56 protein-coding genes and 1 tRNA gene (2 of these 57 cut by a window edge) are annotated in these 57,671 nt (G+C 42.0%); 28 read left to right on the top strand and 29 right to left on the bottom strand.

What is annotated here, in order from left to right; all coding sequences use genetic code 11:
• Positions 1–279 carry the 5' portion of a UPF0149 family protein gene (locus JMW39_RS05330; RefSeq protein WP_201544581.1) on the bottom strand. 375 nt of this gene lie to the left of the window's left edge, so only the first 279 of its 654 coding nucleotides appear in the window; the start codon lies at positions 277–279; its stop codon lies beyond the left edge, outside the window.
• Between the two features lie 207 nt (positions 280–486).
• Here JMW39_RS05330 and JMW39_RS05325 point away from each other — a divergent pair, with 207 nt between their 5' ends.
• A complete protein-coding gene (locus JMW39_RS05325) occupies positions 487–927 on the top strand; it encodes a hypothetical protein (RefSeq protein ID WP_201544580.1) in 441 nt (146 codons plus the stop codon).
• A gap of 143 nt (positions 928–1,070) precedes the next feature.
• Positions 1,071–1,574: a cell division protein ZapA gene (locus JMW39_RS05320; protein WP_201544579.1), complete on the top strand. Its 504-nt coding sequence runs from the start codon at positions 1,071–1,073 to the stop codon at positions 1,572–1,574.
• A 127-nt stretch (positions 1,575–1,701) separates the two neighbouring features.
• Here JMW39_RS05320 and JMW39_RS05315 read toward each other — a convergent pair whose 3' ends face one another.
• From JMW39_RS05315 to JMW39_RS05300, 4 genes are all read right to left on the bottom strand, one after another.
• A complete protein-coding gene (locus tag JMW39_RS05315) occupies positions 1,702–2,019 on the bottom strand; it encodes a hypothetical protein (protein WP_201544578.1) in 318 nt (105 codons plus the stop codon).
• A gap of 207 nt (positions 2,020–2,226) precedes the next feature.
• Positions 2,227–4,320, bottom strand: a complete 2,094-nt coding sequence (gene glyS / locus JMW39_RS05310) for a glycine--tRNA ligase subunit beta (RefSeq protein WP_201544577.1) — start codon at positions 4,318–4,320, stop codon at positions 2,227–2,229.
• 9 nt (positions 4,321–4,329) lie between these two features.
• On the bottom strand, positions 4,330–5,325 hold the full coding sequence (gene glyQ / locus JMW39_RS05305; RefSeq protein ID WP_201544958.1) for a glycine--tRNA ligase subunit alpha: 996 nt from the start codon (positions 5,323–5,325) through the stop codon (positions 4,330–4,332).
• Positions 5,326–5,804: 479 nt separating this feature from the next.
• A complete protein-coding gene (locus tag JMW39_RS05300) occupies positions 5,805–6,017 on the bottom strand; it encodes a PspC domain-containing protein (RefSeq protein ID WP_201544576.1) in 213 nt (70 codons plus the stop codon).
• 534 nt (positions 6,018–6,551) lie between these two features.
• Here JMW39_RS05300 and nadR point away from each other — a divergent pair.
• The 3 genes from nadR (at position 6,552) to JMW39_RS05285 (ending at position 9,109) form a co-directional block, all read left to right on the top strand.
• Positions 6,552–7,592 carry a multifunctional transcriptional regulator/nicotinamide-nucleotide adenylyltransferase/ribosylnicotinamide kinase NadR gene (gene nadR, locus JMW39_RS05295; RefSeq protein WP_201544575.1) on the top strand — a complete coding sequence of 347 codons (1,041 nt, stop codon included), beginning with the start codon at positions 6,552–6,554 and terminating at the stop codon, positions 7,590–7,592.
• A gap of 108 nt (positions 7,593–7,700) precedes the next feature.
• Positions 7,701–8,459: a nicotinamide riboside transporter PnuC gene (pnuC, locus tag JMW39_RS05290; RefSeq protein WP_201544574.1), complete on the top strand. Its 759-nt coding sequence runs from the start codon at positions 7,701–7,703 to the stop codon at positions 8,457–8,459.
• 203 nt (positions 8,460–8,662) lie between these two features.
• Entirely contained in the window at positions 8,663–9,109 is a 447-nt protein-coding gene (locus tag JMW39_RS05285; RefSeq protein ID WP_201544572.1) for a DUF962 domain-containing protein, read from the top strand.
• Positions 9,110–9,335: 226 nt separating this feature from the next.
• Here JMW39_RS05285 and JMW39_RS05280 read toward each other — a convergent pair whose 3' ends face one another.
• The 3 genes from JMW39_RS05280 to JMW39_RS05270 all read right to left on the bottom strand — a co-directional run bounded on the left by JMW39_RS05280 (position 9,336) and on the right by JMW39_RS05270 (position 11,873).
• Entirely contained in the window at positions 9,336–9,947 is a 612-nt protein-coding gene (locus JMW39_RS05280) for a nitroreductase family protein (RefSeq protein ID WP_201544570.1), read from the bottom strand.
• 208 nt (positions 9,948–10,155) lie between these two features.
• Positions 10,156–11,094 carry a pirin family protein gene (locus tag JMW39_RS05275; RefSeq protein WP_201544568.1) on the bottom strand — a complete coding sequence of 313 codons (939 nt, stop codon included), beginning with the start codon at positions 11,092–11,094 and terminating at the stop codon, positions 10,156–10,158.
• Positions 11,095–11,159: 65 nt separating this feature from the next.
• Positions 11,160–11,873, bottom strand: coding sequence for a pirin family protein (locus tag JMW39_RS05270; protein ID WP_201544566.1), 714 nt, complete (start codon positions 11,871–11,873; stop codon positions 11,160–11,162).
• A gap of 323 nt (positions 11,874–12,196) precedes the next feature.
• Here JMW39_RS05270 and JMW39_RS05265 point away from each other — a divergent pair, with 323 nt between their 5' ends.
• A complete protein-coding gene (locus JMW39_RS05265) occupies positions 12,197–12,547 on the top strand; it encodes a GNAT family N-acetyltransferase (RefSeq protein ID WP_201544564.1) in 351 nt (116 codons plus the stop codon).
• A 175-nt stretch (positions 12,548–12,722) separates the two neighbouring features.
• Here JMW39_RS05265 and JMW39_RS05260 read toward each other — a convergent pair whose 3' ends face one another.
• The 3 genes from JMW39_RS05260 to JMW39_RS05250 form a co-directional block, all read right to left on the bottom strand.
• Entirely contained in the window at positions 12,723–13,424 is a 702-nt protein-coding gene (locus tag JMW39_RS05260; RefSeq protein ID WP_201544956.1) for a YoaK family protein, read from the bottom strand.
• A gap of 85 nt (positions 13,425–13,509) precedes the next feature.
• Positions 13,510–14,064: an NADPH-dependent FMN reductase gene (locus JMW39_RS05255; RefSeq protein WP_201544562.1), complete on the bottom strand. Its 555-nt coding sequence runs from the start codon at positions 14,062–14,064 to the stop codon at positions 13,510–13,512.
• A gap of 51 nt (positions 14,065–14,115) precedes the next feature.
• Positions 14,116–14,508, bottom strand: a complete 393-nt coding sequence (locus JMW39_RS05250) for a DoxX family protein (RefSeq protein WP_201544561.1) — start codon at positions 14,506–14,508, stop codon at positions 14,116–14,118.
• Positions 14,509–15,002: 494 nt separating this feature from the next.
• Between JMW39_RS05250 and JMW39_RS05245 the strand changes: the two genes are divergently transcribed.
• The 4 genes from JMW39_RS05245 (at position 15,003) to JMW39_RS05230 (ending at position 18,961) form a co-directional block, all read left to right on the top strand.
• Positions 15,003–15,614 carry a YceI family protein gene (locus JMW39_RS05245; RefSeq protein WP_201544560.1) on the top strand — a complete coding sequence of 204 codons (612 nt, stop codon included), beginning with the start codon at positions 15,003–15,005 and terminating at the stop codon, positions 15,612–15,614.
• A gap of 350 nt (positions 15,615–15,964) precedes the next feature.
• Entirely contained in the window at positions 15,965–16,870 is a 906-nt protein-coding gene (locus tag JMW39_RS05240) for a LysR family transcriptional regulator (RefSeq protein WP_201544559.1), read from the top strand.
• Between the two features lie 142 nt (positions 16,871–17,012).
• Positions 17,013–18,158 carry a hypothetical protein gene (locus JMW39_RS05235; RefSeq protein ID WP_201544558.1) on the top strand — a complete coding sequence of 382 codons (1,146 nt, stop codon included), beginning with the start codon at positions 17,013–17,015 and terminating at the stop codon, positions 18,156–18,158.
• On the top strand, positions 18,158–18,961 hold the full coding sequence (locus tag JMW39_RS05230) for an SDR family NAD(P)-dependent oxidoreductase (protein WP_201544557.1): 804 nt from the start codon (positions 18,158–18,160) through the stop codon (positions 18,959–18,961). Before JMW39_RS05235 ends, JMW39_RS05230 begins: the two co-directional genes overlap by 1 nt.
• A 161-nt stretch (positions 18,962–19,122) precedes the next feature.
• Here JMW39_RS05230 and JMW39_RS05225 read toward each other — a convergent pair whose 3' ends face one another.
• Positions 19,123–19,914, bottom strand: coding sequence for a glucose 1-dehydrogenase (locus JMW39_RS05225; protein WP_201544556.1), 792 nt, complete (start codon positions 19,912–19,914; stop codon positions 19,123–19,125).
• A gap of 304 nt (positions 19,915–20,218) precedes the next feature.
• A tRNA-Gly gene (locus JMW39_RS05220) sits at positions 20,219–20,293 on the bottom strand.
• 510 nt (positions 20,294–20,803) lie between these two features.
• Here JMW39_RS05220 and JMW39_RS05215 point away from each other — a divergent pair.
• From JMW39_RS05215 to JMW39_RS05195, 5 genes are all read left to right on the top strand, one after another.
• The gene (locus JMW39_RS05215; RefSeq protein ID WP_201544555.1) at positions 20,804–21,616 is read left to right on the top strand and encodes a M48 family metallopeptidase; all 813 of its coding nucleotides are present in this window, start codon (positions 20,804–20,806) and stop codon (positions 21,614–21,616) included.
• Positions 21,617–21,833: 217 nt separating this feature from the next.
• Positions 21,834–22,178: a BolA family protein gene (locus JMW39_RS05210; RefSeq protein WP_201544553.1), complete on the top strand. Its 345-nt coding sequence runs from the start codon at positions 21,834–21,836 to the stop codon at positions 22,176–22,178.
• A gap of 158 nt (positions 22,179–22,336) precedes the next feature.
• Entirely contained in the window at positions 22,337–22,696 is a 360-nt protein-coding gene (locus tag JMW39_RS05205) for a SirB2 family protein (RefSeq protein ID WP_201544551.1), read from the top strand.
• Positions 22,697–22,792: 96 nt separating this feature from the next.
• A complete protein-coding gene (locus JMW39_RS05200; RefSeq protein WP_201544549.1) occupies positions 22,793–23,194 on the top strand; it encodes a hypothetical protein in 402 nt (133 codons plus the stop codon).
• A gap of 48 nt (positions 23,195–23,242) precedes the next feature.
• On the top strand, positions 23,243–23,728 hold the full coding sequence (locus JMW39_RS05195; protein WP_201544547.1) for a J domain-containing protein: 486 nt from the start codon (positions 23,243–23,245) through the stop codon (positions 23,726–23,728).
• Positions 23,729–23,848: 120 nt separating this feature from the next.
• On the opposite strand, the gene trxC is transcribed toward JMW39_RS05195, so the two are convergent.
• The 3 genes from trxC to JMW39_RS05180 form a co-directional block, all read right to left on the bottom strand.
• Entirely contained in the window at positions 23,849–24,286 is a 438-nt protein-coding gene (gene trxC, locus JMW39_RS05190) for a thioredoxin TrxC (RefSeq protein WP_201544539.1), read from the bottom strand.
• Between the two features lie 100 nt (positions 24,287–24,386).
• Positions 24,387–24,569 carry a DUF2892 domain-containing protein gene (locus JMW39_RS05185; RefSeq protein WP_201544537.1) on the bottom strand — a complete coding sequence of 61 codons (183 nt, stop codon included), beginning with the start codon at positions 24,567–24,569 and terminating at the stop codon, positions 24,387–24,389.
• Positions 24,570–24,759: 190 nt separating this feature from the next.
• Entirely contained in the window at positions 24,760–25,626 is an 867-nt protein-coding gene (locus JMW39_RS05180; protein ID WP_201544535.1) for an MBL fold metallo-hydrolase, read from the bottom strand.
• Between the two features lie 372 nt (positions 25,627–25,998).
• On the opposite strand from JMW39_RS05180, the gene JMW39_RS05175 reads away from it, so the two are divergent.
• The 5 genes from JMW39_RS05175 (at position 25,999) to JMW39_RS05155 (ending at position 29,907) form a co-directional block, all read left to right on the top strand.
• Positions 25,999–26,313 carry a metalloregulator ArsR/SmtB family transcription factor gene (locus tag JMW39_RS05175; RefSeq protein WP_320157910.1) on the top strand — a complete coding sequence of 105 codons (315 nt, stop codon included), beginning with the start codon at positions 25,999–26,001 and terminating at the stop codon, positions 26,311–26,313.
• A 56-nt stretch (positions 26,314–26,369) separates the two neighbouring features.
• Complete coding sequence (locus tag JMW39_RS05170) at positions 26,370–28,079, top strand: SulP family inorganic anion transporter (RefSeq protein WP_201544533.1); 1,710 nt, start codon at positions 26,370–26,372, stop codon at positions 28,077–28,079.
• A gap of 185 nt (positions 28,080–28,264) precedes the next feature.
• The gene (locus tag JMW39_RS05165; protein ID WP_183620293.1) at positions 28,265–28,591 is read left to right on the top strand and encodes a beta-lactamase hydrolase domain-containing protein; all 327 of its coding nucleotides are present in this window, start codon (positions 28,265–28,267) and stop codon (positions 28,589–28,591) included.
• Between the two features lie 81 nt (positions 28,592–28,672).
• On the top strand, positions 28,673–29,005 hold the full coding sequence (locus JMW39_RS05160) for a TIGR01244 family sulfur transferase (protein ID WP_201544531.1): 333 nt from the start codon (positions 28,673–28,675) through the stop codon (positions 29,003–29,005).
• 149 nt (positions 29,006–29,154) lie between these two features.
• Positions 29,155–29,907, top strand: coding sequence for a glutathione S-transferase family protein (locus tag JMW39_RS05155; RefSeq protein WP_201544522.1), 753 nt, complete (start codon positions 29,155–29,157; stop codon positions 29,905–29,907).
• Between the two features lie 82 nt (positions 29,908–29,989).
• On the opposite strand, the gene ahpF is transcribed toward JMW39_RS05155, so the two are convergent.
• Positions 29,990–31,567 carry an alkyl hydroperoxide reductase subunit F gene (ahpF, locus tag JMW39_RS05150; RefSeq protein WP_201544520.1) on the bottom strand — a complete coding sequence of 526 codons (1,578 nt, stop codon included), beginning with the start codon at positions 31,565–31,567 and terminating at the stop codon, positions 29,990–29,992.
• A gap of 514 nt (positions 31,568–32,081) precedes the next feature.
• Here ahpF and JMW39_RS05145 point away from each other — a divergent pair.
• The gene (locus tag JMW39_RS05145) at positions 32,082–32,330 is read left to right on the top strand and encodes a YdcH family protein (protein WP_201544518.1); all 249 of its coding nucleotides are present in this window, start codon (positions 32,082–32,084) and stop codon (positions 32,328–32,330) included.
• Positions 32,331–32,515: 185 nt separating this feature from the next.
• On the opposite strand, the gene ahpC is transcribed toward JMW39_RS05145, so the two are convergent.
• Positions 32,516–33,082, bottom strand: a complete 567-nt coding sequence (gene ahpC / locus JMW39_RS05140) for an alkyl hydroperoxide reductase subunit C (RefSeq protein WP_201544516.1) — start codon at positions 33,080–33,082, stop codon at positions 32,516–32,518.
• A gap of 279 nt (positions 33,083–33,361) precedes the next feature.
• Between ahpC and JMW39_RS05135 the strand changes: the two genes are divergently transcribed.
• A complete protein-coding gene (locus JMW39_RS05135) occupies positions 33,362–34,270 on the top strand; it encodes a hydrogen peroxide-inducible genes activator (protein WP_201544514.1) in 909 nt (302 codons plus the stop codon).
• A 45-nt stretch (positions 34,271–34,315) separates the two neighbouring features.
• Positions 34,316–34,996, top strand: a complete 681-nt coding sequence (locus JMW39_RS05130; RefSeq protein WP_201544512.1) for a hypothetical protein — start codon at positions 34,316–34,318, stop codon at positions 34,994–34,996.
• Here the strand turns inward: JMW39_RS05130 and JMW39_RS05125 are convergent.
• The 7 genes from JMW39_RS05125 to JMW39_RS05095 form a co-directional block, all read right to left on the bottom strand.
• The gene (locus tag JMW39_RS05125) at positions 34,974–35,579 is read right to left on the bottom strand and encodes a methyltransferase domain-containing protein (RefSeq protein WP_201544510.1); all 606 of its coding nucleotides are present in this window, start codon (positions 35,577–35,579) and stop codon (positions 34,974–34,976) included. The genes JMW39_RS05130 and JMW39_RS05125 overlap by 23 nt on opposite strands.
• Before the next feature lie 80 nt (positions 35,580–35,659).
• Positions 35,660–36,328 carry a M48 family metallopeptidase gene (locus JMW39_RS05120; RefSeq protein ID WP_201544508.1) on the bottom strand — a complete coding sequence of 223 codons (669 nt, stop codon included), beginning with the start codon at positions 36,326–36,328 and terminating at the stop codon, positions 35,660–35,662.
• Positions 36,329–36,330: 2 nt separating this feature from the next.
• Entirely contained in the window at positions 36,331–37,914 is a 1,584-nt protein-coding gene (locus JMW39_RS05115; protein ID WP_201544506.1) for a DUF1513 domain-containing protein, read from the bottom strand.
• Between the two features lie 3 nt (positions 37,915–37,917).
• On the bottom strand, positions 37,918–39,063 hold the full coding sequence (locus tag JMW39_RS05110; RefSeq protein WP_201544504.1) for an imelysin family protein: 1,146 nt from the start codon (positions 39,061–39,063) through the stop codon (positions 37,918–37,920).
• Positions 39,064–39,178: 115 nt separating this feature from the next.
• On the bottom strand, positions 39,179–40,837 hold the full coding sequence (locus tag JMW39_RS05105; RefSeq protein ID WP_201544502.1) for a di-heme oxidoredictase family protein: 1,659 nt from the start codon (positions 40,835–40,837) through the stop codon (positions 39,179–39,181).
• A gap of 297 nt (positions 40,838–41,134) precedes the next feature.
• Positions 41,135–42,589 (bottom strand): imelysin family protein, encoded by a 1,455-nt coding sequence (locus JMW39_RS05100; protein ID WP_201544500.1) that lies wholly within the window; start codon positions 42,587–42,589, stop codon positions 41,135–41,137.
• 287 nt (positions 42,590–42,876) lie between these two features.
• Positions 42,877–43,530, bottom strand: a complete 654-nt coding sequence (locus JMW39_RS05095; protein WP_201544498.1) for an OmpA family protein — start codon at positions 43,528–43,530, stop codon at positions 42,877–42,879.
• Between the two features lie 561 nt (positions 43,531–44,091).
• Between JMW39_RS05095 and JMW39_RS05090 the strand changes: the two genes are divergently transcribed.
• The 5 genes from JMW39_RS05090 to minE all read left to right on the top strand — a co-directional run bounded on the left by JMW39_RS05090 (position 44,092) and on the right by minE (position 48,948).
• Positions 44,092–45,090: an acyltransferase gene (locus JMW39_RS05090; RefSeq protein WP_201544496.1), complete on the top strand. Its 999-nt coding sequence runs from the start codon at positions 44,092–44,094 to the stop codon at positions 45,088–45,090.
• 224 nt (positions 45,091–45,314) lie between these two features.
• Positions 45,315–46,409, top strand: a complete 1,095-nt coding sequence (locus JMW39_RS05085) for a hypothetical protein (protein WP_201544494.1) — start codon at positions 45,315–45,317, stop codon at positions 46,407–46,409.
• A gap of 109 nt (positions 46,410–46,518) precedes the next feature.
• Positions 46,519–47,397 carry a septum site-determining protein MinC gene (minC, locus tag JMW39_RS05080; RefSeq protein WP_201544492.1) on the top strand — a complete coding sequence of 293 codons (879 nt, stop codon included), beginning with the start codon at positions 46,519–46,521 and terminating at the stop codon, positions 47,395–47,397.
• A gap of 445 nt (positions 47,398–47,842) precedes the next feature.
• Positions 47,843–48,655, top strand: a complete 813-nt coding sequence (gene minD / locus JMW39_RS05075) for a septum site-determining protein MinD (protein ID WP_201544490.1) — start codon at positions 47,843–47,845, stop codon at positions 48,653–48,655.
• Between the two features lie 2 nt (positions 48,656–48,657).
• Positions 48,658–48,948: a cell division topological specificity factor MinE gene (gene minE / locus JMW39_RS05070; protein WP_201544488.1), complete on the top strand. Its 291-nt coding sequence runs from the start codon at positions 48,658–48,660 to the stop codon at positions 48,946–48,948.
• 127 nt (positions 48,949–49,075) lie between these two features.
• Here minE and JMW39_RS05065 read toward each other — a convergent pair whose 3' ends face one another.
• The 4 genes from JMW39_RS05065 to JMW39_RS05050 form a co-directional block, all read right to left on the bottom strand.
• The gene (locus JMW39_RS05065; RefSeq protein ID WP_201544486.1) at positions 49,076–49,603 is read right to left on the bottom strand and encodes a cytochrome b; all 528 of its coding nucleotides are present in this window, start codon (positions 49,601–49,603) and stop codon (positions 49,076–49,078) included.
• A 198-nt stretch (positions 49,604–49,801) separates the two neighbouring features.
• Positions 49,802–50,305, bottom strand: coding sequence for a hypothetical protein (locus JMW39_RS05060; protein WP_201544484.1), 504 nt, complete (start codon positions 50,303–50,305; stop codon positions 49,802–49,804).
• On the bottom strand, positions 50,302–51,339 hold the full coding sequence (locus JMW39_RS05055; protein ID WP_201544482.1) for a chemotaxis protein CheB: 1,038 nt from the start codon (positions 51,337–51,339) through the stop codon (positions 50,302–50,304). The genes JMW39_RS05060 and JMW39_RS05055 overlap by 4 nt, the downstream gene beginning before the upstream one ends.
• Positions 51,329–57,671, bottom strand: the 3' portion of a protein-coding gene (locus tag JMW39_RS05050) for an Hpt domain-containing protein (protein ID WP_201544480.1). It continues 746 nt past the right edge of the window; the window shows 6,343 of its 7,089 coding nt (coding positions 747–7,089); its start codon lies off the right edge, out of view; its stop codon occupies positions 51,329–51,331. Before JMW39_RS05050 ends, JMW39_RS05055 begins: the two co-directional genes overlap by 11 nt.

Genomic DNA, 57,671 nt, shown 5'->3' with positions numbered 1-57,671 from the left:
TTCATCATCTGGCACCAACGGCGTATAGGAATAAGCATCGTCTTTATCTTTTAGCTGAAAAACGATGTCTTCTGCTTCTTCTGTCAACAAGGTTAATGCTTCATCAGGCAGCGGCGCAAAACTCAGCTCCTCAAATACCTTTGCCCATACTGGTTCATCAGGCGCATCACAGGCGGTCATCAGCCCTGTCATCAAGCCATGTACCTCGCTGATAGACACGTCAATCCAGTCATCAAATGCGGTCAGCCAGGTATTCCAGCCAGAGATATTGTCATTCATAATAGAGGTCCTAGTTATTGATTAATAGTATTAAATACAAACAGACGCCGCAGGATGTTATTCATAAAGCGGCGATTGATAGCAGTCACGAAACAAAGCGGCATACAATTACTTTGTTGATATAGATATTATGCGGTCACCTATGGCATTATTAAACGCAGAGAACAAAATTCATTCACGCTTACTTGTTAAGGATAAAAACTGACTATGTATGACCAACTTAGAATATTAGAAAAAATGGTACTCGATATCAAAAAACAGTATCAGCTTGTCAGTGCTGAACTTAGCAGCCTCAAACAACAACCAGCGACTGACCCAAAAGAACTTGCCACGCTAAAAACCAAACTCGATAGCAGTTATACCGAGCGTGACGGTGCTAAAAAACAATTGAGCGATCTAGATAAGCGTTATCAAAACCTTGCCGAAGCGCATCATATGATAGGCGAAGAGCAAGATAATTTGCAAAAACAGGTTAGCCAATTACAACAAAAAAATAATGAGCTGCAGCAACAAAATAACGAATTAAAGCAGCAATATAGCGACATTAAGCAGCAAAATAGTGACTTGAAGAAGAAAAACGAATTGGCAGCTGAACGTACCCAAGTAGTTTTACAGCGTTTAACGCGTATTGATCAAGCAGAAGGTTAAGCAGACATTAATATTGATCACGTTTAACGCGCCTATTTTTACTGATTAAATGTTATTTATTAAGTCGCCAAGTTTATCATTAACACATTTATAGCCGTGATATTTAATTACTCACTTTAATGACATATATTGTAGGATTTATCATGACCGATGACCGCGCAAACCCTGTAGACAGTCAGAACAAAAATACCCAATCAACAGTCACTGAATCAATAAACAATCAAGCACAAAATACGCAAGTACAAAAAGCCATGCCAAATAATTCGAACACTCAGAATAGCAATTCAAATAGCAATAAAACAAATAATAGTACGGTAAATAGTAGCGCTGCTAAACCTATAAGCACTCCTGAACCACAAATCAAAAAGGTCGATGTGGCGATTGCTGGCGTGACCTATCCGATTTATTGTCCCGTGCATGAGCAAGAAGAGCTGCACTCGGCTGTTTCTTATATCAATAACTATGCGCTAGACCTAAAACGCGATGCGCCAAGCCTGAGTCAAGAAAGTCTACTTGTACTATGCTGCTTGAACTTGTATGAGAAAATCCATGCCAATCAGAGAAATGAAGAAGATCGTCTGCAGCAAAGCAAACAGTCTGAAGCCTTGATAAATAAAATTATGAAAGATGCGCATTCTATTTTATAAGCTGCTACCGATATTAAATTGCTATAGATGTATCAAAAATATAAGCGCTTAACTCACTGAAGCTAAGCGCTTTTTTAATGTAAATAACAGCTTATCGACTTATGACTTGCCACTTATGACTTACAATTTAGGCATCTACTTGATAAGTCTTACCGGCATGAAAATCCGCTTGATGCTCATAATTGCAAAAGAACAATTCTTTGTTGGCTGTGACGTCGTTACTACTTTCATCAGCTGCTGTGGAATTTTCTGCCGCAGAAATTGGCTTGGTCTCTAACACACCGCGATATTCAGCCAAACTGTTACCACAAAAATTACAAGGACGCGGCGTGGTCACATCACCTTTTTTTGGCATCATACTCTTGGGTGCGCGTGGGTACATAAATTTATAAAAGCCCCACATCACAGCCCAGATAATAAGAATTACAATGATAACGCCCAACATGACAGTGCTCCTTCGAATAGGGTCTAAGACATTATAAACTTAACGCTTTAGAATAAGCGCATAAAAAACTGGCCACATGCAGCCAGTTTTTTATGTCTTCAATACAGTAACAAATGCTCAGCGTGTCGTTAGGCTATAGCTGTCAAACTATAACTAACGAGCTATAGCTATAGCTATAGCTGTCAAACTATAACTAACGAGCTATAGCTATAGCTGCAGCTCACTGATATCAGCAACGGTTAAGAACAATGCGCGAACTTGCTTAAGTAGCGCTAAGCGATTGTTCTTTAGCGCCGCATCTTCACTGTTGACCATGACATCGGCAAAGAATTGCGTTAATGGCGCATCCAAACTGACCAGCGTTTGCAATATTTGCGTATAATCAGGCGTTTCAAGTAATGGCGTTACAGCCGTTTGTGCTTGCTGAACCGCCTGATACAACGCTTGCTCAGCAGGTTCAGATAATAATGTTTCGTCGACCTTGTCAGCGACGCTCACTTCTGACTTGGCTAAGATATTGGCAACACGTTTGTTCGAATCAGCCAACTTTTCAGCTTGTGGTAACTCACTAAATGCTTGTACTGCGCGGATACGCTGATCAAAATCGAGCGGCATATGCGGATTAATCGCTTGCACTGCCTGGATGGTATCAACGCTAACGCCTTGCTCGGTATACATCGCACGATAGCGAGAGTTTAAGAATGCCATGACCTGAGTAAAAGTATCGCCCATTTTAGCAATCTTGCTGCCATCGCTCGTGCTATAGCCTTTAATTGCTTGCTCAACGAGAGCTACCAAATTAATTGGTAATTGCTTTTCAATCAAAATACGTAAAATACCAATCGCTGAACGACGTAGGCTGAACGGATCTTTTGAACCTGTTGGTGCTTGGTCAATGGCAAAAATACCAACCAGCGTATCTAAACGGTCCGCCAATGCTAAGCAAATACCAATTGGCGTCTGCGGTAATACATCACCGCTAAATTTCGGCAGATATTGCTCTTCCAAACTTGCTGCGACTGCTTCTGGCTCATCATTCAAGCGCGCGTAATAGGTACCGGCGATACCTTGCAGTTCAGGGTATTCACCAACCAGTGAGCTTGCCAAATCTGCTTTAGACAAAATCGCGGCACGTACCGTTTCATCAATATTAATATCGCGACCTTGCTGTTGCATTAAGGCGGCGATAAAGGCAGCAAGTTTCGCAATACGCTCAGATTTCTCCCAAATCGTACCCAGCTTATCTTGGAAGACACGAGTTTTTAGGCTTTCAGTCAAGGCAAATAATGGCTGCTTTTGGTCTTGTAAGAAGAAAAACTCTGCATCAGCCAAACGCGGACGCACCACTTTCTCATTACCTTCAATAATCTGATTGGGATCTTTTGACTCAATATTGGTAATAAAAATAAAGTATGGCTGCAGTTTTCCTGCTTTATCGGTCAAGCAAAAATACTTTTGATCGGCCTGCATGGTTGAGATAAGCGCTTCTTGCGGCACTTGTAAAAAGCGCGCCTCAAAGTTTGCTCGCAGCGCAATCGGGAAATCAACCAACGCCGTCACTTCATCTAACAAATCTTGCGGTACGATAGGATCAGCATTGACTTCATCGGCTAGCGCTTTGACTTGGTTTTTAATCAGCGTTTGACGCTTATCGAAATCAGCCACGACTTTTAAACCATCGAGAAGTTGCTCATAATCATTGGCGTGCGCAATAGTATGGTAATCAGGGCTATGGAAGCGATGACCACGCGTTTGATTACCAGTCTGATGACCTTGGATAGTCGCATCAATAACAGCATCATCTTGCATCAAGACTGCCCACTGTACCGGACGTACAAACTCATTGCGGCTCGCCCCTGAACGCATACGCTTGGCAATTGGCAGATTATCAAGTGCGGTCTGAAAAATAGTAGGCAGTAGCTCAGTCGTTGCCTGACCCTGAATCGTTTGCACATAACCAACATAATCACCTTTATCGGTGTTAATAGTGGTCAGCTCACTGGCTTCAATACCTAGACCTTTAGCAAAGCCCATCGCAGCGCGCGTCGGATTACCATCGGCATCGAACGCCGCCTTAATCGCAGGACCACGTTTTTCTTCTGTACGATCCGGCTGCTTATCGCTAATGCCGTTAATCTGTAATGCTAAACGGCGCGGTGCGGCAAAAGCTTTAATACTATCAAAGGTAATGTTAGCTACAGCTGATTGTATAATGAAGCTTTCTTGCAATGCATCGCGTAAAAGCTTTAAGCTTCTTGGAGGTAGCTCTTCACACCCCAGTTCAAATAGAATAGTACTCATGGGATGCTCCTATTTATTATTGTTAGTAGTTTGATTGTTTTCAGTAGACTGACTAGCGTCTGTAACGTCATCTGTTACCGATTCTTCTTTTGGCAAATACTTATCGAGCGCCGCTTGACGATGCGCCTCATCAGCCAATGGGAAGCCTAACTTAGCGCGTGCTTCGACATAACCAATGGCGACTTTACGTGCCAGTGTACGCACTCGCAAAATAAAACGCTGACGTTCGGTCACTGAAATCGCGCCACGAGCATCGAGTAAGTTAAAGGCATGCGAAGCTTTTAGCACCATCTCATAGGCTGGTAATGGCAAACCTTCAGCAACTAGCTTATCCGCCTGTTGTTCATAAAAGTCAAACATCTGACCCATCATCGGCACATCAGCATGCTCAAAGTTATAGGTCGATTGCTCAACTTCATTTTGATGAAAGACATCGCCATAAGTCACGCGACCAAATTCACCATCTGCCCAGACCAAATCATAAACGCTATCGACGCCTTGCACATACATCGCCAAGCGCTCAAGACCGTAAGTAATCTCGCCCGTGACTGGGAAACACTCTATACCGCCTACTTGCTGGAAGTACGTAAACTGAGTGACTTCCATACCGTTGAGCCAAATCTCCCAACCAAGTCCCCACGCACCTAGCGTTGGCGACTCCCAGTTGTCTTCAACAAAACGTACATCATGCACTAATGGATCGATACCGATAGCTCTTAATGAGTCCAAATACAACTCTTGGATATTGGGTGGATTAGGCTTTAGAACCACTTGGAACTGATAATAATGCTGCAAACGGTTCGGGTTATCACCGTAGCGACCATCGGTTGGGCGACGTGATGGCTGCACGTAAGCGGCATTCCAACGCTCAGGACCTAAGGAGCGCAAAAATGTCGCGGTGTGAAAAGTACCCGCGCCGACTTCCATATCATAAGGCTGCAAAATAACGCAGCCCTTGTCGGCCCAATAATTTTGTAAGGTTAGGATGAGATCTTGAAACGTCATCGGCTGAGCGTCTTTTTCTTGTATCATCGAGGTTGTCGCTTGTGATGTCATAGTTTGGATTGTCATAGTTTGGGGCATCGTAGTAAAGCCACTGTGGAATTTGTATTATGAAATAAAATATTGATAGCGCTCGTATCGCCTATTTGGCGACGACTCTATTTGCCTGCTCACCTTACTAAAAATTGACTATTTTATCTATATTTACCGCAATTAAATTTATCTCACGGGCTTAAATCGTCAGTTATACGCCTTGTTTATCGTTAAACTGTCCGGATAGGCGTTATTAAGCCTATAGATATAAAAGTAAGATAAAAAAATACCCAAATGCAGAGCATCTGGGCAGGAGGAAAAGTATGTCTTTTAATATCCTGATGAGTCAGGCTTTTTGTTTTTTCGTGGGCTGTTATTTTTATATTGGCCTTATTCTTTATTTCTTTAGATACAGATTTATTTAAATAGTACTGGTATTAACTTTAATATTATTGATACGACTGGCTACTTGCTTTGGGCATGATTATCCATAAGATAATATAAATTAAAATACCAGGTACTGCTGCGCTCATCGTTGAGACAATAACAAATAGCAATCTTACCCATGTAGGTGACCAACCGACATATTCTGCGATGCCGCCCATCACGCCCGCTATCATGCGATGGTTTTGTGATCTATGTAATTTTGCTAACTTAGCCAAATCAAATACCTCTCTTATCATTTATAATTACTTATACTTATTTTACGTCTAACATTTATCGTTATTTTTATAATCTGTTTTAAAACTATATAAGTCTTCTGAACTTACGAATAAGTATAGCAACTAATCCTATTTTATCTGTTGAGTATGTAGACGTGCTTTGTGAATTTATGCTACTTAAGCTTGCCCTAATCTCTCATAAACTGTCGTAAACCCCTGATTTTAAATAATTATTTCAAAATGTTTCATAATTAGCTTTGTTGCTCTTATCTTACACTTCTTGTTACAAACCCACTTTTCGGCTATTTATAACAGATAAATAAGTCTTATAGATTTAGCGTTAAAAATAGTGAAATATTTAAACAATGATAAGTAAATTAATAACTTAGTTTTATTTTTATAAATAAAAAATTTCGTCAATCAACGCCAATTTACAATAACCTACCTGTAAATCTGTTTAAACCTTTATACCATGCCGATAAACAACTAAAACAACAACTGTCGATTGGTAATTTTTAGCATATAAGGAAAGCTATGTACGACTCAGGCTTAATGATTGGACATTTTGAACCGCTACATTTAGGACAAATGCGCAGTATATTGAACGCAGCAGGACAGGCAAAAACCTTAAATATCGTGATTATGGCGCATCCAGCACCGCATCCAGACTTTAATATTACGTTGCAAGATAAAGCGCGTTGGCTACAGATGGCGTCTGCAGATTTACCGTTTATACATATTCATACCACTGATGAGATTGAGCTGCCGTTACATGAAAGCTTTGCTGATGTAAACATTGATATTGCTGCTAGCAATGCCAAATTGCAACGCTTAATAGATGCATTAAAATTGCCGACAGAAACGGTATTATTTGTGGCAGAAAACCATCCGTTAGCGCGGACGGGCGTTTGTGAGCAGCTAATCATGCAAGTGCTCACCACGCCCCTACAGCCTGAATTTGACTCTTATGCGATTGCACGCAATCCGGTCGCGCATTGGTCGGCGCTGCACCCACAAGTACGCGGTGACTATACCAAAACGGTTGCTATCGTTGGCGGTGAAAGCTCGGGTAAGACGACATTGGTGCATAAGCTTGCAAACTATTATGGTGCCAGCTTTGCGCTTGAGATGGGACGGCTATATGTCGGTACAGATTTAGGCGGTAGCGAGATTGGTTTGCAGTACAGCGATTATGGTCCTATTGTGCTCAATCATGCGCAGGCTATCCGCGATGCAGCCGCTCGAGCAACGGCACCCGTTACTATTGTTGATACTGACTTTGTCACCACTCAAGCTTTTTGTGAAGAGTATGAAGGTCGTAGCCATCCTTTTGTCGCCGCTTGTATCGATGAGTTTCGCTTAGACCATACGATTATGCTCGATAACAATACGCCATGGGTGGATGATGGCATGCGCTCATTGGGTACGCCTGAAGCGCGCGGTCGCTTTGAGCAACGCTTGCTAGATATTTTCGCCCGTCATAACATTAAACCGCATATGATTGATAAGCCCGACTATGATGCCCGCTATCAACAAGCTTTACTACTTATTGACCAGTACATTTATGGTAAATAAGCGCCGTATTAAATAAAAGCAGTGCCAAAAAAATAATGTAAAAAATGCAGCACATTAAAAAATAAGAAACATTGATTATCGTTTTCATACTTTGAGGAAAAAGGCTTTATGCGTATTCAGCTGTTAGATAACATCACCGGAAAATGGGCCATACAATGGATTGTCCTATGGTTTATTTGCGGCGTCATTGCCTTGTCGGCAGGATTTTGGCTGACTACAGAGCACACTACTCTTGATTGGTTTTACTTAGCCGTGTCATTTATTGGTTTGATTTGCGTGGTGTCATTATCGTTTCGCAAAAACATTCTGGGTAATGGTTTTGGGATGGCGGCGACCGCAGGGGAATTTGTCGTCCAAGCGACTTCTGGTGCAGTTGGTTTGATGTTAGCGCCGTTATTTAACTTTTTTAGTCACCTTTATGGGATTTTTTATTGGTCCAAGCATACCGATGCCGATGGCGATATGGTACCCAAATCCGCCAGTCGCTGGATTTGGCTATTAACCATCGCTTTTATGATCATCGGTTTGGCGCTATTCCCCACCGTCAATGATTTACTTGCCAATTATGGCTATGCCGTCGTTGAAGATGATAATAGTAAATTCTTGGGCTTTATCTCTTTCTTTTGGATTAACGTCATTGCTTTTGTACTCTCTATCACCGCGCAAGCAGCGATGATTTTACGTTACTCATTTAACTGGTGGTTATGGATTTTATCCAACTTCGTTTGGCTGACCGTTAACCTGATGTCAGGCAATTATATCTTTGCCATTCAAACCATGGTCTACCAAGTAAACTCGTTTGTCGGACTGTATGAATGGTACCGCAGCGAGCAAAACTCTGTAGAACTGGCAAAACCAGTACATTAATGGATAATTTTAGTAAGCGATAAAAATTTGACAAACAAACAAATTAAGTTAAATAAATGGCATGATTTGACTGTACGGTTTACCAGATAAAATGGCAGACTGTGCCAATTAGTGCTACAACTGGTATTAATAAGTAGATTTATGCATTTATTACATGTCATTTATCTACGATTAGTCATTTATTTGCTAACAGGGAGGTTAGTATGTCTCGTACTCGTCAAGGCCGTATGTCTAAACGCACACTTGAGCAATGGCTCAGTGAGTATTCTGTCAGCCATCAAAACCTAGTCAATAAAAAAATCCATTGGTTATGTGTCCCGACGATTTTTGTCAGTATATTAGGCATGGGCATGTCGCTATCAGTGTGGTTCACCTTGGTGATGAGCGCTTTAGTTTTGATATTCTATATGCGTTTATCGACGCCGCTGTTTGTGGCAATGGGCATGTTTATTCTTATTTGTCTGTCAGTGATGACGTTATTACCGTGGGGCTTTAAGGTTTGGGCGGCTATCTTTGTGGTTGCTTGGATTGGACAGTTTGTTGGTCATAAAATTGAAGGCAAAAAACCTTCTTTCTTTGAAGATTTACAGTTCTTATTAATTGGTCCAGCATGGGTAGCTAATAGCTTGATGCGCCGTAAAAAAAGCTAAATAACAGCTAAATAACAGCTAAATAACAGCTAAATAACAGCTATTTAGTATTGACCTTATTTTTAACCTTACCATTTAATATTATCGTTTAACATTACTATTTAACGCTACTATTTAATATGGTCATCTAATACAGACAAAAAAACGCCACCCAGTAAAATTGAGTGGCGCTTTTTTTATGTGCTAGCTACTTCTATTTGCTAACTAACCTTTTTACACAAATAGCTTACTTACCAAATACTTGCATACGCTTATCAACTGGCTTAAATGCTTTGTCGCCTGCTGGCTGCTCAATCGCGCCAAATACCATTTGCGCATTCAATTCCCAATGTTCATCGATGTTCCATTCTTCAGCGACTTTTTTATCGATAATTGGATTGTAATGCTGTAAATTAGCGCCGACATCAATACTGGCCAAGGCAGTCCAGATAATGTACTGGTGCATCGCATTGGTTTGGTCTGCCCAAATTGGGAATTTATCGGCATATAAAGGCGCAGCGGCTTGCATGCCTCTTACGACACTATGATCTTCAAAGAACATAATGGTACCAGCGCCGGCTTTAAAGCCGTCCATTTTTTGCTTGGTCGCAGCGAACTGCTCTTCATTATCAACGATATCACGTAAAGTATCTTCAGTGATTTGCCACAGCTTGTTGTGGTCATCGCCAAATAAAACGACGATGCGCGTCGATTGTGAGTTAAAAGCGGATGGCGTATGCAAAACCGCATGCTCAACCAACTTCACGATTTCGTCATTTGATACTGGCAATTGATCGCTCAATGCATAGATAGAACGACGCTTTTCTGCCAAGTGCTGTAATGTTTTTAGGTCTGACATAGGTTTCTCCGTATTATTAATATGATTCAATCCAATGAAAGTAAATGTTAGATTAGAGTAGAGATGATGAATTGCTGCATATCGCTACTTTTTAGTCTAAACTAGTATATGAACATTAAAATCAAATCTGTGCGCTATTTTTGTAAAATAAACTTAACGATAAGTCTCTATTTAAAAGCCAGTTTAATGAATGATGCTTAATATTAAGCTAACCTTTAAAGCCTTGCGGTAACTCTGGTGCTGGCAGACGTTTCATATCTGAATCGACATTACCAAAACGCTCATGACCATTATTCCAGTCGATAATAGATTGCTCAATCTCTGCTTTATTGTCCGCGACAAAGTTCCACCATAGTAAGACTTGATTATTTAATGGCTCACCACCGATGAACATCACGCGTGTGCCTTTTTTGGCAACAAGCTTAATGCTTTCGTTATTGGCAACATCGGTATCATGAAAGCGCAATAGCTGATCTTGTGGACATACTTTGCCTTCAGACTCAATCTCGCCTTCTGTGACTAAGATGCCATACTCAAAACCTGACTCTAGATTCAGCGTGACCTCCCCGTCCTCTTTCCAGTACACATCGATACCGACCATTTTTGAGTATTGGATGGTTGGCGCTTCATAACGCTCACCTGATACGCTCGTATAACTACCAGTGGTAAGAATCATCTCTACACTATCCTCGTGCCATGTTGGCAGTTCAGGATAATGATGGAAGCCACGCTCGATTTTCTGATCAGTCGGTAGCGCAATCCACAGCTGTACCATGCTTAGACCACGAGCGGCATCTGCTGAACCGCCGGTATCAGGAAAGACGCTTTGCTCCGTATGACTGATACCTTGGGTCAAACCTGTGCCCGCTGTCATGACGTTGACTTGGTTTTTGGTAATGACTTGCTTATTACCCAAACTGTCTTTATGCAGTACTTCGCCATTTAGCATCCAGCTAAAAGTTTGCAGATTGGTATGCGGATGACGACCGACTTGCATACCGGTTTCATCTTCGCCAAATTCAGCAGGTCCCGCATGGTCTAAAAAGCACCAAGCGCCGATTGGCTGCTTGCCTTTATTCGGTAACAGACGGGCAATGGGAATGCCGCCCACATCTGCTAAGCGCGGTTCTAGGGTTTCAATACTCATGATTCACCTCTTATTATTTGATACTGGATATAATGTGACGTATAGATAAAGCTCATTGTTTAGCATTAAAAGCTCATAGGTACTTCCATTAGTAATACTTTAGCATCATCGATGACGTCCATCGTAAAGTTCTTAGTATCCCAAACACCCAAACCATCGCGGGTATCCAAAGTGTTACCGTTTACAACGACTTTACCGCTAATGACAAAAATGTAAACGCCATTATTAGGGTTTTTGAGCTCATAAGTCTGAGTTACGCCGTTATCAAAATCACCCATACTGAACCAAGCGTCTTGATGAATCCATACCCCTGCGTCGTCCGCATTGGGCGACAATACTTGATTGAACTCATTTGGCTTTAGGATGTCATCCATACGAACTTGCTGATAACGAGGCTCAACGTTCATTTTATTTGGGATGACCCAAATCTGTAGGAACTTCACCGCTTCGTTGTCGTCACCGTTCATTTCACTGTGCGTGATACCAGTACCCGCCGACATAACTTGGATTTCACCCGTTTCGATAATACCATTATTACCAATATTATCGCCGTGACCGAGCTTACCTGATAAAGGAATGCTGATGATTTCCATGTCACGGTGTGAGTGCTTACCAAAACCTTGACCAGCGATTACAAAGTCATCATTAATGACACGTAGCGCACCAAAGCCCATACGTTCTGGATTATGATAATTGGCAAAACTAAAGGTATGCTTGCTTTTTAACCAGCCATGGTTGGCATCGCCACGAGAATCTGCTGCATGATAGATCATTTTCATAGTTTATCCTTAGTTATTAGTAAGTTAAACGATTTTAGAATTTATGATTCATTAATTCGTTTAAACAATGGATCTATTATAATTGTTGTCTACTAATAGATAAACAACGATAATCGCAATTAACTATTCTTATTTTTAGAACAATAACGTCATAAAGATAGGGTAATATATGGATAACAGAACCCTGTATGTTCATAACAGAACCATTTATATTCATAACAGAACTAGTAGCATAAGCTGATACTATCGCTCATGTAATAATAGTGAATGTAAATTAAGTCTAGAAGATGTTAATCATACTTATGATATAAGGAAATTTAACCATGTCAGATACGGCAAAGTCAGATAAAAAAAATAGAGAACCGTTAGATTACGAAGTCATTGATAATACTGATAAAAAGCGTTTTGAGATTCATATCGATGGCAAGATTTCTTTGGAAGATTATGAATTCTTTACGACAAGTGAAGGCGAAAAAGGTATTGAATACAAACATACCGAAGTGCCAGAAGAGTTAGGTGGTCGAGGTATTGCAGGTTATCTGGTCAAATATATCTTAGATGATGCGGCAGCGAAAAACTTGCGCGTGAAACCGACTTGTCCTTATGTAAAATCTTATATCGACAAGCATCCAGAGTACCAAGACAACTCAGTATTTCATAACGCTAAGCCTTAAATAGCTAAACATAAGCGCTTAACTAGAAAGTAAAAAAACGCCATATTTTTACGGATATGGCGTTTTTTATTGGAAATGTTTTGTGTAGTTAAGATTTTTTATGGGCAATGATTTTTATAAGCGATACTTTCTAATAGCAATAATATAAGCAGTGGAATGATTAAGCTAAAACTTATTAGGCAATATGCTCTAGAAATTCTTTATCGCGTGCCATTATTGACAGATATAACACTGGCAATACGAACAAGCCTACTGCCCAAAAACTCAGCTGCATATATAGCAAGGCACCTACTAAAGCGCCAACTAGAAAGCTAAAGACTAATACTGAACTGTGTGCCAATTTTTTGCCATTATCGGCGTTTCGATTGAGTAGATAATCAGTCAGATTGATACCCAGTTGTGTGGTATTACCTGTCATCAGCACGGTAGGGCTCGTGTGTTTAATCACCGTTTTGCTAGCAGTATTACGAATCGCTAGCGCAATTAGACCGAGTCCACCCGTTATCGCCACGCTTATATCACCGGCATCGACGAAAGGCTGATAGTAAAGACCAGCTATCATAAAGGAGGTTAAAAAAACGGCTTCCGCTAACAATAAATGGCTCAGCGTTAGCTGCTTATTTTTACTATGATCAATAAATAGCTTGGTGACCATGACCGTCAAAATAAACAACGGCAAGGCGGCAAGCTTAATCCATAGACCGTCCTCACCTTTGACCAAGCCACTACCGGCCATCACCAAGTTACCCGTGACGTGGGCAGTAAAGAAACCAAACAAGGTGATAAAACCGATGGTATCAATCGCGCCGCCGACCACGGTTAATAGTACCGGCGTTTGATGACGCTGCCAAAAACTTGGCGGCTTTGAATTTGGCAGCTTTGAGTCAGGTGAACCTGATTGATGGCTATCATTTTGACTGGCAGCTTTATTATTAATATTAGCAGTATCGGTAGAGATTGAATTAGTCACGCGACTGTCCTGCAAATTTAACAAACTCAGTCACAAAGTTTTGTAAGAACTTCTGCGTCCGTTCGCTGACGCTGCCATGTTCATTTAAGCTGTCCGTTGCACGGCTTAAATGAATTTCAGGGTCGATCATTACTTCAGCCGACAGCATTTGCATGCTTTTACGCACATCAAGCCCACTATTGATACCGCCAAAGCTACCCGGCGATGCCGTGACGACAGCGATTTTTTTACGCGTCCAAACACTTTTTCTATAAGGGCGTGAGCCGATATCTACGACGTTTTTTAACGCAGCAGGCATGGTGCGGTTGTGCTCTGGCGTCACCATCAATACTGCGTCAGCGTCTTTTAGCTGCTGACGCACGCGCTCATAGCTGTCAATAGTCGTATCATCATAGTCTTGATTATAAAGCGGCAAGTCTGCAATATGCACTTCCTTTATAGTGACGTTGTCAGGCATCTGCGCCGCAATAAATTCTGCAAATTTACGATTAATAGATTCTTTTCGCAAACTACCGATAATTAGTGCGATATTGATTGATGCGCTCATAACAACTCCCTAATGATGATAAAAACCGTCTAGATTGAGCATTTTACTATACTAGATTCTGCGCGTATTACTGTTATCAATTGAATAAGCACCTGCTCCATGAGCAAAAATCATCAAGAACCCACCCGCCATCGCAATGTTTTTCATAAACGGGTTCATTTGTGATTCATCAATCCAGAATTGATGGAAAAGTAACGCTGATACAATACTAAAACCAGCCATTAAAATCGCTACCAAGCGCGCTTTAAAGCCTAATAAAATAGCGATACCACCCAGCAGCTCAACAGCAATGACCAAAGGCAATAGCATACCCGGTACGCCCATTGCTTCCATATAGCCTTGGGTAGCGGCGTAGCCAGTAATTTTGGTAAAACCTGAAAAGATAAAGATCATTGATAATAATAGGCGACCAATTGGGGCGCTCAGCTCTTGTAATTTGTCCATGATTATTCTCCGATAAGATAAAAGTCATAATTATAAAGATTTTATTTAAAAGACTTTTGTTTGATTAGGCAACGGCATTATTATAGCCGTTGCCTAATAATAGATAAACCACGATAATTACAAATGTAAGTTCTTATTTAGAGAACAGTCAAGAGAGGATTCTATTGATACAATAATAAAAACGACCATACTTATAATCGTTAATTAGGCTCGTTACTTATGCTTGTTACAGAAACAGTTAACATTTGAGTAACGATATAAAACCCTACAGAAAAAAGCATTTTTCGGTACGGTTTAGCGTCTAACATCATATTTTTTGCTACACTTGTTGTGCTGGTATATAAGATATACTTAACGCTAACTTTTGAAACGAATAGTTTTTAAACTGAAGATTTTTAAACCGATTCAGTCTTTGAGATAATAATTAACCAAGGCAGTATATTTACTAGACGCTATACTTGCTTCTACCTACTCACTTAAAAAAAGGATGATTTATGATCACTGTAAATTCTATTAAAAAAACAAATCGCGCGCTTGCTTTTGCTGCTATCGGTACGCTTGGCCTGCTTAGCACACTAGGTCACGCTGCAACTTATGAGCTTGACCCGCATCATACCGCCGTGCGCTTTTCTGTCGATCACTTTGGTACCACGACCAATGCCGGCGGCTTCTATAACCTATCGGGTATTCTTGAATACGCGCCTAAAGAGAAAAAAGGCTTTGTCGGTATTACGATTCCTATGGGTAGCTTGAGTACAGGCATTAAAGCTTTTGACGGTCATCTAAAATCTGCGGATTTTTTTAACGTAAAAGAATATCCAACCGCTTATTTCAAATCGACCAAATGGGAGTTTGATGGCGATAAAGTGAAAGCGGTCAAAGGTGATTTAACACTACTTGGTAAGACTCATCCAGTGACTTTAAAAGCCACTAAGTTCAACTGCTATGACAATCCTTTATTAAAAACTGAAGCTTGTGGTGGGGATTTTGAAACCACTATCGATAGAACCAAATGGGGCATCAATACCTTTACCGATGGCGGTATGATGAAGGACATCAAACTGGTCGTTCAGGTAGAAGGCAGCAAAAAAGCAGCTCTTAAATAAGGGTAATTTATCCATTTAAGATAATGCTTTTAGATTGAACACAGTCTCGATTATTTGGCTTTATTGATAAAAGGCTGGGTTTTTAACTCAGCCTTTTATCTTTTATATCGTTAATAGTAAATAAAATAGATATATTAAATATAGTAGGTTAAGTTCAAAACCAATACAGTACGAATAGGATGAATTTTTCGTAGCCTCTGCTATAGCAGCAAGCAAGGAAAACTTATACCCGTCGCACGTGGCTATTAATCTATCGGATTTATTTCGAGATGACTATAATCATCATACGATATCGCAAAATAACCATAGCTAAGTAACCATAGCTAAATAAAAATAAGGAGGTAGCTAGGATGGGACAACTAGAAGATATGGCAATGTTTGTGCGCATTGTCGAAGCTGGTAGCATTACCAAGGCTGCCGAACAACTCAATATTGCTAAGTCAGCGGTTAGCCGCCGTCTCAAGGATTTAGAGACGCGTTTAGGCAGTCAGCTTATCAGCCGCACCACACGCCAATCCAACTTGACCCAAGCCGGTGAGCAATATTACCAAAAGGTGAACAATATACTCAGCGAGGTCGATGCGCTAAATGAGGAAACCAGTGGCGCGCCGACACGTATCGAGGGTACCTTGAAGATGACCGCGCCACTGTCATTTGGCTTGATGCATTTAAATGATGTCATCGATGAATATGCCAATCAGCACCCCAATTTAAACTTTGAATTGGATTTTTCTGATCGGCATACGGATTTGGTAGAAGAAGGCTTTGAGTTAGCCATTCGGATTAGAGAGCTGCAAGATTCTAGTTATCAGGCCAAACGTTTGGCGCTGATTCGTTATGCCTTATGTGCCAGCCCTGAATATCTGAGTAGAATGGGCACGCCTCAAACCATCGAGGATTTGGCAGAGCATGAGTTTTTACAATATGGTCTGAGCAAATCCAGCACCATAGAGCTGATAGACGAGCAAGGCAAGAGGCATCAAGTCGCCATCAACTCAAAAATAAAAGTGAATAACGGTGACTTTTTGCGCGATATGGCCGTAAAGGGACATGGTATCGCTTTTTTGCCCACTTTTATTACTTATAAAACCTTAGCCAGTCGTGAGCTTGTGCCCATCATGCAACAGTATCAATTGCCCACTTTAAACGCTTATGCTGTCTATCCTAAAAACCGCTTTTTGTCACAGCGCTGCCGTTATCTCATTGATTTTATTGCCGAGCGTTTTGGTGATGACCCTTATTGGGATAAATTTTGATACGCTCTAATAGAACTATTTAATATACCTTATTAACCTACTTGGTAAACCTAGCAGTATTCTAAATACTGCTATCAAGACCAGAATAATGTTGTTACTATAATCTGCAGAAATCTATCCATTGGTCATAAGGAGATGCAACATGGATTTAACATCACTCGGCATGAAAGCCATTCACGACTTTGATGACGTTCGTCAAAGCCCATTACCACAAGAGCGCCTAAGAATAGCTCGCAAGCAAGCAAGCGCTTTTAGAGAACGCTTTATGGATGAAGCGCCGGTACAATTTTATCAAAGCGCCGACATGGTGCGCGTGCCCTACCCGACATGGTACGCCTACAGTGGCGTCTATACCCAAAGCACCTATAAATTCCCCTATATCCATATCCTAAACCGCATTTTTATCGTGCAGTACCATGACTTTTCGGGCGAATTAAAAACTTTGTTGTTTTCTCCTTCTGATATCGAAGCGGATCGTGAGACGCCATTTTTTAAACGCTTAACGGATAAAATGCCCAGTTGGTCGCCGCTTGAAGGTGTTGTTGCGCCTATCATTCGTGATGTCACTGGTGCCTTAGCGGAAGTCGGCTTGTCTCCAGAAGATATTGATTATATCAGCTACGACCACCTTCATACTCAAGATATACGCCGTTGGCTAGGCACGAAAGATAAGCCTGCCTATTTCCCCAACGCTAAGTTATTGGTTCATGAGCAAGAATGGTTAAGTACTACCTCTTTATTACCCGTGCAAGCAGATTGGTATTGCCCAAATGGTATCGAAGGTGTCGATCCTGACAAAGTGATTCAGTTTACGGGTAGCATTCAATTGGGCGAAGGCGTCGCGCTGGTGCATACCCCCGGTCATACCGAAGGTAATCATTCGTTAGTTGCGCGAGTGCCTGACGGCATAAGAGTGACTTCAGAAAATGGCGTCGGAGCAGATGCTTATGCACCGATGAATTCGAAAGTAAATGCTATCCGTCGTTATGCCAAAGACACAGGGATAGAAGTGATTTTAAATGGCAATACTTTAGAAGGCAGTAATGAGCAATATATCTCAATGGTTATAGAGAAAACCATCGCCGGTCCTTCTAAAAATCCTGACTTCCCTAACTGCGCCTCAAGTAGCGAGGCGACGCCCTACTGGCTAATTCCTGGGCATAAAGTCAGTCATTTAATCGGCGAGGCAAAGTTTGGCAGTTTGCAGAAAAAATCAGCAAAACAGTCAAGCTCGATAAACCAACCAAGCTCGATAAAAGACAGCTCATTGCAAAAGGAAAGCGCGTGATGGGTTACTTTACCGGTAAAACTGTCTATATCACTGGTGCTGCCTCTGGTATCGGACTTGAAACGGCTAAGCAGCTGATTCAACAAGATGCCAACTTAGTCTTGTTTGATAGACAAGCGCTTGATGAAGCCGTTGTCACGCTGAAAGGCTTGAACAAAAACAAAGCTTCGATTATCAGCTATGAATTGGACGTCACCGACGCCGATACGACAACCAAGAAAATCGCTGAGGCTGCAAGCAAGCTATCGCCTGATATCTTGATGCATTTCGTCGGAATTACAGGGCCTTGGAGCTTTGATGAGATGAGCCAAGAACAGTTTGAGGGCGTACTGACTATCAATCTATTCGGCACGCGCAATGTTCTAGCTGCCATGCGACCGTTTTTGTCACGTGGCGATCAAGTTATGGTGACTGCTTCTATGTCGTCATTCACAGGCAGTTATGGCTACAGCTCTTATAGTGCGTCGAAGTTTGCCATTTGGGGGATGATGCAGTCGATAAACTACGAATGGAAGCCTCTAGGCATTGATATAACTGTTTTTGCACCGCCGCCGATAGATACGCCGCTTACCCGAGCCGAAATCGGTGTCATGTCGCAAGCTGGCGTTGGCATGAAAAAACTGGCTGGTGAATTAAAAATTGACGATGCAGTTAAATCTATGCTCAAAGGCGTAGAAAAACGGCAGTTCTTGGTCGTACCAGGCGTGATGGCAAACTTGATTAGATTACAACAGCGTATTTTCCCTGTTAGTTGGGTAAATTGGGTAGGCGGCAAAATGGTGGCTTTTTCACTTAGAAAATAGCATTTCTAACAATGGCTTATTTGCATTAATATTTCGCTGCCATCGAGTTTTAATCAGTAAGTTAAAAACAATTTTCATGAAAAAGCGTCACCCAACATTTGGTTAGGTGACGCTTTTTTATGACAAGTTCTCTACACTAGCGATTATCGTTAATCTTAATTTTAGTCTAACGTTTGCACACCGCCGCCATTAACAAATAACGTCTGTCCACTCACCCACTCAGAGATAGGCGCAGCAAAATACAGCATCGCACCAGCGATATCATCGGCTTCGCCTAAGCGTTTGATAGGCGTATGCGATAGCATTCTCTCTTCAATCTCAGGCGTCAATACACTCTCTAACGCTGCAGTGCGCGTGGCACCAGGACCGATGGCATTGATACGCACCTCAGGACCAAAATCATGGGTCAGGTTGGCGACCATATGATTGACCGCCGCTTTTGATGCAGCATAGCCGCTCATATCTGGGCTCTTATTGACACTCGACATCGATGTGGTGATTACGATTGAGCCATAGCCTGATTTTTTCATATGTGGCACGCATAACTGGCATAAGCGCCACGCGCTAAAGACATTTAGCTCAAAGTCGCGACGGAAATCATCAACAGAGATTTTAAACGGATTTTCTTGACCACCGCCACCGCCGCCGGCGTTACTAATCAGGATATTGATACGACCAAATACCTCTAGCGTTTTATCGACCATCGCTACCAAATCATCATCTTTTAAAATATTACATTCAACTGCTAACGCTTTAACGCCGTAGCTTTCTATTTCTTTAGCTGCTTTATTGGCATCTTCTATTTTTAAATCTGCGATGACAATATTTGCACCCGCTTGCGCCAAACGCAAAGCAGTAGCCTTACCGATTCCATTAGCGCCGCCCGTCACAATCGCCGTTTTGCCGGTTAAATCAAACAACTCGTTGAATGCTTTATGTTTAAAATCTTGCATACTCAATCCTTATTATCGTTATTATTATTGTTAAAAGCTAAAGACCATTATGTTGAACGCACTTTCTTATCTCTAACTCACTATTCATCTTTAACTGAATAGAGATAAGTATGCGCGGCTAAGATTAAATAAGTGTGTCAAATCATCCGTGTTTTGTAACGGTCGCCTTTTGTAATTCAGCAATTTTGAATATGCCTATAAACTTTTAATAGAGCTGCAAACCTACTTTCTAAATTTTAGACATGAAAAAAGCCTCACTTCTTATTATAAGAAGTGAGGCTTTAGTGCTTTTGCAAGCCATATTTGGAGCGGGAAAAGAGATTCGAACTCTCGACCCCAACCTTGGCAAGGTTATGCTCTACCACTGAGCTATTCCCGCTGAATATCAAATCGCAATGTTGTTAACAACGACTACGTCTCGATAGGCTGGCTATTTTAGCAAATATTCTGGGCGTGTCAATAGCTTTTTTAAAAATTTTAACTAAGACTATGCTATTTAAGCCTTTTCGAGGTAGCATCTATGCTTATCGTATTGATTTTGGGCAGTATTTTAATTAGCTACATCAACAAAATAATTTTAAAGAAATATAAAGAATAATTCTAATATAGCGATAAAAGCTATTTTAACAATTCCCTTTACCAACATCGCTTACAAACATGGTTTAAAAACCTCACTTACAATCCTACCGCCTATTGTTACTTTTTCTGTCTAGGTTTTAACTTGTTAACATTATTATACTTATGCCTAATGACAGGTGGGGTAAAATTCTACTGTTTTAGTGGATGGCTGAGTGGTAGTAGAATTTCAATAATAAGCTGCCCTTACCTTTACTGTTTTGATATTGGCATTGTTTCACTTTATTTTTTCCATTTACAGCGAGGACGTTTTATGAAAAAGCTAATTACCACTACCGTTATGGCGGCATCATTATCAGCGTTGGCAATGACAGGTTGTTCTAGTACGACGAGCACCGGTGCCGTCGGCGTTGACCGTCAACAGCTATTACTGGTTTCAAACGAGCAAGTACTGCAGTTATCGGCGCAAAGTTATGCTAAAACCCTACAAGAAGCAAAGGCGCGTGGTTTACTTGACACCAATAAAGCACAGCTAAACCGCCTTAAAAACATCTCGAACCGTTTGGTCGGTCAAGTGGGCGTCTATCGTCCTGATGCAACAAAATGGCCTTGGGAAGTTCATACGATTAAGTCTAATGAGTTGAACGCTTTCGTCATGCCAGGTGGTAAGATTATGTTTTATTCAGGCATCATCGATCGCTTGAATTTATCGGATGACGAAATTGCCGCTATCATGGGTCATGAGATATCGCACGCCCTACGTGAGCACTCACGTGAGCGCCTATCGCGTCAATACGCGACGCAAACAGGTATCGGTGTCGCTGCTAGTATCTTTGGTCTATCACAAGGTCAGGCAGAGCTTGCTAACGTCGCTGGTGACTTAGGTCTTAGCCGCCCACACAGCCGCACGCAAGAAGCAGAAGCCGACCAAATCGGTCTTGAGCTGATGGCACGTGCAGGCTACAACCCACAAGCTGCGATTACCTTATGGCAAAAAATGCAACGCGCCAGCCAAGGTGAACCACCACAATTTTTGAGCACTCACCCAACCAGCAGCAACCGTATTGCGCAATTGCAGTCATTGATGCCTAAGGTGATGCCGATTTATCAGCAATCACGTCGCTAGTTTTGTATGAACATTAGATTTTAATCTAATAGAAAATGTGGACAACTAATAACAGCAGAGTGTAATAATGATTACGCTCTGCTTTTTTATGGGTGCTACTAAAGCATTTTGCCATGCTAATGCAGGTCTACTGCGTACAGCATAGCGGCACAATTGTCAGCGTCTGCTATAATGGGCGCAATCAGCCATTTAGATGGTGCAGTCGCATAAAATAAGGATGACTATGACTACTAATACGCCTACCAATACCCCGACCGCCGATGCTCTTAATAATAAGCTACAAGTCCTGCAAGCGCAGCATATTGAACTGGTGAATGAATCAATGAATCATGCCGGTTATTTTGACGGTAAAGAAAGCCACTTTAAACTGACCATTGTCAGTGAGGACTTTGAAGGCAAACGTTTGGTTGGCCGTCATCAGCTCGTATATGCTCTGGCAAATGAGCTATTGACCTCACAAGGCGGTCAAATCCATGCGTTGGCTATCCATGCTTATACGCCAACAGAGTGGCAAGGTCAAAGCCCTGACAGCCCATTATGCGCTGGACAAAACAAAGGCTAGATAGCTGTTTTTTAGGTCGCTATTTTTGAACAACTGACTTTGAAAAACCACCATTGAACATTATCGTTAAATATCATTCTTAAATGCTGCTATTAAATGCTGTTCCCAAATAATATAGATAAGCTGGCAAACGGCACCTTTAAAGGAAAATTTATCCAATGAAACACCTACATATGCTCATGGCTGTCCTGTTGATTGCGCTGTTTTTATACCAAAGCTATGTGGTATTAGGCACAAACAAAAAGCCACCATTTGCGGTAAAAATATCTACCCACATCCTCTATGCCGTCATTATCATTTCAGGGGCTGGTATGCTGGTGCAATTGATGAGCGTTAATGCGCCGGTGCAGTGGGTATTTGCAAAAATCATCTTACTCGTTGCGGCGCTCAGTGCCAGTATCAAAGCCTTTAATGACAATGCCACACCCAGCCAAAGAAAAACTGGCATTCTTATCGCAGGTATCGCCTATGTTGGTATCGTGGTACTCGCCTTTAGTAAGCCGGGAAATTTGTTTTAAGCGGTGCTAAACGATATATTTTTCAATATCTTAATTCACGGTTTTTTGCTATCTTAAATAAATATAAACCTCTCAACGTCGCCTTATGGAGCCATTATGAAAACTCTTACTGCAGCAACACTACTCGCAACAGCTGGCGTTTTTGCTCTCTCGGGCTGCGCCTCAACGGGTAATATTACCCCGCAATACGTACCACCAAGCACCTACCAAAGTTATGACTGCCAAGCACTGAGCCAAGAGTATAACCGTGTCAATCGCTATGTCGACGCGGCGCGTAATGAGCAATCAACCATAGCTGCCTCAGGTGTCGGCGTTGGGGTTTCCGCTGGACGCTGGGGTATCTCGCCTAATATCAGCTTTGGCGTTGGTAAAAGCAACAATACTCAAGCGCGTGATGCCAAATTATCAAGACTTTATGGTGAGCGTGATGCCATCATTCAGTCTGCCCGTATCCAACGTTGCAGCTTTGCCAATGGCGTGAAGATTTATGGTGAGTAGTCACTAATACTTAATTAAGCCGTATTAACTTGATAAGACTATCTAATAATGAATAACCTTCATACGCACTACGATACCTTAATGGTTTCTAGAAATGCTTCTGCGGAAGTCATACGAGCTGCATTTAAGTCTTTATCCCAGAAATACCATCCGGACAAGAATAAACATCCAGATGCTGATCGTATCATGCAACAATTTAATGAGTCATATAAGATACTATCTGACCCTATAGCACGTAGTAAATATGATAAATCACTATCTACATATGAACGTGAATCTAATGATAAACATGACTATGCTAGAGCAGATAATGGTTTAAAACGACAAAATAAAGTAGTAGTAATTAATATTCCAGAATCTATATCACTTAGTGCAGCTAAAGAAAAATTGCGTGAATTTTCATCTAATATTCCTGATTCAACAAAATCCAATATAAAAGAACTACCAGATTTGATATTTAAAATATTAATAGCCTTAGTTGTTACGACTGCAATACTCATGTTAATTGCTCTATTATTAACCTATGATTTTTAGTTTATATTCGATAAATAAGCTTTTATTTTTAATAAAACTGTAAAGTTAAAAAAGCCAATACGCGATAAGCATATTGGCTTTTTTATATCTAATAATCAGCAGTAAAAGCTCAATCAAAGCTTATAAATTTAAGCTTCTCACCCATTGCACAATTTGATCGCTAGGTAACGCACCAGATTGGCGCGCGATTTCTTTGCCATTTTTAAAGGCCACCATCGTCGGTAAGCTACGAATATTATAAGGTGCCGCCGCTTGCTCGTATTTATCGGTTTGTATTTTACCAAAAACCACTTGCGGCAACTGCTTGGCCGCGGCTTTAAACTGTGGTGCCATCATCAAACACGGCTGACACCAACTCGCCCAAAAATCAACGATCGTCAATACCTCATTCTTTTGAATAAGCTTATTGACCGTTTGGGTATTTAGTTCATGCGGACTAGCCGTTAATAATGGCTGACCGCATTTGCCGCAGTTTGGTGCCGCATTCAGCCGTGCTGCAGGTATACGATTGGTTGCCTGACAATGGGGGCAGACCAGATGAGAGTTTTGCTCACTCATTATAGAGCTCCTTTATCATTAGCACTGGAATTGGCACTCGTCTTAGCAAAGCACCCATGCTTAATATTTATTCATTGTTAAGATAAAAATTAAGCATTATTTAGCGCTTACACGTGTTCATCCCAAGCATTTTATATAACGGACAAAAACGGAATAGCCCAGTTAGAAAGGGAATTAGACCGACTACGCCCCACCAACTTTGGAAATAAAGCCCCAAGCCGATAATGACGACACCAACGATAATACGTAGTAAACGTTCAGTACTGCCGACGTTAATTTCCATGGCTAAATCCTTAGCTATTATTAATTGATCCTAAAAAACAGCCATCTTTTTATCTCACCATATTTCTCATCTCATGTTACATGATTAGCATTATAATGGCCGCTGCTCGTATTGTGCTTGCGTAACTTTTTGCTTAGCTATACTTACTTCTTAACAGTTTTTTTTCATTTTGTTAAAATATAATTGGTGCTTAAAGCGTATTAATCGGTACTTTTAAATAGCGCGTGCCATTGTCTTCAGGCTTGGGGAAATGACCAGCATCAATATTAAGTTGTACTGAAGGGATAATCAAGCGCGGCATCTCTAGATTAGCATCGCGGCGCTCGCGCATCTTGACAAACTCCGCTTCATTGATGCCCTCTTTGACATGGATATTACCAATCTTTTGCGCTGCTACCGTCGTGGTTGGGCAATGCTTGCGACCTTGACTCGGATAGTCATGGCATAAATACATGATGGTTTCATCAGGGAGTGCCAGCAGTTTTTGGATAGACTGATATAAGGTTTTAGCGTCCCCTCCCGGAAAGTCACAGCGCGCCGTACCGACATCGGGAGCAAAGAGCGTATCACCGACAAAGACCACGGTTTTTTCATCGTCAGCGGCAAGATACGCCATATCTGCACGGGTGTGACCGGGCACATACATGGCAGTGATCGTAATGCCGCCAAGCGTCAAAGTTTCGCCATCGTCGGTCAAGATATCAAACTGACTGGCATCGGTACGGAAGCTGCTATCAAAGTTAAAGATTTGCTTAAATATTTTTTGCACTTCGGTGATATGTTGCCCGATGACCAGTTTACCGCCAAGCTCATTTTTTACATGAATAGCAGCAGATATATGATCGGCATGAGCATGGGTTTCTATAATGTAAACCAGCTCCCAACCCTGCTCACGAACGAATGCTATCACTTCATCGACACTAGCCGTATCCGTACGCCCTGATTTGGCATCAAAATCTAGTACAGGATCAATGATCGCACACACTTGCTGCTGCACATCTGCGAGTACATGGGTGTAAGTCTCTGTGTCGCTATGTAAGAAAGAATGAACTTGCATGGCTACCTCTTTACTTTTATATGAATGTTTTAATTTTTAAGGTATTGTTCCGTATAATAGGCGCTAATTTATAGCATTTGCCTCTATTTAGAATATTTGCTTCTAGGTGCTACCTATACTTCTATCTATCACTACCAACCACTATAGCAATCATCATACAATTTATCAATTTATATAATGTAAATAATGATAACTTGCTATAAATTGCGATATCATTGATAATTAACTATATATAACCAACTCTTATCTATAAACTCTGCATTTTCTATCTATATCATTCATAAGGAGCTCGCTCTGACTACTTCAACTTCAGCATTGAGCACAACTAGCAATCCCACTGGCACGCTTGTATCTGCCAACGTAGCAGACTTTGTGCCCAAAGACCTTGCTGAGCAAATGCAACAAGCCTCCTTGCAAGCTAGCCAGTTATTGAAATCGCTCTCGCATCCTGATCGCTTATTACTCTTATGTCAGCTGACCCAAGGTGAGTACTGTGTCAGTGAGCTTGAGTCCTTGGTCGGTGTCGGTCAGCCAAGTTTATCGCAGCAGCTAGGTATCCTGCGTAAAGACGAGTTGGTGACGACCCGCCGCGAGGGTAAGCAAATCTATTATAGTATCGCAAGCGATGATGCATTATCGGTACTACAGTTATTGTATGAACGCTTTTGTGCCAAAACAGACGCCTAACTGGTCATTTAGTTTCTAATTGTCTTTAACTTTCTTTATTGTGATGACATATTGCTATGCCTTCTATCGCTACTCGTCTGATTCCTGCTTGGTTACGTCAGTATCAGCTGTCTGCCCTGCCGACTGACGTCATCGCGGGCTTGGTCGTTGGGGTGCTCGTCATTCCGCAAAGCTTAGGTTATGCGGTGCTAGCAGGATTGCCGCCTGTCTATGGACTCTATGCGGCTATCGTACCCGTGCTGGTGTATGCGTGGATAGGCTCAAGTAATGTGCAAGCTGTAGGGCCCGTCGCCATCACTGCGATTATGACGGCAAGTAGTTTGCATCCTTATGCCAATGAGGGTACGCAGCAATATATATTAATGGCAAGTTTATTGTCATTGATGGTAGGGACGATGTTATGGCTGGCAGGTCGGCTTAAGCTTGGCTGGATTATGCAGTTTATCAGTCGCGGCGTATCTGCAGGTTTCATCAGTGGCGCGGCGGTACTGATTTTTGTCAGTCAGCTTAAGTATCTGACGGGCATTCCTATTGCAGGTAATGGCCTCATAGGTTATTTATCGAGTATGCAGGTGTATGCCCGCCAGCTGCATCCACTAACCTTGGTTATCGGTGTTATTGCTTTTACGCTGTTGTTTGCCAATCGTTATGCAAGTAAATGGGTGTGGCGCTCTTGGTTATCGGCCTCTTATGCCAAATGGGCTGAGCGTCTATTTCCGCTCATTTTACTTGCTATTGCCATCGTGTTAAGCATGAGCTTACATTGGACAACAAACGGCGTGGCAACGATTGGTACTATTCCGCAGGGTCTGCCTACTTTTACCCTACCATACGTGCCAGATTTTCATGAAGCGCTCAACCTATTACCGAGCGCAGGTTTAATGGCATTGATTATCTTTGTCTCAAGCAGTTCAGTTGCCAGCAATTATGCACGCCTGCGCGGTGAGACCTTTGATGCCAATCGTGAGCTTACTGGTTTGGGGCTGGCCAATATGGCGGGCGGCTTTTTTCAAAGTTTTACGGTCGCTGGCGGTTTTTCACGTACTGCAATGAATGCTGACTCAGGTGCCAAAACACCGGTCGCAAGTTTAGTGACGATACTGGTCATGATTGCAGCGTTAATCGCTTTTGGCAATTTATTAGCACCTCTGCCCTATGCTCTACTGGGCGCGACCATCATGGCATCGATTGTCGGTCTCATTGATATGGCGACTTTAAAGTCAGCATGGCAACGCGACCGCTTAGATGCGGCCAGTTTTCTGGCTGCATTTATCGGTGTGCTGATATTTGGGTTAAATACTGGCTTGGTCATCGGTTTGATGGTGTCGTTTGCCAGCCTAATTTGGCAATCAAGCAAACCACATGTCGCCGTCGTTGGTCAGCTAGCGGGCACAGGACACTTTCGCAACATCAATCGTCATGATGTGGTGACCTTTAGCAATTTATTGATGCTGCGTATTGATGAAAGCTTGTTTTTTGGCAATAGTGAATCCGTGCATCGCAGGGTCATACAAGCGACGCAGCAATATCCTGAAGCGCATGAGATTATCTTGATTATGTCAGCGGTCAATCATATTGATTTGACCGGACAAGAGATGCTTATCAGCCTCAATCAAGAGCTATTGAATCAAAAAAAGCACTTAAGCTTTAGCTTTATCAAGGGACCGGTGATGGACATCATTGAGCATACACCGGTCATTACCCATCTATCAGGGCACGTTTATTTAAGTACCATGGATGCGGTCAATGCGCTTAAGGATGTCTGACAACGCCCTGCACGTATCCATCCTATGTCACACTATGTCAAATCATTAATGACCGTTATTGTCAGTGACAAAACAGAGATATGATAAAAGCTGTGTTATGCTAAATTACTATTAGATTTAAAACTTACCGTCTCTAGAAACATCAGAAAATCTAACGCCATTTAATATATGCGACCGAAAAACTTATGACCGATGATTTAACCATTTATAAGCAAATTTACCCAAGCCAATGCGTCAAGATTGCCGAGCTTGGTTACCGCTCTGTGCTCAATATTCGACCTGACGCTGAGACAGAGACGCAGCCCAATAGCTGTGACTTTACCCATGCGACGGCAAAGGCCAACCTCACATATCAGCATTTACCGTTTGATGATGAGCGTTTAAGCATGGCGACTGTCGAGCAGTTTGCAGCTTTTTATCGCACCATGCCCAAACCCATCCTGATGTTTTGCGGAACGGGTGCACGCGCCAAATTACTGTATCAGAGTGCGCTGATGCAAGGCTTGTTGTAGAGAGCAGATATGCTTTATTGAAATATTTTAATCCAAGCGCAAAAGTTTCATTTTTACGCTAAAAAATAACAAGGAGCTCTTATGAGCCATCAAGTTAGTATTACCGGACAAATCACCCCTGACCAAGTACCTATGATTGCTGAAAATGGTTTTAAAACCATTATTAACAACCGTCCAGATGGTGAAGAACCAAACCAACCGACTAGCGCCGAGATTGAAGCTGCCGCTAAAAAAGCAGGACTTGCTTATAAAGAAGTGTCTTTTGCTGGTAGTGAGCTCAATCAAAACCATGTTGAAGAGTTTGCTGATTTTTTTAACCAAGCTGAGCAGCCAATGCTGATTTTTTGCCGTACCGGTAACCGCTCAACAGGTATTTATGAAGCGGCAAAGCGTATGGATTTATTAGACGATTAATAATTTAAATATAATTGCTACTGCTTCAAAAACGCCCGTCCAGATTTTGGATGGGCTTTTTTTTACACATTACTCAACTATAGACTGGTTATTACTCAATATTAAAGACATAATAAAATCCTACTGATACCGCTTGATAGGAATTTATAATGCAAAAACCGCTACTCATCATCGGCAATAAAAATTATTCGTCGTGGTCATTGCGAGCTTGGCTACTACTCAAGGCATTTAACATTGATTTTGATGAGCAACTGATTGAGCTGTTTCATCCATCAGCGACAGCCCTTCTTAATGAGCATGCGCCAACCGGCAAAGTACCAGTTTTGGTTTATGGTCAAGACAACGATAATAACAGCGATAAAGTCACGGTCTGGGATACCTTAGCGATTGCCATTCACGCCAATGATTATTTGACAGAGTTAGATGTTTGGACAGGACTGAGTAAGTCTAATACTAAGAATAATACCAGTAACAGAATAAATAGCGCTTATTGCCAAAGCATCGTCGCTGAGATGCATTCAGGTCTGATGGGGATTCGTAGTGAGATGCCGATGAACATTCGAGCTAAATCGAAAATACAACCAAGCGCTGCATGCTTAAAAGATATCGCTCGTATAGAAAATATATTTGCAGATTGTTTAAAAAATCGTCCAAAAGACAGCTATCTGTTTGGTGCATTCACAGCTGCCGATACTTTTTTCGCCCCTGTAGTTCTACGCTTGCAGACTTATGCGGATGCCTCGGGCATACCATTAAAACCAATAACCAAACATTATTGTGAGACGATGTTAAACAATACTCATCTACATGCTTGGATCGAGTCAGCTTTAAAAGAGAAACGCGTTATTAAAGAAGATGAAGCGGGTGAATTACTCTCGGTAGCTGGTGTATTGGCAGGTTAAACCTTAACCAGTACGCAAAAAAAACACCCCTAAAACCATAGTAGACTTTAGGGGTGTAAGACTTTGGTAAAAGCTAAATAACTTACTGCATCACCAAATATTCAAACGCTGATAATGCCGCTTTTGAACCTTCGCCCATCGCAATATTAATTTGCTTAAATGGTACGGTCGTGACATCACCACAAGCAAAGATACCTTTGCGATCGGTGCGGCAGCGCTCGTCAATCTCAATCTCACCAAAGCGGTTTAAATCGACAAAGCCTTTGACAAACGCAGTATTCGGCACCAAACCAATCTGCACAAACACTGCTGAAACATCAAGCTCTTTGGTCTCACTACTGCTACGGTCTTGATAAACGATAGATGTCACTTTACCATCATTCGCTTTAATCTCTTGGGTTGCAGCACTGGTAATGATATCAATATTTGCTTTTTCTTTGGCTTTATTAATCAATACTTGGTCGGCTTTTAAATCATCGGCAAATTCAAGGACGGTTACATGCTTCACAATACCTGCCAAGTCTAACGCCGCCTCAATACCGGAGTTACCGCCACCGATGACAGAGATGTCTTTACCTTTAAAGAAAGGACCATCACAGTGCGCACAGTAAGCAACGCCTTTACCGACGTTTTCATCTTCACCTGGGACACCAAGTTTACGCCACTGGGCACCGGTCGCTAAGATAATACTGCGCGTCTCAAACGTCTCACCGGTATTCAGATGAATACGATAGTTTTCATCTTCAGTTTCACTAATTTCTTTGACGCTGACATGTTCTTTGAGCGTAATATCATATTCGCGCAAATGCTTTTCAAAGTTCGCCGACAGCTCACTACCGGTCGTTAAAGGTACAGAGATTAAGTTTTCGATATCTTGTGTATCTTTGACTTGCCCGCCAATACGGTCAGCGACCATAGTGACTTTAAGACCTTTACGCGCCGTGTAAATCGCTGCCGCAACGCCAGCGGGACCTGCACCAATAATCGTCACATCTTGCTGCTCTAACTGTTCAGCATCGTCATCAGCTTCTGCTAATAAATCAGGGAATTGCTCTTGTAATTTCTCAATCAATTTAGCCGTGTCAATCAGACCATTAGCAAACGGCTTACCGTTTAAAAACACTGCTGGTACGCCTTGGATGTTATTCGCTTCTACTTGCTCTTGGAATAATGCACCATCGATCATCTCATTGCTGATGTCATCGTTTAACAGCGCGAATTGGTTCAGTGCTTGCACAACTTCTGGGCAACTGTGGCAAGAGAGTGAGACATAGGTTTGAAACTGCAGCGGTTTATTAAAGCGCTTTATCAGCTTTTGAATGCCTTCATCTAGTTTTAACGTATGACCACCGGCTTGCAAGATCGCCAAAATCAGAGACGTAAATTCATGACCACCAGGGATACCGCTAAACACAATACCAGTATCGGTCAATACATCATCGATATGACTGATCACTTTAAAACTAATCGGGCTTGGTAAGCTGTCATCGGTAGCTGTACTATCAAAATTAATTTTATCCGTAGTCCCTGCAATTTTGGTCAAAAAATCAATCAGCTCAGCACGCTTGCTATGTTCTCCGCTACCCAATACAAATGTAATTGGACGGGTCATGTTTTCACTGTAGCTTTTGACTGCATCTAATAAACTTTGATCTATCATGTTTGTTCCTCATTATTATTAAATATGTAACGTCAGCTACGATGCTGGACATTTAAATAGGGTTTGGTGATAAGTTAAGTCGCTGATTTAAAAGCTATAAATACTTGTCTTATCACCTTTGATACGTCTATTATCAAGGGTTTGGGCATTTTGAGCAAGCCGATAAACTCAAACCTTATGTTTTATAAAACAAATCATAAATAGTCATTATTATTTAATTTCAAAACTACTTATAAATAAAAGATAGTGATAGTCATGGTATCTAGTAAATTTTTTCGCTACAATCGAATGAGGCGAATAAGAAAAAATCTTATTTACCTATCAGTAGATTGATGGTTATTTGCACTTATTAAACGCCCTTTCTGCTACCAGTAAACCTGTTTATAATTGAGCTGAATAACGATTTGGCTTAATGACATTGAAGTCTCACAATCATAGCAATTCATCACAGCACTCTTAACTAAAAATGCGCTATTGCTTTAATAAGCTTGCGCTTCATAACAAGGATGACAAGATGAGAAAGACGGATACATGGCAAGACAACAGAGAAATTATTGCTGAGCTTAAACAAAAAGACAGCCACTTTGCGACTATTTTTGATGAACATACGCAGCTTGATCAGCAAATCAATCAGCTAGATAAAGATTTGGTGACGCATGCCAGTCGCGATGAGGAAATAGAACAAATGAAAAGGCGAAAGCTGCATCTAAAAGATGAGATTTATAAAATAATTGATAAAAATAAATTACAATCTCATGCTTAACTAGTGGCTAGTTTATACCGCTAGATATTATAAAGTCTTATAAGATTGAGACAAAAAAAAGACCCCATTAGCATAAGTTAATGGGATCTTTTTTTAGCACTTTATTTAGTATTATCAATCAGCAAATACCGCTTTAAATAATACTAAAATTTTAATCTAATAATTTTAGTCTAATAAAGAACGACTTAGATTTTACCAACGAGATCAAGACTTGGTTTCAATGTTGCTTGACCGGCTTCCCAAGCTGCTGGGCAAACTTCGCCGTCGTTCTCACGAACGTATTGTGCCGCTTTTACTTTACGTAGCATGTCTTTTGCACTACGGCCGATACCGCCAGCATGAATCTCAGCAACTTGAATCAAGCCGTCTGGATCTACTAAGAATGTACCACGCTCAGCCAAACCTGCTTCTTCAATCATGACGTTAAAGCCACGAGTGATACGGCCAGTAGGATCGCCAATCATTGGGTAAGTAACTTTGCCGATTGCTTCTGAAGAATCATGCCATGCTTTATGAGTGAAATGCGTATCGGTTGATACTGAGTACACTTCTACGCCTAGGCCTTTTAGCTCTTCGTAATGTGCTGCCATGTCTTCAAGTTCAGTTGGGCAAACAAAGGTAAAATCGGCTGGGTAAAATAGGAAAATCGCCCAGCTACCTTTTACGTCTTCAGAGGTGATGGTTTTAAACTCACCGTTTACAAACGCTTCTGCTGAAAATTCTGGGATTTCTTGATTGATAATAGACGCCATGATTGGCTCCTTTTTTTTGATTGATGGTAAGGTAAGGTAATTAAAATTTATTTTAGGTTTGTTTCTATTAACCCTTCTAATCTCTGGGCTACCTGACAAACTATACGCGAATTCTATGGTTAATCAAATTAAAAGTTTTTAATTTGATGTTTTGTTTTATTAAACTTGTTAAACTATTCTATCTGCTTTTTTTATCTATGTATCAACGCTAATAGATAGTTGACATAAGATAAATAAGTACAATAAATTGCCTGAAAAACCCATTAATAGAGAGGTTTTATGATTACTTTACGCCAACTCGAGTTTGCCTTAGCGGTTGCAAAACATCGTCATTTTAAACGTGCGGCGGAAGACTGCAATATTTCGCAATCAGCGCTGAGTTTAGGTATCGCTGAGTTAGAAAAACAACTGGATACGCAGATTTTTGAGCGCAATAATAAGCAAGTCTTGATTACGCCTATCGGCGAGGACATTTTGACGCGGGCGCAGCGGGTGTTTTCTGAAGTCAACGATTTGACCACGCGCGCGCATAGCCATCAGTCGCCGCTTGCTTACCCTATGACCGTGGGTATCATTCCAACGATTGCCCCTTATTTGCTGCCAAAAGTATTGCCTGCGCTGCGTCAACACTATCCAGAATTTCGTATGACCATCGTTGAGCAGCAAACGGAACGCTTACTTGAGCAAGTGCGTTACGGTCATATTGATACCGCTATTATTGCGCTCCCCTATGCGGTCGATGGCTTGCATACCTTTGAGTTCTGGGCAGAGGATTTCTTTGCCGTCTTTCCAAAAGACGATGTCCATGCCAAGCTCAAAACCATCAACGCTGATGAGCTAGCAACGGCCAATCTGATGCTACTTGGCGAAGGACATTGCCTGACCGATCAAACCTTAACCGTCTGTCATTTTGACCGCGCGCAAATGAAATCGAGCTTTTCTGATGCCAGCTTAAATACCCTGATACAAATGGCGCTTGCCAATATGGGGACGACATTAGTGCCAGAGATGGCCCTCGATCAGCTGCATCTACAAAATCAAAATGCAGTCGCGGTGCCATTAGCCGAGGAAGGACCACATCGTCATATCGCTTTTGTCACCCGCTTGAATTATGCCCGCGTCGATGATGTTAATTTGCTCGGCAAGCTGTTTAAACAAGCATTTGAAGATGCTGCTAATAAAGAATAAGTCACTGGTGCTAAATCTTAAGGAGTCATCACACGAAGGGTAACTATGGATCGGTCGTCAAAAATAGATACTGAGCTTGGTAAGATTTTCGAGTGGCATTTATCTGCTATTAACAATGCTATCGAGCCAGTAATATTAAAAGCGCTGTGGCAAGATATCGCCATGCGCTATAACGAAACCCAGCGCGTTTATCATAGCTTGCAGCATATTCGGCAGCTGTTTGGGCAGTTCGAACAGGTTAAGCATCATTTGAATGAGCCGCATATTATCGCCTTGGCACTGTTTTTTCATGATGTGATATATACGCCAACGTGCGTAGATAATGAGCTTAAAAGTGCAGAATATGCCGTAGAGTCGTTAAATTCTTATCTGAGTGCTGAGCAATGCCAATATATCTACGCGCTAATTATGATGACGGCTAGCCATCAAATTGACAAGACTGATGATTGGTTAGATAAATCTAAAAAAAGCGATGCCGCCTATTTACTAGATATGGATTTAAGTGTTTTGGGAGCATCTTGGTCGGAGTATCAACAATATGCCCAAGCCGTACGCCAAGAGTATGCTCACATCTCAAACGTCAATTACCGCGTCGGACGCATATCAGTGTTAAAAGGATTATTAGCGCACCAAACGCTTTATCTAACTGATTACTATCATTCCCGCCTAGAAGAACAAGCTCGAGAAAACATTAAGCGTGAGATTAAGATTTTACACGCATCTTAATAAATAACTCACTGCACTGACGCGCCGGATGCGAGTTATAGCTCGTCTCCATAATTTCAATATCAAAATGACGCTCAAAACGCTGCTGGTATTCAGCTTTTGTACCGCCAAATGGTGGCTCGTTTCGTCCAAAGTCTTTATCAAACAGCAAACCAATCAGCTTACCATTTGGTTTCAGTAACGCTGCCATCTGCTGCACATATTCGTCACGGCGTGATGGATTTATCGCACAAAAAAACGTCTGCTCCAGCACCCAATCAAACTGATATTGCGCAGGCGATAACTCAAAAAAATCAGCACAGATTAAATGCTTAACAGGAAAATCAGGATAACGCTCAGCAAACGCTGCAATCGGCGCAGGGGCAAAATCAACCAAGGTAACATTGGTAAAACCTTGCTCATGCAGATAGCCTACCTCATAAGCATTACCCGCACCCGGTACTAGAATCGATTGATCTTTAGCAGATTCAGGCAGTTGGTCAATATAGGCTTTGAGTGGTGGTGACACCTGTCCCATATCCCAGCCGATACTGTCTTGCTCATAACGCTGCTGCCAAAACTCCGCTTGATTGACGTTTTCCATATCACATCCTTGTCTCGATAAAGAACCTTATATTAGCAGATTAAGGCATGACATCCGGTTATTTAGAAGTAGGCTATACTTTAATCTAGCTGACCTGTTTTACCTGCCAGCATATTATGCCAATACTGATAATCAGGCATAGCGGTCGCCACCGTTTGCCAAAAAGCGCGGCTATGATTGGCATGATGCAGATGACACAGCTCATGGACGATGACATATTCGGTACATTCAATAGGATAAGCAGGCAGATAGATGGATAACCAAATCCGCCGTGCGCGGGTATTGCAACTGCCCCAGCGCGTATGCATTTTCTTTAGGCGTATCTCATTAGCGTGAGCACCAACAATTGGTTGCCACTTTTTAAATAATGCAGGTACAACTTCAGAAAGCTGTTGCCGATAGTAGGCAATCTTTTCATCATGACTCAGCGTGAACGATTGCTTTACACCCCACAATAGCAGCGTGTTATTGGCAATCGAAGCATCTTTTGAAGGAATTTGCTTGCGTTTATATTGCTCTAATACTTGCGCGTGATTTGCTATCGCCCATGGCACACGTTTCTCTATAGCGAGTGCGGCTTGCGCTGAGCTAATAAATAACGGCACAGAAACTAGTAGTTTATGGGGTTTTAAGCGAAAGTTAATATTTTTGACCCGCTTTTTAGTGATACGTAGCTCAATATCCGCTTGCGCCAAATAATGTATAGCGCTGTCTAATAAAAACGAATGATTTTCTGACGGCACATTCATGTTCAGAGTGCTTGTAAGTGATTATCGAACGACATCATATGATATTTGCTGTCTATAAAAATACGCTCACCGTTATCTACAGTATCTAGTTGTGCAGCTGCCAAGTTATTAACAGTTAACGCGGTTAACTGACCTTGGCCATCACTAACGATAAAACCTGATTGCTCATTATTACCTTCTGCTTTTTCAGTATTATTATTAAACAATACTGCTGCACCAGCACAATCTGGCAGGCTAATATCATCAATTAATGTACGAGTGTTTAAATCATAAATCGCCGCGCAACCGCCAATCGGCGTGGTCACACATAATAAGTTACGCTCACTATCAACCGCTACACTAGCGATATATTGATGAAAGCGCTGCCATTGGTTATTGGGCATCATAAGGGGTTTAAAATCAGGTTCACCGCGTTGATGAGTCAAAACTAACGGCACATTGATATGCTTTTCGCCTTGGAATTGAATGCCTATCATCACCGTTCCATCATTATGCATGGCTAGATGACGCACGCTCATCTGATTGTGTTCAGGGATAATTTGCTCAAATAAATCGCCATTATGGCGGTTTAGGTACACCAGTGATGGGCGCATGCTGTCAAGATTGAGCTCTGCACGCGACGCTTGCTCGGTTTTGATACCGCCATTCGCAATCACTAGCGTTTCGCCATCAGGATGCATAATCAGCTCGTGCGGACCGATACCGTGCGAGTCAAACTCTGCTATTTTTTTATAATGATCATCAGCATCATAGATACCGATTTTACCATCCAAACTTATCGTGTCATTTTCGGTCACATAGAGCAGTTTACCGTCTAGGCTGTAGCAAGCATGCCCATAAAAGTGGCGATGAGTAGATGCTTTAATAGCAAACTTTACTTGCCCGGTTGCTGTATCTAATACCCAAAAATTTTCACTCGGACGCCGACCCATGACAACGACATCGCGATTTCGATTATGGTTAACATTTTGGTTGTGGTTAGAAAAGTTACTTTCACGGTCAAGAACAGGCTGGACGACAATATCGTGGACACGTTCTGGCATGGTCGTTTGCCAAACGAGTTGTCTATCGGCGGCGATACCGACCACACCAAAGTCATGCTCATTATGACAGGCATCAGCGCCATCATCATTTGCTAACACGACACTTTTTGGCATAGATGCCACGCCACTAACCCAACAAACGGGGCGCGTCAGTACTGTGGTGGTATGTAGAGGGCTAAAATCAGCTAGGTTATTATGATTGGCGTTTTGCTTACCTTCTATCGGTAACCGATAAGCCTGTTGCCATGCAAAAGTCGCTTGCTGACAAGCGTGGCGAAACTGTACGAGCTCGAGTTTAGGTGTTGAGGTTAACGACTGCAACTGCGAGCACATACCTACTACATAGTCGCGCAAGCTGGCATCAGGATGGTGCTGCTTGCGATAACGATGATGAATACCGACAAGCACGGCTGTACCTATGACAGTAGAAAGCATGGTCAATGCCGATATCGCAAACAGCTCAGAATTAGGCTGATTCTCTTGTGGCGCCTGTTGTGACTGCCCTTGTGAATTACTTGCTGTTTTAGTGTCAATAGAATGCATTTTTTAATCGCCATCAGTACTGTTAAAGCCCACACGGATACCGAGGGTCGGAATCAATTGGCGTTTAATAATGCGTGTAATAGTCGTCAGCTTGTCATACAACTCTTGCTGGGTGGCTTTATCAGCAGTCGCCAAGTCTTCTGGCATTTGAGCCAATAAGGTGGTCGCATCAGCAAGCGCGGTCGATAAGGTATCGGCCACTGCATTTTCATTATTGCTACCAAGAATAGCGGTCAATACCGGATCGGTCATTGCTTTATTCAGCGTGGCCAATTTAGCATTTATAATCGCGCGGCTTTGACCTGCGGTCGCAGCTGGCAAATGGCCTTTTTTCTTACCCGTTAAACCTAATGGCTGATCGATAGCATTAGATTTCATGGTCTCAACCAATGACAATAAAGAATTAAACCATTGATTCAAACCTTGATCGCTCTCAGCAGTTTTATCAATCGCTAATAAAGTGGTTGAGTTTTGCTGCCAGTTTTTCTCAATATCTTTTAGGCGCGTGCTTAAGGCACTGCTTGCGCTCAGCACATAAGCGCATTGCCCAGCATCCAAGCTGTCATTGGCATATAACGCTTCTTCTAATCCCGGTATACCTTGGACAATAGCGCTTTCATTAGCCAGTTGCTCAGCGGTAAGCTTAGGATTGGCAGCAATGAGATCGGCAACGCCACCATGTACCAGCCCGCGCTCATCAGGATAATAATTGATATATAAATTACTCATACTCGCAGTTGCTGGACCGAAGTTAACCATCTCAGCGCCAGCCCATGCTTGTGCGAGCACCAGCCATTGGTCACGCAGCGCTTGCAACTCATCGCCACTAACTGGCGCCTGCTGACAATGCTTTTGTGCCAACTCATGCAATAAATCACTCTGCTTCGCTGCATCTGCATAAGCTGGAATAACAATATCATTTGCCACATGGGTCAAATAGGTCTTTTCAGTATCAGCGCTAATATCAACAGCAGTAACTTTATCTGCACTATTGTCTTTTTCAGTTGTAGCCTTAGAAGTAGCACTTTCTTGGGCGACTTGTCTATCTACTTCTGGCGCTTTGCTCTCATCAGCAGGTTTGACACAGCTGATAAGGATGCCAGCACTTAATGCTGATAGTGCCATTGCTAATGCAGGGTTTATTTTCATAGTTTTCTCAGTATTTATATGTCTATTGATATGAGTAGTTATTTAAATCTATATATTTAAGGAGAATAGCTTTTAAATGGTTTTTAAATGGGTTTTAAAGCTCATCATCTTACTTTTATAATGACTTTAAGAACGCATTCAATTCACTACGCCCTTGTTTATCAAGCTTAAGCACTTTTTGTTTCTGCTTTTCCGCTTCGCCGCCATGCCAAAGTACCGCTTCCATCAGCGTACGGGCACGCCCATCATGTAAAAATGTCGCTTGTGAATCAACGGTTTGCGCAAGCCCAATACCCCATAATGCAGGAGTACGCCATTCATAAGAATTGGCTAAAAACTCAACTTGTAAATCTTTTGATGGTAGCTTGCCAGCAATGGTACGATCAGCAAGATCATTTCCCATGTCATGTAACAATAAATCCGTATAAGGATAAATCACTTGCCCATGCTGCTCAAGATGGTCATCGTCGGTTTTTGGCAACTGATAACGCGGCGTATGGCAACTTTGACAGCCCATATCATAAAAGCGTTTTTTGCCCGCCAGTACTAGCTTGTCATTAGCATTGCGGCGATGCGGCACGGCTAGGTTACGGGTATAAAATTCGACGAATTTTGCTACTTCATCATTGACTTCGATAGGCGGCTTGCCATTACCTTGCTCATCAGCACCAGTTGTCGCATTCATACAAGCGGTCTGCGTCGGCATGCAGGATTCATGCGGACGGATATTCGAGGTCAAACCCATATCCTCATTAAACGCACTTTGGTTTTGAGTAATCAGTTTGGTTTGCCCAGCTTTCCAGCCAAAGCGTCCTAATGCCACTTTACCCGTTTGCGGATCCAGCACCATATTAAATTTGCCACTAATGTCGCTATTAGCGTTATTTGCCTTGATTGCTTGTTTTTTAATAGCTTCGTCTGGAATTTGCTCGAGTAGCCCAAGCCCAATCATCGGTAAGGCAACGCGCGGCGACACCATCAGCTCATCATCAAATCCACCATAACCAGGCTTGGTTAAATTAAAGGTCGGCGCTCGTAACGTCTCGACATGACCATCAGCAAAGGTGACGGGTTTATCTGTCCACTGTACCGCAATGCGCGCTTCAGCAGGAACGCCTTGAATACCGCGGTCTTGCAATTGACCGCCATATATAGGATGTACAACTTTCTCTATCAAGGAATCTTTTAATTTTTGGCGCTGCTCATCGGTGGTCGCAGGCATAGCGAGACGAATCAGCAAGCTATCGGCATCATCTTCACTACTCATTGGCGCATGACCGCGACCGTCTTTGATGTGACACGATTGACAGGCAGCCACGTTAAATAAAGCCCCAAGACCATCACGACTATCGGTACTGGCTGGCGCAACTACCCAAGGTTGCCTAAAAAACGCATTGCCGATAAAGAAAGAGCCTTTGCGTGAAGCGGTGATGTTTGATGAAGGCTTAGAGTAGCTTTCGCTAGTGGTGATACTAATACCGGTATCGCCGCCTTGCTTAATCTCTTGCGCATCAAAACTGGCAAGCTGCTGCATCGGTACGCCAGCTAAAGCTTCAATAGTCTGCAGACGTTCAGAAGTTATATTTTGCGAATGGCTGCTTTCTTGGGTCTTGCTATCATCAGCAGGATTAGCAACATTATCGCTCGGCTGACAAGCGCTTAATGAGAGAGCACATGCTATCCCTAGCGATAGCCTCAATGGCGAGCTGTTAAATATCAAAGAATAATAAGACGCGATAGATTGTTTGGAGGTTAACACATTACTGCTGCTCATAAGGGACCTTAGTTCTGGTATAGAACCATTAAAAACGCGTGCTATAATTTTTTCACTTTTAATCGATAGGCATTTCTATTCGATAAGTATTTGCTGCGCCCTGACCTATCTGACTATTTTAATAGGCTATAAAAAAACACGCTGCCAACAGCGGTCGACAACGTGTTTATTATACCTAAATTATTTTTCTATGAAAATAATTCTCATTAACTTATAGCGACTTATCAGGCACATAAAAGCCAGTATAAAAATAGCTAAAGAAACACTAGCAATTAATACTATTCAATAGGCGCTAGCTTAAAACTGTGAGCCTGCATCGGCGTCTAGGTTGTCAATACCAACGGCTTTTGCCGCATTTTCGATACCAGCGGTCAGCTCTTGTAAGCTTGTGATACTGCTTTCAATCCAACCACGGCGTTTATTTTGCTCTTCAGCAGAAATACCATGCTTGCTTGCTTGTCCTACTGTGGCAATCATTTGATCGACCTTGATACCTTCTTTTTCGCCTTTATCAACAATCACTTTAAAGGCTGCTTCTACTTTGGCAAAGTCAGCCGCGAGCTTATCAGCCGCTTCTGTATTACCGGTATCAATAAGATAATTTTTAACGCCGTATCCGCCGACTGTCTTGCCAGCGACGGTTTTATAGCTGCCATTAAATATATTTTGGATACCGCGGGCATTATTGGCGTAGCTTAAATGGGTCAAATCACTAAAGCATTCGTGCTCATCTTCTGTAGAGCCGGTGACAAAGGCCACTTGTATGCGCTCAGATGCCAGCTCACCAAGCGCTAAACTGCCCATTTGATACATGATTTGACGCAGACCATTTTTATCTTTACGTGCCATCATGTCACTACGTAAAGTGTTTTCGCTATCAGGTTGCCACTCAGCTTCCATCGCGGTTAAATCATCAACCAATAATTGAGTAACCGCTTTTAAATACTGCCCACGGCGCTCACAAATACTGGCATCTGTATTGGTAGTGTCCCCATTGGTACATTCGCCATCGGTCGTTATATAGTCGCTTACCGGACGCTTACCTGCGCCTTCACCGACGCCATTGGTATCTTGACCCCACAGCAGAAACTCAATCGCATGATAGCCGGTCGTAACATTTGCTTCACTGCCACCAATCTCACTCATCTCAGCCAATAACTCAGGCGTAATGGTGCTGGTATCTTGCTTTATGCTACCAACCGTAATGCTGTCACTATTGATAATATTGTCTTTACTGTTATATTCGCCCTCATAACTGTCACTCACATAGTCAATCAACGCTTCATCAAGCGGCCAAGCATTTACCTGCCCTTCCCAGCCATCAATACTAGCTAGCGCTCGTTTATCATTAGCGCTCACAAAGCCTTCGTCAAAGCGGAATATTTCAGTCTGCGAATAAGGCTGGCGCGCTGCTTTATACGCATCTTTGGCGGCATCAAGATTGGCTTGGGTCGGCGTTTCTAGATAAGTATTAACTGCCGTTTGTAAAAGTTTGGCGGTTTCTAAAGAATCTTTATAGGCAGCGTGCGCCATATCAGCATAGCTAATCAGCAGACGATCAATATGAGCTTGGGCGGCAGCTGAAGAGGTTGTAGTAGCGGTATTTTCTGCCCCTTGCGTGTCAGTTTGTGCAGCCGTATTTGCAGTGTCATCAGACTGTTTGCTACAACCTGAGAGCATTAGCATTCCTGCCAGTGCAGCAGCTAAAGTAGTCGGTAAAATTTTACGGCTTGTCGCTGGGCTGATATTCATACACGTCCTCGATGAGATACACTAGATAAAATAGCAAAGTAGAAGTTTAGAGAATTAGAAGGAGAAAATTTAGCAAGGTAAGTAGCAGATATTGTTCAGAGTAAAAATCTTGATTTCACAATATCGTTACGTGCTGGCAGAATTTAATACCTGCGAATTATAATGTTATTGATAACTATTATCAAATATAAATTTAAAAGATTGAACAAATTTTAAGCAAAAAAAAGACCAGCTGTGCGCTGGTCTCTCTTATATAATGTTCTTTATCTGAAGTCATTCAATATTGATTAACGAACGCTATTTGGTGCGTTAACGGTTAGCTCAACACGGCGGTTTTGCTGACGACCATATTCACTGTTGTTATCAGCAACTGGACGCGACTCGCCATAAGCGACTACATTGATACGGTTAGAAGCCACGCCGCGAGCACTTAAATAGTTCGCTACGGCATAAGCGCGTTTACGTGACAAATCCATATTGTAAGCATCAGCACCTTTACTGTCAGTATGACCAGCAATAGTAATGGTGTTTTGGTTGTACTCATTCATCGTAGATGCAAGCTTATCAAGCGTTGGCTTAAATGAATTATTTAAAGTAGCATCATCAAATGAGAACGTGATGTTACCTGGCATAACCAAGTCAATGTTACCGTTAGCATTTGGTGTAACCGTCACGCCAGTACCAGCCATTTGCTGTTGAAGTTGCTTGGCTTGACGATCCATGTAGTAACCAACGCCGGCACCTAATGCGGCACCGATAGCAGCATCACGACCAGTTTTGTCACCACCTGTTGCTTTTGAGATAGTCGCGCCACCAGCTGCACCAGCTAATGCGCCAAGTGCTGACTTATTGATAGTTTGTTGACCAGTATACGGATCAGTGGCACAACCGCTTAGAGCCAAACCTGATGCTACTGCTGCAATCATTAATGTATTACGCATAATATGTCCTCTGAAGTTGAAAAGATCGATAGATAAATTTGCTTTTTATAAATACTGCTTATCAAAGTGACTAGTTTATTATCAAAGTGCTTAGTTTATGAAAATGACTAGTCGTACAATAATTATTATCAATAAACAGTATCGATTAGATGTTTGTCCACACTTGTTATTATTATGGCAATTACCATCCATTTGTGTGTAATATTTTGTCACATCTATGTATGGAAAGTGCATAACTGTCGATAGGTTGTTGATGGTTGACAAGGCTAATTTGTTACCGCAAGTCACGTTTACAGTCGTACACTCTAATTTTTTTCTGCTAAAATCACTCTGTATAATAATGAGTAAAGAGAGAATTTTATAATAATAAGTAGCATAACAACCAAACTTATATAAGGTTTCGGCTACCGTTAATTTTTAAAAGTATTTTTACAGCATCAAAAACCATTTTGACGTTCTCTGAAAAAGAATAATTCAAAACTAGCGGTCTAAAGCTAACCATTAAAAAAAGAAAGTTTGAAAGACTGAACGATTCGTGAAATTAACAGGAAGGGATTGGATATGCGCTTGAACGCAGCTATGCAAAAAATACATACACGAGCCCCAAAGTTGGGAAAAGCCATGTCGCTTGCGGCAGCAACTGGGGTAATCGCTGCGAATAGCTTTGGTGGAAGCATTCCATTATGGCTAATGGGCGTTGGTAAAATCGTTACGGGCGCTCCTATCGCCGACAAGACGGTGATTAAAATCGCCAATCATTGGATTAGCAGCAATAATGCGTTAATCGATACTATTTTGCCTCGTAAAGACTGGCGCATTCATCTACCTGACGATGTCCATATGGACGGTAAATACCTGCTCGTTAGTAACCATCAATCATGGGTGGATACCAGTATCGTGCAATATATCAGTGAAAAACGCTTGCCACTGACCCGCTTTTTTACTAAGTTTGAGCTTATTTATATTCCTATCGTTGGGCAGGCGTTTTACTTTTTGGACTTCCCAATGATGCGCCGACATTCTAAAGAAGCCGTTGCTAAGAACCCTGCGCTTCAAGGTAAAGATATCGAAGAAGCCAAGCGTGCTTGTACATTGTTAAAAGACAAACCCTTTACCTTGTTAAACTATTTAGAAGGCACGCGCTTTACTCAAGAAAAACACGATAAGCAAAACTCACCCTATACTCATCTATTAAAACCACGTGCTGGTGGTTTGTCATTGGCGATTAATGCTTTGGGCGCTGATGTCGATGGCATTTTAGATATGACCATCGTCTACCCTGACGGCGTGCCAAGCTATGGTGATTTGTGGAAAGGTAATATCAAACGCTTAGGCGTCGATGTTCGCCATATTGAAATACCTGACGAGCTGTCGACTGGCATTCAAAACGGTGGTTATGAAAACGATGACGCAGTTAAGGCACAAATGTTTGAATGGGTTGAGCAAATTTGGCGACAAAAAGACAAACGCATCACGGAGATGCTTGCTGAATTTAATGACACAGTGGTTAATGACAAAGCGGTTAATGACGTGGCGGTTGATAAAACGCACCAAGCTTAAAACAATACGAAAAACACTCTACTCTTTCAGTCGGCTAAAATGGCCGACTGATTTTTATGTAAAAAGATAATGGCTAAAATACCAAATTATAATGGTAGATGGCTTGTTTTTTGGCATGATTCATTGATAATGTGAATAGCCATTAAAACTCGTTGTTTATTTGGTAGTGATTGGCATAAAGCGATTCACTACTAATGCCATTTACTACTTAATAAGGTATGACTGTGCCCGCCTCTTCTACTACCAGCGCGCCTCTACAATCAACGCCAACATGTATTCAGTCCTCAGACGTATCGAACAGTACGCCACCAAGACCAAACCGTCCCAAGCCCAATCGCTTGAAGCTGACCTATGATATCGTCATGATTATCGCCATCAGTATTGATTTATTATTAATCAGTATTGACGCTATTTTGATGAGTAATTTTAGTAGTAATACAGCGCAGTGGTTGAGCCTGAGCGAAGCATTAAACTGGTATCAAAATCATATTCATGATTCGTTGCGGACAGCCGGCGGTTTCTTTACGCTATTCTTAATTGCAGAGCTACTGTTACGCTGGGCGATTGCCATTAAAGAAAAGGTCTATTACCGCTGGTTCTTTTTCCCTTTTGTACATTGGTATGAAGTGTTAGGCTGTTTTCCGCAGCTGCGCGCCCTGCGTTTATTTCGCGCGGTAATTATCGGACGCCGATTATATCAGTTGGGTTATCAAGTATTGCCACAGCCGTGGATTAACCGCATTAACTTTTATATCGACTTACTCTTAGAAGAGCTGTCTGACCGCGTCATCTTAACGACCATTCAGACTTTCCGGCAACAGCTCACCGATCCTAACACTCATAAATCATTTATTGAATCTACCATCGCGCGCAATCGCAACGAGATTGAGGCGGCGGTGCTATCGCTATTGCGTAAAGAGCTGGCACCGAAACTCCAAGCAATGACCGAGTCATCGGGCGGCGGCACCATTATTGCCACTGAAATGGGCAATGCCATTAAAGAAGGGTTAGCCAATACGCCTGAGCTACGCCGCTACCTGCGTATGATACCCATTGCTGGTACTTTAATTGAATCCCAGCTTCAGCATGTCGGGCATAATATTGGTAAAAACGTGGTATATGCGCTTAACGAGCGTCTTCTTGACGCCGAACGTATCGACGCTTTGATGGTCGCTATTGCCAGCGGTGTCGCTCAAATCGATACCGACAACAGCGCGCTTGATACATTAATTTCAAGCATTATCGCCGATGGTTTGGATGAGTTTGAAGCCCAAATAAAGGTGCAGCAGTGGAAGCATCAGGACATGCTTAATTTATAGTGTTTTTAATAAGAATTAGATTTTTTGCTAGCCATACTTTGATGCTAGATGCCGAGGCAAAAACGGCACCTTGAACAGCGCAATACGACCATTTTTGAGGATTTATATTATGACGATTTCAGACAATGACCAACAAGCCCTAGCCTCACCTAACACGCTAGCCTTAGCCTTTTATGGCAAGATGCTAACCTTCTCACGGGTACAGTTTAGCACCGATGATTTTACGGCGATTGCCAGTCAGCTTGAAACCACACTCAGTAACAAGAACAGCAATATCCCAGTATTGATTGACAGTGAAGTTGAGCAAGATTTATCGGCGTTGGTAGAGCTGCTTTGGTCGTGGGGTTTGCAACCTATCGGCGTGGTCACTGGTTTACTTGACGCCCAAGCACGCGAGCTACGCTTGGCGATATTCCCCGCTGATGGCAAGCGTATCGAGCGTATTTTACCAAGTAAAAAAGCCACTACTCAGCTGAGCCAAGTAGCAACCTCTAAAGACAGCGCACAGTCGACACCTGCTAACGACTCTGCAAGCTCTACTGCCGATAATAATGGCTCAACAGCAGAACACCAAACTGTTGCAGCAAGCGCGATACCTGAAGTAGCCGAAACCACCTTGACTGCTGAAACGCTTATCAGCGCTGAGCACATTACCAGCCTCATCTATGATCAAATGCTGCGCTCAGGGCAAAGCCTCAACCATGTTGGCGGCGATTTGATTTTGACCAATAGTGTCAACAGCGGCGCTGAAGCCATTACCGACAATAACTTACATGTTTATGGTCGTGCCCAAGGTCGCTTAGTCGCAGGCGCAACTGGCGATAAAGACGCGCGTATTTTCTGCCAAGTATTTAACCCATCATTGGTATCAGTCGCTGGTACGTATTGCTTACGCGACAACCTACCCGAACATGTGATTGATAAGTCAGTTGAAGTGCGTTATTTAGAAGGCGAAGGCTTGGTCTTTACCGTCATGGACAACGCTTAAGCTGTGTATAAAGTTACAATTTCTTAAAAGTCAGTTTTATTGGTATCAGTTTAGATAAACGGGGTTATAGGGACTCATTCGACCTATGAAATGCTTGATTAATAGTGTGGTAAGTTTATTTAACAAAACTGCGCTATGATGAATTTTTAGCTCTGCCACTATTTACGCTACACTATACATATGGGCTTCAAACACAAATATTAGATGGCTCTTTAACTATTTAATATCTGTACTTACAGCGAGCATAAATATTATGTATCCGCTGTTTTTGTGCTCAAATACAGACTCGCTATAAGTTTTTGTATATTTATGCTAGGCTTACGCTCGCAGATAGAACATATACGCTAGGTAAACGACGAGTAATTGTGCTACTTTACATCCATGCTGTTTCATCTAAAATTTTTTATCTAATAAATATCCCATCAATTCATAGGAGTGTGCCATTGTGGCGAAGATTGTTGTAATCACTTCGGGTAAAGGCGGTGTGGGCAAAACCACAACCAGTGCTTCTTTTGCCGCCGGTTTAGCATTACGTGGCTATAAGACGGTTGTTATCGATTTTGATGTAGGCTTACGTAATCTAGACTTGATTATGGGCTGCGAAAATCGAATTGTTTATGACTTTGTCGATGTCATCAATGGTAGTGCACGCCTATCGCAAGCCTTGGTTAAAGACAAGCAACTGGAAAATCTATATATCCTGCCTGCCAGTCAGACGCGTGATAAAGATGCGTTGACGGACGAAGGCGTAGCAGAGGTTATGGACGAGCTATCGAAGCAATTTGACTATATCATCTGTGACTCACCTGCTGGTATCGAACGTGGTGCGCAGCTGGCAATGTATCATGCTGATGAAGCTATTATCGTGACCAACCCTGAGATTTCTTCCGTACGTGACTCGGACCGTATTATTGGTATCTTACAAAGCCAAACCAAAAAAGTGATTGAAAATCAAGGAACGGTACGTGAGCATCTGATTATCACCCGCTATAATGCTGACCGTGCAGCAGCTAACGAGATGATGGATATCGATACCATCTCTAACGATATTCTAAAAGTGCCGTTACTTGGCGTAGTTCCTGAGAGTCATTCAGTGCTTGAAGCTTCTAACCATGGTGAGCCAGTGATTCATTATACCGACTCTGTGGCAGGTCAATGTTATGACGATATCGTCGCCCGTTTCTTAGGAGAAGAGCGACCATTACGTCATATTGATGTGAAGAAAAAGAGTCTACTACAGCGCTGGTTTGGGGGTTAATAATGAGTAAGAAAAAAGGATTTTGGAGTAGCCTATTCGGTACTGACGACGGCAATAACACTGGCAGCGCCAATATGGCCACTGAACGTCTAAAGGTTATCGTTGCAAGCGAAAATCGCTTAAATAATCGCCTAACCGCTGACCGTATCGAAAAAATGAAACGTGAAATACTAGAAGTGGTTAATAAGTATGTCAACGGTGTGCAGATTGATGATGTCAATATCAACCATCGCTCTGAAGACAGCTTAGATGTACTTGAGATGAATATCAGTTTACCTGAGCATAAAAAGTAGACTGATTTATTTTATAGGTATTCACTATATTATAGATAAACTCATATTTTTACTGCAATAAAGAAAAGCCCTAAGTATCATATATACTCAGGGCTTTTTTATATGCTTATTTTTTATGTATAACTCGTTATTTTATACGCGCCATAAGATTGTCTTTTTTGATAAACTGATGGTATAAAGCGGCGCCAATATGAATCACGGTAAAGGCAATAATCATTGGCCATAAAATATCCGTGTGCCAATCATTAAAAATTCGAGCTAAGCCCCTATCTGGCGTCACAAATACGGGAATTTGGAATAAGCCAAATATGTCAACTTCTCTACCGCCATAGACGGACATCAGTAGGCCTGCTGTTGGCATCGCGATTAATAAGGCGTATAAGAAAAAGTGTGATAACTGTGAGAGTAGCATCTGCCATCTTGGCATAGCAACTGCTGGCGGCGGTTTAGTAAACATACGATTGATGACGCGTGCAATCATCCAAAACAATAAACTGACCCCAAATGCCTTATGTAATCCAATATAAACTTTACTATCAAGATTGTCATATAAAAGGATCATGACCCAAGTGACCAGTAATAAAATAGCGCTAATCCAATGAAAAACTCGACTAGCGAGCGACCACTTTGTCAGATTCGAATTAATGTTATTCATAGTGTACTTTATCATCCCTATTGTTCATTGGTACTCATAAGTGCTAATTGACGCTTACTAATACTGCTAGACTGATATTGTTAAACTTATATTGCTAGACTGATATTGTTAAATAACGATTGGCTGATAAAGAAACACCCTAAACAATCTTAGGGCTGAAGATAAAAAACTATTTTAAACAATATAATCATGAGCAAATTAGCTGTCTAAATCAACCAATTGATGGGCGATTTTATCCAAATCCGGCACCATGTATAGCGTGTTATCAATCATAACCGTTTGAAATAGGTAGGATAGCACAACATCTTCTTGTACGCGTTCCTGAACATCATCGATTTTGTCATCTGTTTTAATGAAATGCTCAGGCAGGTCGATATCTTTGACATCAGAGATACGCGCCTGAAGTTGGCGCAGCTCGCCTGCCGTCTGTAGCGCAATACGGTGCGCAGAGGTATTACCTTCTAAGACAATCATTTTGTCCGGCGTTTGATGGCGCGGCATTAGATGGAAGACAGCGACTTCTTGTTGTTGCCATTCATAATTCCATGTATGTTCGCTACATTCATCGACACTCAAAATTAAACTGCTAGGAATAATCCAGTCCGGTTGGTCAACAGCAGGAACAATCGTCACATCGAGCATACCATTATTGGTGGTCAGTAAGCTCACTGCCTCAAACGAATGCTTTAAAATCTGTTTCATAAGTCGCTCACAATAAATGAATCCGAAGAGGCGCTTGCCGCCTTTTCAGCAATATAATCGGTAAGTCTTTCTGCTAATGCGGTGGGGGTACCGACAAACTGACAATACCCTGAATCAATAATCGCTTGGGGCTGACTTGGGCAAGTACTTAGACTTGGGTCTTGCGCCCACAATTGACTGTCATTATCTTGGATTAAATCCAGATACTGCGTACCATCGTTACCCATACCGGAAAAGATAATATTGATAAGCTCACTGCCATAAACATCGCTAGTATTTTTAAGAATTTGACCAATAGCAGGTTTATAGTCGCCCTCCCACGCTTGATCCAATAAAATGATACGCCCAGTTGAATCGCAAACTATTTGTTTATCAATCGGTACAATCAAACATTGACCAGCACGCAGGCGCTGCGAGGAGGTAATCATCTGACAACGCCACTCATTATGGCGATTTAATATACGCGGTAAGGTACTAATCATCGTTTGATTAAAATGATGAGCTAATAAAATACTCACAGGTAGTACGGGTGACAAATGGTCTAAAAACTCTTTGACCGCACTAGGCCCACCCATAGAAGCACCTAAAAATACCACATAATGCCAGTCATTGGCTTCATTTTCATAGGCAGTATTTTTCTCATATGGGATCTTATCAACTAGCATGGGTAAAGACAGCATTTGAGCAAGCTTACGCTTTAGTTTACGCTGCCACTTGGCATACTGCTGTGCCTCATTGAGATACGGTGCTTTACTAAAACCTACTAAAACGGCGGTAGGTTTGGAAGCGGCTGTCGCTAGCGCCATATCATTATCGTAATCATCGTCGATTAACCAAATATCTATAGGCGCTGCATAGCTTTTGAGTTTTTCTTGCAACTGTACCCGTGATACGCAGTCGACCAGCTGTAAACCACAACTACGCACCGTATCAGAAAAAGCCATACGCTGCTGATGGTCTTCTGCGACCACCAGCACTTTGATATCGCTTTTATGTTTATCTTTTAGCGTCATCGCGCTTAAACTATCCTTCATTGACTAGGCTAGCCTCTTTACCCAATAGAGTTTCAATCTTACTAAGCAGCTGATTTTCTTGGAAAGGCTTGCCCATATAGTCATTAACTCCAATCTCAAGCGCACGCTCACGATGTTTTTCACCCGTACGCGAGGTAATCATAATAATAGGCAGATGTTGCAAACGTTTATTATGGCGGACTTGGGTTGCGACTTCGAAACCATCCATGCGCGGCATCTCGATATCGAGTAGCATCAAGTCTGGCGTTGTCTCTTGTAGAATCTCAAGCGCATCGATACCATCTTTGGCAAGTACCACGTTGAAACCTTGACGCTCCAAGAAACGTGAGGTGACTTTTCGTACTGTGACCGAGTCATCGACCACTAAGATAGTGGCTTTAGACTCTGTGCTACTGCGCCCTGTAAGCGCAGGTTTTACTACTTCTTTCACTAAAGAGGCATTACGCATCAATGCAATCAAATCAAGGATAAGCATTACCGAACCGTCACCCATGATGGTCGCCGCTGAAATACCTGATAAATTCGAGAACTGTTGCCCCAAAGGTTTTACCACCACTTCAATACGCGAGCCAGCGATTTGATCGACCTGTAGCGCCATATTCTGTCCACTACGGTTTTTGATAATGATAAGTGGCACGCTGGTATTGGTATTGACGACCAGCTCATTTAACTTATTACCAGATAAAATCTCATTTAAATAACGAACACGATAATCGGTATCTTCAAAATTAAGCGTGGCAGCGCCTGATTGATAATAGTCATAAATCTTTTCTGGATTGATACGCACAACACGCTCAATCTGTACCAGTGGTATCGCATAGTAACGGTCTGCGGCGCGTACTACCAAAGCATCAGAGACGGCAACGGTAAGTGGCACACGCATCGTAAAGCGAGAGCCTTTATCAAGCTCTGATACCACTGATACTGACCCACCTAGCTGACGAATTTCACTTATCACAACGTCCATTCCGACACCGCGACCTGATATTTGCGTGACTTGCTTACTGGTAGTTAAACCGGCATTGAAGATGTACTGCATGATATCAAGGTCGCTTAGCGAGGTATCTTCTGCATCAATCAAACCTTGAGAAACAGCTTTATCACGTACCGCCTCTACATCAATTCCGCGCCCATCATCGGTTAATTGGATAATGATTTCACTACCTTCGCGCAGTATCTCTAAAGTAATTTGTCCACTACGCTCTTTGCCCGCCTCTAGGCGCGTTGCAACCGTTTCAATCCCATGATCGACAGCATTACGTAACATGTGCTCAAGCGGCGAGGTAATGCGCTCTAAAATGGTTCTATCCATTTCATCATCAGCATTGATAATCTTTAGCTCAACCGACTTATTAAGCTCGTTGGCTGTCTGACGTACGATACGCTCAAGCCTTGGCGTCAGACGCGTAAACGGCACCATACGCGAGTTCATCAAGCCATCTTGCAGCTCAGTTTGCGTGCGCGATAGCTGTAGCAACAGACTTTCACTATCGCGGGTTTTTTCTAATAAAGTATGGTTAATATCAACCAAATCCGACGCCGATTCTGTCAAAGATTTTGACAACTGATTCAACGAAGAATACTGATCCATCTCTAGAGGATCAAAGCCTTCATGATTGACCAATTCGTCATCAATTTGAGATAAAATCTGCGCTTCAAGCTCAATCTCCATTCGGCGTAACTGATCCGCCAAACGTTGTACGGTCATGCCCATCTCTTCAATACTATTGGTCAAGCTACTCATACCCATATCGATACGTGCACGGTTAATCGCCGACTCGCCCGATAGATTAATCATGTGTTCAATCAGGCCACCTGAGATACGAATCATCTCATTATTATTGGTGTTCTGTTCTTGCTCAGCAGTATCAGCCACCATCAGTGGCATCTCACTAATATCCTTTTGAATATAGGTCGATTCTTGCTTTTCTTTCGCCAAAAGAATGGCGTCACGCTGCGGTTGCAATGACTCTTTTGGTATTTGCTTTAAACTATCTGGATTTTTACTAAACTGCTGTAATGCTTCAATCAATAAATCAGGGGTTGGCGGATTCACCTGCTGCGATAAAATGAACACGGCATCTGCCAGCCAATCATGACAAGCAACCAAAAGCTCTAAGACTTTTTTGGTAGCAGGACGGCGACGATCGACAAAGTCGGTATAAACAGATTCCATTTCATGGGCAAGATTCGCAATACCACTTGCGGTAACCATACGTGCGCCACCTTTAAGGGTGTGCAAGTCACGCTGTAGCGCCTGTAATGCGACCATATCGCCCGCATCACTTAAAAATAGCTGCAGGTATTCGTTACGGTTGGTCAGTGCTTCTGCTTCTTCTAAGAATACTTCCAAGATATCAGGATCTGGCAAGCCATTTGCCCATGATTGCTGAATGATTCTATCTAGATTTAAGCTATCTGTGGTTTTTTCTATACGATGGGTATACTCATCGGCCAGTATTTTCGTGTCAGCCTCAACATGATTTTTTGGCATCGGCACAATAAGTTTTACGATCTCTGGAAGTACGGTTGCCTTTTCAAAGTGCTGCAGCTGCTTAATCAGCTCAGGCGTAAGAAACGATTGTTGATAGCGGACAATGTGCGCTACTTGCAGTGACAGTGTGTCTTGTACGACTTGCATAATCTCAAGCCACTGCGCAGTTGGCACTCGTCTTTTTTCTACAAATGCTTCATAAATATTTTCAGCCTCATGGGTCAGGTCACCAATACTACGGATACCTGCCATACGTGCGCCACCTTTGATGGTATGTAGGTGACGTTGCAAGACTTTTAAAGTATTAATATTGCTGATGTCAGCACGCCATTTACTAAAGCTATCATTAAGCGCATCATCAAGCTCTTGTGCTTCTTCCAAAAATATTTCTAGCAGCTCGATATCGGTATCAATGGTCTCAAGCTCAAGCTCTGATGCAGCGATACTCTGTACGCTAGCATTAGCCTCTGAATCCGTATGAATGTCTAGATCTTTAATAACCACTTCATCAGTATTGTCGTCGCCTTGAGAAATACTTTGTAATTGCTGTAGCACTTGCTCATCAATTTTTAACGAGGTGCTACCTGCTAAAGCATCAAATAAACCGACTAACTGCGCATGTCCTGCGAGTAAGATAGCTTGGATATCACTATCACGAGACTTCTCGGGATGATGGCTTAAATAAGCATAAGCATTACCCAGCTCGTTGAGAATGGTGGTAAATTTCGGGAAATCTTGAGTCTTGCTGGTCAAATGTTTTATTTGTGAAATTTGCTGCGCTATATAAGCTTTAACTTGCTCACGGTCTGGCTGCTCAAAGGCGGCTTCTAGCTGCCATTCCGCATCTAGTAATTCATTGATATTATCATCCAACAATTGGTTTATCGTTGGCTTATCATCAGCTATGACCTCATTATCGTTGATGCCATACTGCTCACCAAGCATGGCTTGCAAAGAGGCGATGTCTTGCAAAGAGGCGATGTCTTGCTGACTTTGCATATCTTCTAACGAAACATCCTGCTCTTGAACGTTTTGCTTATAGTTATCCAGTTTATAATTATCTAAATAGCCCTCAATAAGTGTCACAGACTGAGCAAGGGCTTTTAAATGCTGAGCATTCATTGGCGTATCTTGCTGCTGCAGCTGCTCTAAACTTTGCTCTATCGTCGCGCCAACATCACTAATCGCTGTCAATGCGCTAGAGCCAGACGCTGCCCTCAAGGTGTGAAACGCCCGCACAATCTCATCACTCACCGCAACAAAAGGCTCATCCTGATGACGAATAACAAAGTCGTTAATACTTTCTAACAACTCTTCTGCTTCTTCAATGAAAATATCAAAAAAGGCTTGTTCTTCTTCAGTTTGTGGCGTCAAAACAATCGGGGCTTCTGCCATTTTTTCATTTACTGAATGAATGGTTTGCAACATGCTGTCAATTTTATCGGTGTTATCGAGATTCTCAATATTACTGTGGTCAGCGTTGCTCTCATCAGCAAAACCATCCTGAGCACTTTGATTTGTGCTTGATTCAGAAGACTGTGCAGGATTGCTTAGTAATTGTTGGTACAATGCAGGGTAACTGAACTCATCACCAAGCTGCTTGCTATAAGCCTGAGCACACGCGACCCATAACGGCATGATAGTAGGGTAATCTTGGCTGTTATTTTCAAAGATAGTCAACAATGCAGGATAAGCGGCTAATACATCACCGATAAGCTGCTGGATATCAGTCGAAGCTGTAATGCTATTGTCTAAAATACGGTTAAGCATATTTTCTGTCGACCACGCCAGCTCAGCACTGGTATTAGCGCCGACCATACGCCCCGAACCTTTTAAGGTATGGAAACCGCGACGAATATCAGTTAACTGACTTAGGTCATCAGGAGTAAGCTGCCAATGCTCATATAAAGGAACGATTTCCTCTAAGACCTCATTGGCTTCTTCTAAAAATATCTCTTTAATATCAGGATCGGCATCGTCAGCATCCATCGGCAACGGCTGGGCTGCTAACATAAATGGTTGCAATGCAGCAGGTATTTCTAACCCTGTTAATGAGTTAGAAATACTTTTTTCAGTATCTTGCACAGCGTGGTTCACGCCATCAACTGTATATGGGCTATCTATTTCCTCAATGTCTAAGCTTGCTTCATCTGACAATAGAGTTTCTTCTATTAAAGAACTGTCTTTCTCAATATCAGCTATAGAAGATATTACTTCGGATTTTTCTAACCCCGTATTAATAGGTTGCTGGTTCATTAAATTATTGCTTTGTACAAGCGTAATCGCAGGATCAAAGCTTGGTGATTTCTGTGCTTCAAAGTCATTAAGCATCATTGGTAGACGTTTGGTGGTTTCTATGACCAATTCGACGACTTCATCGGTCACTGGCAGTGTTTTGTCTAGCAAACGATTAAGCAGGTTCTCAATAGACCATGCCATCTCACTGATGCTAAAAGCGCCAACCATACGCCCTGAACCTTTCAAGGTATGGAATCCTCTGCGTACTTCTGTTAATGGCGTCAAATCTTGCGCATCTTGCTGCCAAATTGGTAAGAAGTCTTCTAAATCAGCAACAACCTCTGTAACCTCTTCGATAAAAATCTCACGAATATCTTCATCAATATCAAAGTTATCAGGCTTAAGCTGACTACGAGCATTTAATAACACAGCGCTTTCTGTTTTATCATTGCTACTAGAGTCATTAAGATTATTGGCGTTATCATTATCATCGCTATCAACCTCAGTTTCTAAAACTAAGTCAATAACGCCGTCATCATTAATACTAGGTGCAATTTCACCGCTATCGTCGTAGCGCAGTACATCATTTGCAGCCAGTTTCTGGGTCAAAAAAGTATCATTAATCGTTTCAGGCGCGTCGATATAGCCACTAAGCAATGTATTCGCTTTATCAATATAGGTATTTGCTTGTTCTAATAAGGATTGATCGAAAACTTGCACTTGCTGCGCCAAATAATCGAGTAATAGCTCAATAGAAGTTAAACCTTCTGCCAACGCTTCAGTGACATCCCAGCTGAGCACGTTAATTTCATGGGTGTTTAATTGTTCAAATATATCGGCTATTTTATCTGTCGTTTGACCAATTTCTGGCAATCCCATACTATCAAAGGCTTGGCTAATTTTATTAAAATCTGCCGAGTTTGATAATAGCTCTAGCTGCTGGCGTTGAATATAATCACTAAAGCCTTGTTTGAGGTCTTCGACCGCAATACGTAACTCACGCAGCTCTTTATCACTGGCATTAATTTGGCGGCTAGTTTCTGCTTGCAAACCTTCGACACTAGAAAAATCATTCTTAGCAACAACTCCAGATAGAGAAGTAGAAGAAACAGCATTTCCTATCTTACTAGCAATAACTTGCTCGGTATTGTAGATAGCATCATATAACTCTTGGAGGCGACGCTCAATTTGCCCCTGTTGCTGTGTATATTCTTGCGTCGATGCGGCTTCTGTAGATAAACTTTGTTTTATATCAGTTGAGATTGAGCTAGCTTGTGACGCAAACAGTTTCCAACCACGACTCTCAAGTTGACTGCTTATTTGTTGTAGCGGTTGTAATAGAGTATGAGATTTATCAAGGTTAAAGATAAGGGTTTCAATATTACTTAATACGCGAGGTAAAAAACGTGACTCCGTATCTAACTGCGACACGTGATGCAGGATAGCTTGAGACTGTTCGCTATGAGTAACAAGGCTACTTAACTCAATATAAATATTTTCTATTGAGTTATTAATAACACTACTCAATATCTGGTTTTGATGCGCGCAGGACTCTATCAGCGTATCTAACTGACTTAATAACCCAGCATAATGCTTAGGT

The sequence above is a fragment of the Psychrobacter immobilis genome (assembly GCF_904846175.1).
Taxonomy (GTDB): domain Bacteria; phylum Pseudomonadota; class Gammaproteobacteria; order Pseudomonadales; family Moraxellaceae; genus Psychrobacter; species Psychrobacter immobilis_E.
This window is presented reverse-complemented; position numbering and strand designations above follow the sequence as displayed.

Excerpts from the sequence above, each read along its gene's own strand:
- JMW39_RS05325 (WP_201544580.1), top strand. The coding sequence starts at position 487 with ATGTATGACCAACTTAGAATATTAGAAAAAATGGTACTCGATATCAAA.
- JMW39_RS05320 (WP_201544579.1), top strand. The coding sequence starts at position 1,071 with ATGACCGATGACCGCGCAAACCCTGTAGACAGTCAGAACAAAAATACC.
- JMW39_RS05315 (WP_201544578.1), bottom strand. The coding sequence starts at position 2,019 with ATGTTGGGCGTTATCATTGTAATTCTTATTATCTGGGCTGTGATGTGG.
- glyS (WP_201544577.1), bottom strand. The coding sequence starts at position 4,320 with ATGAGTACTATTCTATTTGAACTGGGGTGTGAAGAGCTACCTCCAAGA.
- glyQ (WP_201544958.1), bottom strand. The coding sequence starts at position 5,325 with ATGACGTTTCAAGATCTCATCCTAACCTTACAAAATTATTGGGCCGAC.
- nadR (WP_201544575.1), top strand. The coding sequence starts at position 6,552 with ATGTACGACTCAGGCTTAATGATTGGACATTTTGAACCGCTACATTTA.
- pnuC (WP_201544574.1), top strand. The coding sequence starts at position 7,701 with ATGCGTATTCAGCTGTTAGATAACATCACCGGAAAATGGGCCATACAA.
- JMW39_RS05285 (WP_201544572.1), top strand. The coding sequence starts at position 8,663 with ATGTCTCGTACTCGTCAAGGCCGTATGTCTAAACGCACACTTGAGCAA.
- JMW39_RS05280 (WP_201544570.1), bottom strand. The coding sequence starts at position 9,947 with ATGTCAGACCTAAAAACATTACAGCACTTGGCAGAAAAGCGTCGTTCT.
- JMW39_RS05275 (WP_201544568.1), bottom strand. The coding sequence starts at position 11,094 with ATGAGTATTGAAACCCTAGAACCGCGCTTAGCAGATGTGGGCGGCATT.
- JMW39_RS05270 (WP_201544566.1), bottom strand. The coding sequence starts at position 11,873 with ATGAAAATGATCTATCATGCAGCAGATTCTCGTGGCGATGCCAACCAT.
- JMW39_RS05265 (WP_201544564.1), top strand. The coding sequence starts at position 12,197 with ATGTCAGATACGGCAAAGTCAGATAAAAAAAATAGAGAACCGTTAGAT.
- JMW39_RS05255 (WP_201544562.1), bottom strand. The coding sequence starts at position 14,064 with ATGAGCGCATCAATCAATATCGCACTAATTATCGGTAGTTTGCGAAAA.
- JMW39_RS05250 (WP_201544561.1), bottom strand. The coding sequence starts at position 14,508 with ATGGACAAATTACAAGAGCTGAGCGCCCCAATTGGTCGCCTATTATTA.
- JMW39_RS05245 (WP_201544560.1), top strand. The coding sequence starts at position 15,003 with ATGATCACTGTAAATTCTATTAAAAAAACAAATCGCGCGCTTGCTTTT.
- JMW39_RS05240 (WP_201544559.1), top strand. The coding sequence starts at position 15,965 with ATGGGACAACTAGAAGATATGGCAATGTTTGTGCGCATTGTCGAAGCT.
- JMW39_RS05235 (WP_201544558.1), top strand. The coding sequence starts at position 17,013 with ATGGATTTAACATCACTCGGCATGAAAGCCATTCACGACTTTGATGAC.
- JMW39_RS05230 (WP_201544557.1), top strand. The coding sequence starts at position 18,158 with ATGGGTTACTTTACCGGTAAAACTGTCTATATCACTGGTGCTGCCTCT.
- JMW39_RS05225 (WP_201544556.1), bottom strand. The coding sequence starts at position 19,914 with ATGCAAGATTTTAAACATAAAGCATTCAACGAGTTGTTTGATTTAACC.
- JMW39_RS05215 (WP_201544555.1), top strand. The coding sequence starts at position 20,804 with ATGAAAAAGCTAATTACCACTACCGTTATGGCGGCATCATTATCAGCG.
- JMW39_RS05210 (WP_201544553.1), top strand. The coding sequence starts at position 21,834 with ATGACTATGACTACTAATACGCCTACCAATACCCCGACCGCCGATGCT.
- JMW39_RS05205 (WP_201544551.1), top strand. The coding sequence starts at position 22,337 with ATGAAACACCTACATATGCTCATGGCTGTCCTGTTGATTGCGCTGTTT.
- JMW39_RS05200 (WP_201544549.1), top strand. The coding sequence starts at position 22,793 with ATGAAAACTCTTACTGCAGCAACACTACTCGCAACAGCTGGCGTTTTT.
- JMW39_RS05195 (WP_201544547.1), top strand. The coding sequence starts at position 23,243 with ATGAATAACCTTCATACGCACTACGATACCTTAATGGTTTCTAGAAAT.
- trxC (WP_201544539.1), bottom strand. The coding sequence starts at position 24,286 with ATGAGTGAGCAAAACTCTCATCTGGTCTGCCCCCATTGTCAGGCAACC.
- JMW39_RS05185 (WP_201544537.1), bottom strand. The coding sequence starts at position 24,569 with ATGGAAATTAACGTCGGCAGTACTGAACGTTTACTACGTATTATCGTT.
- JMW39_RS05180 (WP_201544535.1), bottom strand. The coding sequence starts at position 25,626 with ATGCAAGTTCATTCTTTCTTACATAGCGACACAGAGACTTACACCCAT.
- JMW39_RS05170 (WP_201544533.1), top strand. The coding sequence starts at position 26,370 with ATGCCTTCTATCGCTACTCGTCTGATTCCTGCTTGGTTACGTCAGTAT.
- JMW39_RS05165 (WP_183620293.1), top strand. The coding sequence starts at position 28,265 with ATGACCGATGATTTAACCATTTATAAGCAAATTTACCCAAGCCAATGC.
- JMW39_RS05160 (WP_201544531.1), top strand. The coding sequence starts at position 28,673 with ATGAGCCATCAAGTTAGTATTACCGGACAAATCACCCCTGACCAAGTA.
- JMW39_RS05155 (WP_201544522.1), top strand. The coding sequence starts at position 29,155 with ATGCAAAAACCGCTACTCATCATCGGCAATAAAAATTATTCGTCGTGG.
- ahpF (WP_201544520.1), bottom strand. The coding sequence starts at position 31,567 with ATGATAGATCAAAGTTTATTAGATGCAGTCAAAAGCTACAGTGAAAAC.
- JMW39_RS05145 (WP_201544518.1), top strand. The coding sequence starts at position 32,082 with ATGAGAAAGACGGATACATGGCAAGACAACAGAGAAATTATTGCTGAG.
- ahpC (WP_201544516.1), bottom strand. The coding sequence starts at position 33,082 with ATGGCGTCTATTATCAATCAAGAAATCCCAGAATTTTCAGCAGAAGCG.
- JMW39_RS05135 (WP_201544514.1), top strand. The coding sequence starts at position 33,362 with ATGATTACTTTACGCCAACTCGAGTTTGCCTTAGCGGTTGCAAAACAT.
- JMW39_RS05130 (WP_201544512.1), top strand. The coding sequence starts at position 34,316 with ATGGATCGGTCGTCAAAAATAGATACTGAGCTTGGTAAGATTTTCGAG.
- JMW39_RS05125 (WP_201544510.1), bottom strand. The coding sequence starts at position 35,579 with ATGGAAAACGTCAATCAAGCGGAGTTTTGGCAGCAGCGTTATGAGCAA.
- JMW39_RS05120 (WP_201544508.1), bottom strand. The coding sequence starts at position 36,328 with ATGAATGTGCCGTCAGAAAATCATTCGTTTTTATTAGACAGCGCTATA.
- JMW39_RS05115 (WP_201544506.1), bottom strand. The coding sequence starts at position 37,914 with ATGCATTCTATTGACACTAAAACAGCAAGTAATTCACAAGGGCAGTCA.
- JMW39_RS05110 (WP_201544504.1), bottom strand. The coding sequence starts at position 39,063 with ATGAAAATAAACCCTGCATTAGCAATGGCACTATCAGCATTAAGTGCT.
- JMW39_RS05105 (WP_201544502.1), bottom strand. The coding sequence starts at position 40,837 with ATGAGCAGCAGTAATGTGTTAACCTCCAAACAATCTATCGCGTCTTAT.
- JMW39_RS05100 (WP_201544500.1), bottom strand. The coding sequence starts at position 42,589 with ATGAATATCAGCCCAGCGACAAGCCGTAAAATTTTACCGACTACTTTA.
- JMW39_RS05095 (WP_201544498.1), bottom strand. The coding sequence starts at position 43,530 with ATGCGTAATACATTAATGATTGCAGCAGTAGCATCAGGTTTGGCTCTA.
- JMW39_RS05090 (WP_201544496.1), top strand. The coding sequence starts at position 44,092 with ATGCGCTTGAACGCAGCTATGCAAAAAATACATACACGAGCCCCAAAG.
- minC (WP_201544492.1), top strand. The coding sequence starts at position 46,519 with ATGACGATTTCAGACAATGACCAACAAGCCCTAGCCTCACCTAACACG.
- minE (WP_201544488.1), top strand. The coding sequence starts at position 48,658 with ATGAGTAAGAAAAAAGGATTTTGGAGTAGCCTATTCGGTACTGACGAC.
- JMW39_RS05065 (WP_201544486.1), bottom strand. The coding sequence starts at position 49,603 with ATGAATAACATTAATTCGAATCTGACAAAGTGGTCGCTCGCTAGTCGA.
- JMW39_RS05060 (WP_201544484.1), bottom strand. The coding sequence starts at position 50,305 with ATGAAACAGATTTTAAAGCATTCGTTTGAGGCAGTGAGCTTACTGACC.
- JMW39_RS05055 (WP_201544482.1), bottom strand. The coding sequence starts at position 51,339 with ATGAAGGATAGTTTAAGCGCGATGACGCTAAAAGATAAACATAAAAGC.